Origin of the sequence: Acetitomaculum ruminis DSM 5522, assembly GCF_900112085.1 — a bacterium.
Lineage (GTDB): Bacteria > Bacillota > Clostridia > Lachnospirales > Lachnospiraceae > Acetitomaculum > Acetitomaculum ruminis.
Window position 1 is genome coordinate 57,672 of the sequence record NZ_FOJY01000007.1, and the last position, 41,386, is coordinate 99,057.

Annotated in this window: 41 protein-coding genes and 1 tRNA gene (1 of these 42 running past the window's edge); 34 read left to right on the forward strand and 8 right to left on the reverse strand. The window is 32.6% G+C overall.

The features are described 5' to 3' along the window. The 33 genes from guaB to srtB form a co-directional block, all read left to right on the forward strand. Nucleotides 1-807, forward strand: the 3' portion of a protein-coding gene (gene guaB / locus BM153_RS05905; protein WP_092871709.1) for an IMP dehydrogenase. It extends 648 nt beyond the left edge of the window; 807 of the gene's 1,455 nt are visible here — the last part of the coding sequence; its start codon lies off the left edge, out of view; the stop codon is at nt 805-807. 159 nt (nt 808-966) lie between these two features. Further along, nucleotides 967-1,671 (forward strand): peptidoglycan recognition protein family protein, encoded by a 705-nt coding sequence (locus BM153_RS05910; protein WP_092871711.1) that lies wholly within the window; start codon nt 967-969, stop codon nt 1,669-1,671. 19 nt (nt 1,672-1,690) lie between these two features. Continuing rightward, nucleotides 1,691-4,327 carry a bifunctional diguanylate cyclase/phosphodiesterase gene (locus BM153_RS05915; protein WP_092871713.1) on the forward strand — a complete coding sequence of 879 codons (2,637 nt, stop codon included), beginning with the start codon at nt 1,691-1,693 and terminating at the stop codon, nt 4,325-4,327. Nucleotides 4,328-4,363: 36 nt separating this feature from the next. Then, a complete protein-coding gene (gene purH, locus BM153_RS05920; protein ID WP_330392028.1) occupies nt 4,364-5,920 on the forward strand; it encodes a bifunctional phosphoribosylaminoimidazolecarboxamide formyltransferase/IMP cyclohydrolase in 1,557 nt (518 codons plus the stop codon). 240 nt (nt 5,921-6,160) lie between these two features. Further along, nucleotides 6,161-6,337, forward strand: coding sequence for a hypothetical protein (locus BM153_RS13680; protein WP_177205589.1), 177 nt, complete (start codon nt 6,161-6,163; stop codon nt 6,335-6,337). 17 nt (nt 6,338-6,354) lie between these two features. Beyond that, nucleotides 6,355-7,389 (forward strand): ATPase, T2SS/T4P/T4SS family, encoded by a 1,035-nt coding sequence (locus BM153_RS05925; RefSeq protein ID WP_092871717.1) that lies wholly within the window; start codon nt 6,355-6,357, stop codon nt 7,387-7,389. Between the two features lie 122 nt (nt 7,390-7,511). Beyond that, the gene (locus tag BM153_RS05930; protein ID WP_092871719.1) at nt 7,512-8,786 is read left to right on the forward strand and encodes a hypothetical protein; all 1,275 of its coding nucleotides are present in this window, start codon (nt 7,512-7,514) and stop codon (nt 8,784-8,786) included. After that, nucleotides 8,779-9,114 (forward strand): hypothetical protein, encoded by a 336-nt coding sequence (locus BM153_RS05935; protein ID WP_092871721.1) that lies wholly within the window; start codon nt 8,779-8,781, stop codon nt 9,112-9,114. The genes BM153_RS05930 and BM153_RS05935 overlap by 8 nt, the downstream gene beginning before the upstream one ends. 155 nt (nt 9,115-9,269) lie before the next feature. Further along, entirely contained in the window at nt 9,270-9,419 is a 150-nt protein-coding gene (locus tag BM153_RS13685; protein ID WP_177205590.1) for a hypothetical protein, read from the forward strand. A gap of 11 nt (nt 9,420-9,430) precedes the next feature. Further along, nucleotides 9,431-9,940, forward strand: a complete 510-nt coding sequence (locus BM153_RS05940; RefSeq protein ID WP_092871723.1) for a hypothetical protein — start codon at nt 9,431-9,433, stop codon at nt 9,938-9,940. A gap of 24 nt (nt 9,941-9,964) precedes the next feature. Next, complete coding sequence (locus tag BM153_RS05945) at nt 9,965-10,342, forward strand: hypothetical protein (RefSeq protein WP_092871725.1); 378 nt, start codon at nt 9,965-9,967, stop codon at nt 10,340-10,342. 51 nt (nt 10,343-10,393) lie between these two features. Continuing rightward, nucleotides 10,394-10,477 (forward strand) — tRNA-Leu (locus tag BM153_RS05950). 191 nt (nt 10,478-10,668) lie between these two features. Further along, nucleotides 10,669-14,091 (forward strand): hypothetical protein, encoded by a 3,423-nt coding sequence (locus BM153_RS05955; RefSeq protein ID WP_092871727.1) that lies wholly within the window; start codon nt 10,669-10,671, stop codon nt 14,089-14,091. A gap of 190 nt (nt 14,092-14,281) precedes the next feature. Further along, complete coding sequence (locus BM153_RS05960) at nt 14,282-14,977, forward strand: hypothetical protein (protein WP_092871729.1); 696 nt, start codon at nt 14,282-14,284, stop codon at nt 14,975-14,977. Nucleotides 14,978-15,040: 63 nt separating this feature from the next. Then, nucleotides 15,041-15,853, forward strand: coding sequence for a hypothetical protein (locus BM153_RS05965; protein WP_092871731.1), 813 nt, complete (start codon nt 15,041-15,043; stop codon nt 15,851-15,853). Continuing rightward, the gene (locus tag BM153_RS05970; protein ID WP_092871733.1) at nt 15,853-16,911 is read left to right on the forward strand and encodes a hypothetical protein; all 1,059 of its coding nucleotides are present in this window, start codon (nt 15,853-15,855) and stop codon (nt 16,909-16,911) included. Before BM153_RS05965 ends, BM153_RS05970 begins: the two co-directional genes overlap by 1 nt. Nucleotides 16,912-17,213: 302 nt before the next feature. Continuing rightward, on the forward strand, nt 17,214-18,434 hold the full coding sequence (locus BM153_RS05975; protein ID WP_177205591.1) for an AfsR/SARP family transcriptional regulator: 1,221 nt from the start codon (nt 17,214-17,216) through the stop codon (nt 18,432-18,434). 22 nt (nt 18,435-18,456) lie between these two features. Further along, nucleotides 18,457-18,873, forward strand: a complete 417-nt coding sequence (locus BM153_RS05980) for a hypothetical protein (RefSeq protein ID WP_143088275.1) — start codon at nt 18,457-18,459, stop codon at nt 18,871-18,873. 159 nt (nt 18,874-19,032) lie between these two features. Continuing rightward, nucleotides 19,033-20,022: a glycosyltransferase family 2 protein gene (locus BM153_RS05985; protein ID WP_092871739.1), complete on the forward strand. Its 990-nt coding sequence runs from the start codon at nt 19,033-19,035 to the stop codon at nt 20,020-20,022. A gap of 310 nt (nt 20,023-20,332) precedes the next feature. Next, nucleotides 20,333-23,671, forward strand: a complete 3,339-nt coding sequence (locus BM153_RS05990; RefSeq protein WP_092871741.1) for a SpaA isopeptide-forming pilin-related protein — start codon at nt 20,333-20,335, stop codon at nt 23,669-23,671. Nucleotides 23,672-23,688: 17 nt separating this feature from the next. Beyond that, a complete protein-coding gene (locus BM153_RS05995; protein ID WP_092871743.1) occupies nt 23,689-24,432 on the forward strand; it encodes a hypothetical protein in 744 nt (247 codons plus the stop codon). A gap of 365 nt (nt 24,433-24,797) precedes the next feature. Beyond that, the gene (locus tag BM153_RS06000; RefSeq protein ID WP_177205592.1) at nt 24,798-25,310 is read left to right on the forward strand and encodes a signal peptidase I; all 513 of its coding nucleotides are present in this window, start codon (nt 24,798-24,800) and stop codon (nt 25,308-25,310) included. A gap of 452 nt (nt 25,311-25,762) precedes the next feature. Further along, complete coding sequence (locus BM153_RS06005) at nt 25,763-26,482, forward strand: hypothetical protein (RefSeq protein ID WP_092871747.1); 720 nt, start codon at nt 25,763-25,765, stop codon at nt 26,480-26,482. Nucleotides 26,483-26,506: 24 nt separating this feature from the next. Then, nucleotides 26,507-27,262, forward strand: coding sequence for a SipW-dependent-type signal peptide-containing protein (locus BM153_RS06010; protein ID WP_092871749.1), 756 nt, complete (start codon nt 26,507-26,509; stop codon nt 27,260-27,262). Between the two features lie 17 nt (nt 27,263-27,279). Then, nucleotides 27,280-28,005, forward strand: coding sequence for a SipW-dependent-type signal peptide-containing protein (locus tag BM153_RS06015; RefSeq protein WP_092871751.1), 726 nt, complete (start codon nt 27,280-27,282; stop codon nt 28,003-28,005). Between the two features lie 24 nt (nt 28,006-28,029). Continuing rightward, nucleotides 28,030-28,779 (forward strand): SipW-dependent-type signal peptide-containing protein, encoded by a 750-nt coding sequence (locus BM153_RS06020; RefSeq protein WP_092871753.1) that lies wholly within the window; start codon nt 28,030-28,032, stop codon nt 28,777-28,779. A 332-nt stretch (nt 28,780-29,111) separates the two neighbouring features. Beyond that, complete coding sequence (locus BM153_RS06025; protein ID WP_092871755.1) at nt 29,112-29,840, forward strand: SipW-dependent-type signal peptide-containing protein; 729 nt, start codon at nt 29,112-29,114, stop codon at nt 29,838-29,840. A 26-nt stretch (nt 29,841-29,866) separates the two neighbouring features. Then, nucleotides 29,867-30,607 carry a SipW-dependent-type signal peptide-containing protein gene (locus tag BM153_RS06030; protein WP_092871757.1) on the forward strand — a complete coding sequence of 247 codons (741 nt, stop codon included), beginning with the start codon at nt 29,867-29,869 and terminating at the stop codon, nt 30,605-30,607. Between the two features lie 164 nt (nt 30,608-30,771). Then, nucleotides 30,772-30,912: a hypothetical protein gene (locus BM153_RS13690; protein ID WP_177205593.1), complete on the forward strand. Its 141-nt coding sequence runs from the start codon at nt 30,772-30,774 to the stop codon at nt 30,910-30,912. A 187-nt stretch (nt 30,913-31,099) separates the two neighbouring features. Next, nucleotides 31,100-31,768, forward strand: a complete 669-nt coding sequence (locus BM153_RS06035) for a TasA family protein (protein WP_177205594.1) — start codon at nt 31,100-31,102, stop codon at nt 31,766-31,768. A gap of 244 nt (nt 31,769-32,012) precedes the next feature. Then, the gene (locus tag BM153_RS06040) at nt 32,013-32,216 is read left to right on the forward strand and encodes a hypothetical protein (protein ID WP_092871761.1); all 204 of its coding nucleotides are present in this window, start codon (nt 32,013-32,015) and stop codon (nt 32,214-32,216) included. After that, nucleotides 32,209-32,715 carry a signal peptidase I gene (locus BM153_RS06045; RefSeq protein ID WP_092871763.1) on the forward strand — a complete coding sequence of 169 codons (507 nt, stop codon included), beginning with the start codon at nt 32,209-32,211 and terminating at the stop codon, nt 32,713-32,715. Before BM153_RS06040 ends, BM153_RS06045 begins: the two co-directional genes overlap by 8 nt. Continuing rightward, complete coding sequence (gene srtB / locus BM153_RS06050) at nt 32,690-33,457, forward strand: class B sortase (protein WP_092871765.1); 768 nt, start codon at nt 32,690-32,692, stop codon at nt 33,455-33,457. The genes BM153_RS06045 and srtB overlap by 26 nt, the downstream gene beginning before the upstream one ends. A 74-nt stretch (nt 33,458-33,531) precedes the next feature. On the opposite strand, the gene BM153_RS06055 is transcribed toward srtB, so the two are convergent. Genes BM153_RS06055 through BM153_RS06090 form a run of 8 tightly spaced genes read right to left on the reverse strand, consistent with a single transcriptional unit; the run spans nt 33,532 to nt 39,079 of the window. After that, complete coding sequence (locus BM153_RS06055) at nt 33,532-34,167, reverse strand: restriction endonuclease (protein ID WP_092871767.1); 636 nt, start codon at nt 34,165-34,167, stop codon at nt 33,532-33,534. 19 nt (nt 34,168-34,186) lie between these two features. Beyond that, nucleotides 34,187-35,248: a type IV pilus twitching motility protein PilT gene (locus BM153_RS06060; protein ID WP_092871769.1), complete on the reverse strand. Its 1,062-nt coding sequence runs from the start codon at nt 35,246-35,248 to the stop codon at nt 34,187-34,189. Nucleotides 35,249-35,281: 33 nt separating this feature from the next. Then, nucleotides 35,282-35,749, reverse strand: coding sequence for a hypothetical protein (locus BM153_RS06065; RefSeq protein WP_092871771.1), 468 nt, complete (start codon nt 35,747-35,749; stop codon nt 35,282-35,284). An 18-nt stretch (nt 35,750-35,767) separates the two neighbouring features. Beyond that, on the reverse strand, nt 35,768-36,220 hold the full coding sequence (locus tag BM153_RS06070) for a hypothetical protein (protein WP_092871773.1): 453 nt from the start codon (nt 36,218-36,220) through the stop codon (nt 35,768-35,770). 12 nt (nt 36,221-36,232) lie between these two features. Next, nucleotides 36,233-36,709: a DUF4860 domain-containing protein gene (locus tag BM153_RS06075; protein WP_092871775.1), complete on the reverse strand. Its 477-nt coding sequence runs from the start codon at nt 36,707-36,709 to the stop codon at nt 36,233-36,235. Continuing rightward, nucleotides 36,699-37,049, reverse strand: coding sequence for a hypothetical protein (locus BM153_RS06080; protein ID WP_092871777.1), 351 nt, complete (start codon nt 37,047-37,049; stop codon nt 36,699-36,701). The genes BM153_RS06075 and BM153_RS06080 overlap by 11 nt, the downstream gene beginning before the upstream one ends. 8 nt (nt 37,050-37,057) lie before the next feature. Then, the gene (locus BM153_RS06085) at nt 37,058-38,080 is read right to left on the reverse strand and encodes a type II secretion system F family protein (RefSeq protein WP_092871779.1); all 1,023 of its coding nucleotides are present in this window, start codon (nt 38,078-38,080) and stop codon (nt 37,058-37,060) included. 9 nt (nt 38,081-38,089) lie between these two features. Then, nucleotides 38,090-39,079 carry a transglutaminase-like domain-containing protein gene (locus tag BM153_RS06090; RefSeq protein ID WP_092871781.1) on the reverse strand — a complete coding sequence of 330 codons (990 nt, stop codon included), beginning with the start codon at nt 39,077-39,079 and terminating at the stop codon, nt 38,090-38,092. Between the two features lie 410 nt (nt 39,080-39,489). On the opposite strand from BM153_RS06090, the gene BM153_RS06095 reads away from it, so the two are divergent. Then, nucleotides 39,490-41,386: InlB B-repeat-containing protein (locus BM153_RS06095; protein WP_177205595.1), on the forward strand; the 1,897-nt coding region annotated here is incomplete at its 3' end.

The window sequence follows — 41,386 nt, forward strand, 5'->3', positions numbered from 1 at the left end:
TTATGTGGAGCAGGAGTAGGTATAACAGCCAATGTTCTTGACAGAATAGATGCACTTGTTAAGGCTCATGTTGATGTAGTTGTGCTTGATTCTGCCCATGGTCATTCGGCTAATGTAGTAAGAACCATCAAAATGATTAAGGAAAAATATCCTGATCTTCAGCTTATAGCAGGAAATGTAGCAACAGGAGAAGCTACAAAAGCCTTAATAGAGGCAGGTGCAGACTGTGTTAAAGTTGGTATCGGACCAGGTTCCATATGTACAACCAGAGTTGTGGCAGGTATTGGTGTTCCACAGGTTAGTGCTATTATGGATTGTTACAAAGTATCAAAGGAATATGGTATTCCGATTATTGCCGATGGTGGTATTAAATATTCAGGAGAAATTACAAAAGCCATTGCAGCAGGTGCCAATGTATGTATGATGGGTAGTATGTTTGCAGGTTGTGATGAAAGTCCTGGAGATTTTGAATTATATCAGGGACGTAAGTTTAAGGTATATAGAGGAATGGGTTCCATAGCTGCCATGGAAAATGGAAGCAAGGACAGATATTTCCAATCAAATGCAAAGAAACTTGTTCCTGAAGGTGTTGAAGGTCGTGTTGCTTACAAAGGCTCTGTAGAAGATAGCATATTCCAGTTAGTTGGTGGATTAAGAGCAGGTATGGGATATTGTGGTGCACCAGACATTGAGACTCTTAAAGAAACAGGAAGATTTATTAAAATTTCTGCTGCAGCATTAAGAGAAAGTCATCCACATGACATTCATATCACAAAAGAGGCTCCTAACTATACAGTAGACGAATAATTATAAAATTTACTGCCGCAAAAATGCGGCAGTTTTTTTATGTAAGTAAATAGTACTTTAGTACTTTGAAATCTTAATATTAACATAATAAAGTTTAAATAAGGTTTAATTTAGGATTTTATACTTGAAAAACTACTATTTCTATCATAGAATAAACAAATGGGAAGAGATTCAAAAAGGACTAGAAAAAAGAAAAAGTTAAAAAAGAAAAATAAGGGAATTAAATGGATAAAACTGGCTGCTTTGGTGGTGATAGCTGCGTTTGTAATTATTGTTGGAAAGAGGGTATATGATAGTTTAAAGACGGTAAATAATGCAGAAATATCAAAAGCAGTTACAAAAAATATCAGCTTATCAGAGTATCCGGAAATAGATGTGGAACTTCTTACAATAAATCCTTATTCAAGGCCGGGAACACCTTTAGAAAAAATCAATGGAATAGTTATTCATTGGACCGCTAATCCAGGTTCAAGTGCAATAGCAAATAGGGATTATTTTGAATCTTTAAAAGATAATCATATTACATCTGCCAGTAGCCATTTTATAATAGGACTAGACGGGGAGATAGTTCAATGCATACCAAGCAGTGAAATATCCTATGCTTCAAATGATAGAAATAATGATACATTATCCATTGAATGTTGCATTCCAGATGAGACAGGAAAATTTAATGATGCAACATATTCAAGTATGGTTTATTTTACAGCCTGGCTTTGCAAAAATTTTAATGTTGATGTTGATAATGTAATCAGACATTACGATGTCACAGGAAAAGATTGTCCAAAATATTTTGTGGAAAATGAAGATAAATGGTTATTATTTAAACAGGATATAAGAAACTATATAGCTAAGTACAGTGACTAGAAAGTAAAGGTACTTTTGAATGAATGAAAATTATTTTGGTGAGAATTTATTTGAGGCCGAAGAATTACAGGAGATTCAGGATAGATTTTGTGAAGCCGGAAGTGTATATATGGCTTGTTTTGGAAAAAGTAAAGGAGTTATTACCAGGTTTTCGGGCTCAAATGAAGAGAGAAATTTAATAAATGAAAAGGTAGGACAGGTATTTTATTTTGATATATTAAACAGGTTAAATAATTCTGGAAATGATATAGTATATCAGGATACAGACTACCCTTTTATTAAAGCTGCCGGGATAAATGTAAAGGTAAACAACGAAGTGGCAGCAACCTGGGTAGTTACTGGTGTTCTTTTTGACAAGTGCTATACCAAAGAAGACAGAAAATTTATCTCTAAAATGAAAAAAGTAACAACTGAAGATACTTTCTATAAATCTGTAACATTCTTAGGAATTATTTCTGATAAATTGTTTTCCGGAAAATATAATGAGCTTTCTGCTGAAGAAGCATCTAAAAGAAGCAGGATTTCCGAACATTTGATAAAGCAGGAGCTTAAGAAAAATGAAGTAATGGGTCAGATAATGAAATATCTGGATTCAGATGAAAAATTTGAAGAGATAATCAATAACATCTTGGCTATATGCGGAAGGTATCTTGATATTTCCAGCTTGAACTTTGTAAAAATAGTGGATGAGAACAGGTTTGATATGATTGCCGAGTGGACTAACAAGGATATTTGCTCTAGCATTCCCTTCATGCAAAATGTTGATATTGCTGACTATCCTTTTATGTCAAACAGAGGCTATATTATATCAAGTAATTCTGCTCTTTCAGATGATATTAGAAACTGCTTTGAAAAAAATAATTACAAAGCAGTTGTTTCTATGCCTTTAGAGTTAAATTCCAAGGTTATAATGTATATTAACTTCATAGAAAGCAGACATACAAAAAACTGGGATACTAAAGATATTTCTTTTATAAATGATGTAAAAAAAGTTGTTCAAAGTATTGTTTCAAAAAGGATAACCAAGAATTCTCTTGCAAGTTCATATCTTTCTTTAGAGGCAATTCTTGAAAATGTGGGTTGTGGTGTTTTTGTAAAGGATATTAGGGAACACACAACACTTTATGCTAATCAGAAAATTCGTCTTACTTTTAATGAATCCATTAAAAATAAAGAATTTGATAAAGTTTTTGATAGATTTTTTATTGAAAATTCAAACTCCGGATTTGGAGAGTTTTACCATAAGGATATAGGCAAATGGTTTGATGTTCATTTTACCAATATAAATTGGGTTGATGGGCGAAAAGTAATATTATGCACTGTTTTTGATGTTACAGACAGAAAAAACTATCAAAAAAAGATAGAAAGGCAGCTTAATAATGACTTTTTAACAGGTCTCTATAATAGAATGCGTTGTGAAAATGATGTAGGTAAGCTAATAAAAGAATGCCAGAAAACAAATTCTGTAGGGGCGTTGCTTTATATTGATCTGGATGATTTCAAAAATATAAATGATGGTCTGGGACATCAGTTTGGAGATGTGCTTTTAAAGGCTGTATCAAGAACCTTACGGTCGATTCCGGAACTGGAGGATGCCTGCTACAGGATGGGCGGAGATGAGTTTATCGTGGTTATAAGGCCTGAATGTTACAAGCATTTAGACCGTATAATTAAAGAAATAAGGGAGATGTTTTTAAAGCCCTGGTATTTAAAAGGAGAAGATTATTATTGTACAATAAGCATGGGAGTGGTTTTATTCCCACAGGAAGGTACAGTAGTAAGCGACTTGATAAAAAAAGCAGATATAGCCTTATATGAGGCAAAGAAAAAAGGTAAAAATACAATAGAATATTATAATGATATCGCTGCGTTTAATTCTTTTAAAAGGATGGACATGGAAAAAAATCTGCGTGCAGAGGCAGCCAATTCCTTTAACGGATTTGAAGTTTATTATCAGCCGGTAATGAATGTTCTTGGAGAGAGTCCGAAATGCTCCGGAGCCGAGGCTTTGGTAAGATGGAATGTACCAGATATGGGACTGGTTTCACCAGGAGAGTTTATACCGCTGGCAGAATATTTAGGGCTTATTAATCCAATGGGAAATTATATCCTAGAGGATGCCTGTAAAGCCTGCAAAAGCTGGAATGACAAGGGACATCCCGAATATAGTGTCAATGTAAATCTTTCAGTTGTACAGCTTTTACAAAAAAACATTGTAAAAATAATAGATAATACATTAAAAAAGACCGGATTGAAACCCGAAAATCTTGTTTTAGAGGTGACAGAAAGTCTTGCTATTAATGATATAAAGAAAATGAAACAGGTATTGGGGCAAATCAGAAATTTGGGGGTTGGAATTGCTCTTGACGATTTTGGAACAGGATATTCTTCGTTAAGTCATATAAAAGAGCTTCCTTTAAACGAGATAAAAGTTGATCAATGCTTTATCAGAGACATTGGTGAAGATGATTATTCCTGTGCATTTGTAAAGATGGTGGGTGAGCTTGCAGATGCCTTAAAGGTAGATGTATGTGTAGAAGGTGTTGAAGAAAAGGAACAATATGAAATCATAAAATTACTGAATCTCAAATATATTCAAGGCTACTATTTTGGTAAGCCAATGCGTCTTTATGAGTTTGAGAATCAGTTTTTATAAACATTTTTACATTATTTTTAAGGAGGAATTATTGTAATGCGTGCAATAATAAGTGTATCTGACAAAACCGGAATCGTAGAGTTTGCCAAGGAGCTTAAGAATCTTGGTGTAGATATTATCTCTACAGGCGGTACCTACAAAAAGCTTAAAGAGGAAGGCGTGGAAGCTGTTGAAATTTCTGATTTAACCGGATTTCCTGAATGTCTTGACGGAAGGGTTAAAACACTTCATCCTATAGTTCATGCCGGTATTCTTGCAATGCGTTCTAATGAGGAACACATGAAACAGCTTAAGGATTTAAAAATTGACACAATCGATATGGTAGTTGTAAATCTTTATCCTTTTAAAAAGACTATTTTAAAAGACAATGTTACAAGAAAAGAAGCAGTAGAAAATATTGATATCGGAGGTCCTACAATGCTTAGGGCTGCTGCAAAGAACTACCAGGATGTTGCCGTAGTTACCGATCCTGCTGATTATACAAAAGTATTAGAAGAATTAAAAGAAAACAAAGAAGTTTCTCTTGATACAAAATTCTACCTTATGCAAAAAGTATTTATGCATACTTCAAACTACGACACAATGATTGCAGATTATCTTAAAAAAGAGAGAAATGACAATGCATTCCCTGAAACACTTACATTGACTTTCGAAAAAGTTGAAGACATGCGTTACGGTGAGAATCCACATCAAAGAGCTGCTTTCTATCGTGAAATCGGTAAAAAGAAAGGCTCGCTGGTTGATGCTGAGCAGTTAAATGGAAAACAGCTTTCATTTAATAATATCAATGATACAAATGGAGCTTTAGAGCTTTTAAAAGAATTTGACGAGCCGACAGTTGTTGCCTGCAAACATGGAAATCCATGTGGAGTAGGAAGTGCTGATACTATAGAAGAAGCCTATGAAAAAGCATATAAAGCTGATAAAGTATCAATTTTTGGTGGAATTGTAGTAATAAATAGAGAAGTAACAAAGGCATTAGCTCAAAAATTAAAAGAAGTATTCTTAGAAATAATTGTTGCTCCTTCTTATGAAGCTGAGGCATTAGAAATCTTAAAGGAAAAGAAGAATTTAAGAGTACTTAAATTAGATGATATTTCCGTAAAACAGGATGAAAATGCATTTGATATAAAGAAGGTAAACGGTGGAATGATTGTTCAGACTATTGACTCCAAACTATTACCTGAAGATGAGGAAATAAAAGTTGTTACCAAAAAACAGCCTACAAAAGAAGAAATGGAAGATATGCTTTTTGCATTAAAGGTTGTTAAATTCGCAAAATCCAACGGAATTGCCCTTGCAAAAGATAAACAATCCATAGGAATCGGACCTGGACAGGTAAGTCGTATCTGGGCTGCAAAACAGTCAATGGATCATGCTCATGAATTAATAGGTGAAGATATTACAAAGGGTGCAGTAATGGCATCAGATGCTTTCTTCCCGTTTTCAGATGTTGTTGAAGCTGCTCATAAAGCAGGTATTACAGCAATTATCCAGCCAGGTGGATCAAACAGAGATCAGGATTCTATTGATAAATGTGATGAATACGGTATGTCAATGATCTTTACAGGAATGAGACATTTTAAACATTAATAATTAAATATTTTTATTATATGGCAAGCTGGCACCTTTTCAATTCGGGTGTTAGCTTGCTTTGCTTTAAAATAAAAAAGTTCTTGACAAACAATATTACGCACTGTATAATGCAATTTGTTCAGAAGAAGTGTTCACTTTTTCGTTTGTCCAAATCGGACGCATTTCACTGATATTAATAAATATATATATTTAAAGTTATGTTATTTTATTATTTTATTTGAAAAGGAGAAAAATTAAATGAAGGAAATTTTTGAACAGTATGGAAGCGCAGTAATAAGTGTAGTAATTATAGTTGCTTTAGTAGCAATCTTTGGAGTTTTATTAAATTCTGAATCAGGAGTTGTAACATCACAGTTTAAAACACTTATTACACAATTCTTTTCCCATGCAAACGCTTTAGCAGGAATTAAATAATAAACAGGAGTAATTATATGCAAGGAATATCACAGGAAAATTTCGGTGTTTTATATCCTTTCATTGAAGATGAATTGATAACGGACATTGATTTTAACGGTGAGTCTTTATGGGTTACTGATTTAGAAAAAGGTAGATATAAAGTTGAAAATATCTCTATAACAAAAGAATTTGTGGAAAGATTTACCCATATAGTCGCCAACATGGTAAACAAGGCATTTAACAAAGCAAACAATCTTTTAGAAGCTGAGGTTTCAAATCTTAGAATCAGCATCATTCACGAGTCAGTGGCAGTCAGTGGCAGAAGTATCTGCATCAGAAAATTATCCCCAAGAATCAGAAATAGTTACAAATCACTTTTAGAAAATGATTTTTGTCAAAAAGACACATTAAATTTGTTGATTAACTGTGTCAGGGCCAGAATGAATTTGATATTTACCGGAGAACCAGGGGCTGGAAAAACCGAATGTGCCAGATTTTTTTCCAGATATATAAGTGATAAGGAAAGGGTAATAACCATAGAAGACAGTCCAGAATTTCACTATAAACAGATAAATAAGGGAAAAGATTGTGTAGAACTAATGGTAGATGAAAAGGATTTTACCTATGAAAAGGCAATAAAAACAAGCCTTAGGCAAAATCCTTCCTGGATTATGCTTTCAGAGGCCAGGTCAACGGAAGTTAAATATCTTTTAGAAAGCTTTTCTACAGGAGTCTGTGGTTTTACAACAATTCATACTGATGATGTCAGAAAAATACCTGATAGGATTTCAAATATGATGCCTACTCAAACCGATAAAGACAGGCTTGAAAATGATATTTATGAATTTGTAAATGTTGGTGTTTTGATAAGAAGAAAAACCAATTATGATGGAAAAATCATAAGAAAGCTGGAGCAATTATGCTTTTTTACCAGAGAAAAGGGTAAAAACAAGGTAATAATGTTTGTAGAGGACGGTAAAATAGTAAATAGAATGATTCCACTGGAAATAATGAAAAAATTTACCAGAGCAGGTATTAAAGATCCCTTTGAACAGGGGGTGGCATTATAAAAAAGTTAGTTACGATAATACCTTTTATTGTATCTGCAATAGTCCTGTCTTATACTATGAAGCTATCCCTGTTCTTGACTTTGGGGGTAACAATAAGCTTTATAATTGCGTTTTTTATACATATGCGAAACGAGAAAAAGCTTGGTGAAATAAAAAAGGCATTTGAAAATGAAAACTTTTATATGGAACAGGTAATATGTTCTTTTAAAAAAAGTGGAAAAATAAGTTCAGCTTTACAGGATGTGTTAATGGTATGTGAAAACAGCGAGAGAGAATGTATATCAGAAGCCTTAAAGTTTATTGGAAATGGAAAGTATGAGAAAGAACTTTATAAAGAGGCTTTAGAGATTATTGAAAAAAAATACAATTCATGGCTGGTTAAGTCAATACATTCACTTATGATAAGTGTTGAATTAACCGGAGGGGATTTTAATTACAGTCTTGATATATTAGAAGAACAAAGAAAAATATGGATTAAATCCCAAAACACCTTAATGTACGAAAAAAAGCAAATCTTAAACAAAGTAATTATATCAGTGGGAATTTCTTATTTTCTTGGAGCTTTTAGCATTCATTTAATCCCAGATAATGAAAAAATATTAAAAATTGCTTTTGCCCAATGGGCAGGTTTTTTAATGGTAATTTCAAACATTATAATTTATCTTAGAGCAGATAAAAAAATGTGTCAAAAAAAGAAAATAAAGGCTAAGGACAGTCAAAAATTAATGCTTAAGTATTATGAAAAAATAAGGATGAAAGATAAAAAAGGACTGTTTGTAAGTCTTGCTATTTCACTTACAGTTTTAATATTTGCAGTAATCACAGCCATTTTAAATTATAAAAACCTGGCTCTTATTCTTTCTGTAATGAGCATTTTTATAGGTTTGTCGGATATTTTGGGAATGAAAATAGCAAAAAACAAGGTGAAAGAAGAAATTTCAAAAGAGTTTGAACTATGGTTGGTACAGTTGTCTTTATTATTACAAAGAAATAATGTTTCAATCTCAATCTTTGAATCCATAAATACAGCCGGTCCGATTTTAAAATGTGAATTGAAAAAGCTCTGGGAACAGATACAGGAAAATCCCGGAAAAATAGAGCCTTATAATGACTTTTGCAAAGACCTTTCAAACGGTCAGATTAACAATACAATGAAGCTTCTTTACTCATTAGAAGAAACCGGTGCAATTCAAAAAGACAAACAATTAAGCACAATTATGGACAGAATGGCCAATATGAGCAATATGAAAAACGCAACGAAAAATGAAAATTTGAAAGTAAAAATGTCTGTGTATTATCTATTACCAATGTTGAGTGCTGCGTTTAAATTAATGGCTGATATGTCATTGTTTCTAGGCTCTTACTTAAGCAATTTAGGAGGCTTTTTAAATGGATGAGATAGTAAAAGGATTTACCGGTTTATTTATAATAATGGTGGCAGTTTTTATGCTTTTATCCTTTATAGGAGTATCTTTTGATATAGAAACTGCAAGAGGCTTTTTTAATGAAGCAAGCGATGAGATTAGAGATGGAAACTACAGCCCAAAAGTAATAAATGAGTGTATTTCAAATGCCCAAAAAAAGGGATATGAATTAAGATTTACAGAAATGAAAAATGATGAAGACGGGATAGTTGAAGGGGGAAGATTAAATCTTTCCTATAATATAAAGATAGGTTTCTTTAAGCTGGAAAAAAAGAAAACTTTGGATGCTTACATTGGTTAATTAAAAAAGAAAGAGAAAGTATAAAAAATGGAAGAAATATTAAAACAGTTTTCAGGAATGTCTCTTTATATGCTAATGTCTATAGTTTTAATAAAGGCATTTTTAGAGGTGTGTGAAGTGATATGCCAAATGTAAAAAGAAAGGACAAAAATTAAATGAAAGAAATCAGCATACACAATTTTAAAATATTGTTTTCAATTCTTGGAATGTCCATGGCGTTAAATTTTTGTTTTGAATTTTTATTAAAAGAAAAAACCGGAATTATAGTTATGTTTACAAGTGCATTTATTGATACCGTAACCTAGAGGTAAAAGAATTGAAGATAATAATAAATAATTATGGAAAAGCAATTATATATGTTATGACATCATTATGTGTAATATCAGCTCTTGCCCTGTTTTTGCTAAATCCCCAGGAGATTTTTGCCAGATTCGGGGAAAAGTATATTACTGAAAAGTTTAATGAAAAAAAATCTCAATACGAAAAAATCAGAGAAAACATAAAAAATAAGGCAGCAGAAGTTGATATATCAGATGAACTAAGTATTTATCAAAATGAGGTAGTGAAAACAAGCATGCTGGTGAGGGCTGTAAAAAACTACGAGGATCAAAAAGTGAAGATTTTTATAAAAGGTGTTATGAAGGCTGACTTATATAATGAAAGCGAAGAAAACATTGAAAAACTTAAGGGTTACTATGATGAAGATGTAATTCTAGCTGGCGAAAATATTATGTTTAAAAAAGAGGGAATATATCAGTTTTTATTTAAAACTGTAGATGAAGAAAATAAAACAGGTTATATGACTGCTGCTATAGCAGTAAATTAAAATCTTATATAAAGGAGAAAATAAATGAATAAGGCTTTTTTCGGTATGGCTTTAGCAGTTGTTATGGTTATGTCTTTATATCTGACGGCATCTTATTACAACAAAACAATCAGAATGGATGAATTGGAAAAGTGTGTAAGCCAATCAGTGAAAGACAGTTTGTATCTTGACATGAAGTCAGATATGAAACATACAAATGAAACTTTAAAGACCAATTTTATTACCGGTTTAAAGGAAAGATTAAAATCTAAAGGAGATATAACTGTAAATATAATAAAAGCAGATGGGAAAAAAGGTCTTTTAAGTGTGGAGGTTATAGAAAAATACTCCAATTTAAACGGTAAAGAAATGGAGATTTCCACCGCTAAAACGGCAATAATTGAACAATATAAATCAAAATAAAAATTACTTGCATAAATAGTTTTTATGTGTTAAACTTGTGTACGTTGGTTAGCCGGCGTGTCGGAATTGGCAGACGAGGCAGACTCAAAATCTGTTGGCAGCAATGTCGTGTGGGTTCAAGTCCCACCGCCGGCACTAATCTTCATTACAACACGGGCGTACATTGTACGCCCCTTTTATTATGCAAAAATCATATAAAAACTGCTGAATTTACATTTAAAGAAGAAAGCCGGATGAATGTTGATATTAAGCAGTTCTCATTTCTTAAAAAAATCCCATAAATAAGACAATCAAAGAACCATAAAATAAATCTCAGGAGAAAGAATATGAAAAAATTAAACAAAGACATAAGAATGATAATTATAATAGCCATTTTAATGGCTTTACAGACTGTTTTTTCGGGTTTTATATATATAAATTTAACAAAAGCTGAAAAAACAAATAATAAAAACGGCTTGATAAATATAAGAGAAACTAAAAATAATAACAGGTATTTATTGAATAATAAAGCAATAAAAATGTCTGCTATTAGTTTAAATAACAGGGAAAATACTCTACAGGATAAAATAGAAAAAAATATTGATGAAAATATCGGAAAAACTATAAGTCCTGACGAGATTATAAGTCCTGATGAGGACTTAAGTCCGGATGAAATCCTTACTTTAGATGAATCTTTAAATATCAAAAAGAGTGATGAAATAAAAGAAACAAATAAAGATGAAAAATTTTCTTTAAAGTCAAAGTTTATTAAAGCTTTTAACAGATTAACAAATTCTTTATTTAAAGCTGCATCAGGTCAAAATATTATTGAAGTATCAAGCTGGAGCGATATACAAGAAGCAATAAAAAATAATGATAATGTCCATATAGTATTAAAAAATAATATTGAAATGGGTGAAAGAATTCAAATTAATTCCAAAAATGTAACAATAAGCAGCGATAATGGAGAAAGTTTATATATTAATAAAAATCGTACTAATGAGGTATTTTTAATTGAAGAAAATGCTACCTTAAATATTGAAGGAAATCTGGTGATGGACGGAAGAAGATGCCACTTGGATGTAGCGGCGATATTTGTACTTAACGGACAGCTAAATATCAGCGGAAAAACAGTTTTTAAAAACTTTGTAGTTGATAAAAAATACAATGAAACAAATAAGAATGAAGTGGAATATGGAAGTGTTGTTAAAGTATATTATGGTAAGGCCTCTATATGCGAAAAAGCCAGGTTTGAAAATAATTTAAATACTTTTATTGGTGGGGCAATTGCAGTTTATGATGCACCGGGAAGTCTTGATATATCCGGAAATGTAGTATTTATAGGAAATAAAAGTTATGATGATGCCGGAGCTATATTTATAAATGGAAAAGCAAATTTAAATATTACGGGAAATGTTCTTTTTAAAGGTAATTATATTGAAGGAAGTAAAGGAAATGCAAGTTATGGTAATAATGCCGGAGGAGCAATTAATTTTAGTACAGGAAAAATTAATGGTGCAAGATTTGAAAAAAACTACATAGAAAACAGAAACAATGTAAATGCTATGGGAGGCGCGGTGTATATAAAAGCAAAATTTCCAAATGCAACATTAGAAAATGTTGTTTTTGAAAAAAATGAAAGCGACAAAAATGGTGGAGCAGTTTATATAGCAGATAATGAAGATGATTCCCCAGTTGCAAAAAAAATTACCTTTACAGACTGTACATTTGAAAGTAATAAAAGCTCTAATAATGGCGGAGCAGTATATATTGCAGATTGTAAATTAAACAAAATAAATAATAAAAATTCCAAAGATTTTGTCATTAGAGGTGGTAGATTTGAAAAGAATAACAGCAATAATGGTGGAGCAGTTTACATTGCAGATAATACAAATTATTCAAAAAGTAAAAAAAACATTACCAATACAGGCGTCATATTTGAAAAGAATAACAGCAGTAATGGTGGAGCAGTATATTATGGTGGTCAGTTGGGTGACAATTTAATCAGTAATACCAGAATTGAAAATAACATTGCAAACCAAAATGGCGGCGGAATCTATTTAAAAAATGGTAATTTGAAACTGGGTGACGGGGTAAAAATTTATGAAAACAAAGCTCAATACGGTGGAGGAGTATTTCTTAATTGCTTTAAATTACACTCTAAAGATGAAAGTATTGTTTCAAATACCGGTAAACTTGGAGCGGGAATTTATGTTGGTGAAAATAGTGATTTTTATATAAGTGCTATGGGAAATGTGCCAGCTAATAAAAAAGATAATACCAATTGCATTTATCTTTCTTCGGGAAGTTATATAAAAATCGAAGGGGAATTAAAAACTACTTCAGATAATTTACCAATGAGGGTTCAATTAGCTGATAATGACAAAAAAATATATAGACAAATTGCAACCATAAACTATGAGAATTCAAAAGCTGCCTCCCATTACCTTTTTTACAAAAATAATGATAAAGTTTCTGAACCGGTTGCCAGATTTATTCCTGCTTTTTCAACCTTGAAAGAAAAATCAAAAGTTGCCGTATTTAGACCGGGAAATTATATTGGACAAAAATATAAAAAAAGCATAGTATTAAGCACCTATTACAATGTCAAATATCAATGCCTTCAAAAAGACAGGAAGGGTAAAAATTTAAAAACAAATATAAAAGAGATACATCCCAAAGAAATAAAAAAATACCAAGATGAGGATTTGAATTTGAACTTAAATAAAATAAGTGTGCTTGAAGAAGTGGAAAATAGCAAAAGTTATGTTTTTTCAGGATGGGAAATCAATAAAAATGTGATTACAGATAAAACTTATACCTATAAGGGAAATAAAGATTTAACTTTAAATGGAGTATTTGATATTAACTTTAAAGTAAAATACAGGGGAAACGGAAGTATTTCCGGTGAAGATTTTTCAAAAAATTACTTATTATCAAAAAGCATGGAATTGTTTGATAACAATAAAAATAAATATTTTAAAAAGACAGGTGAAGCCTGCAATACTTCTGATTTGTCTTATATAAATTACAGTTTACAATATTGGAGCTTTGCAAAGGAAAATGCTTCAACCTTCAAACAGGGAGAAAAAATACAGGCAAAAGATTTTTTAGATTATTATGATTTATTCATGAAAAACAAAAATAAAACTCCTGACTATCAAAATATCAATATGTATGCAATTTGGAACCAGTATCCTCAGATTTCGGCAAAGGAAAGATATGTTAATATAGGATTTTTAAAAAAAGGACTTTTAACATCCAAGGAATTATTAAAAGGGGTGGAAGTTTCTGATAAAGAAGACATTTCCGAGGATTTAATACAAAAGCTTAAAAACTCCTTGAAAGTAAAAATAAATTGTAAAGAAGAATTAGAGTCTGTTAAAAAAGATGATATAGTAAACAAAAAAATATATAAAAATGCCATCACCTATGAAGTAAGTGATTCCTGTGGAAATATTACAAAAAAGAGTGTTGATTTAGTGCTTATAAACAGTGAAGCTCTTAAATACTCCATAAAAAGATATGTAAGATTTATTAATGAAAAATATTGTGATTTGACGGTAGAAAACGGCGGACTAAGAGATAATTCAATCTGGAGATTAAACAATGATTACAATGTTTTGTTAAAAAATGCCTTGTCTTCTTATAGTGAAAAGAAAAAGATGAGGATCAGTATTTATGGTAAAAATTTTGAAAAAGTTGTGCGTAATGCAGGAAAATACAAACAAACTTTAGACGGCTGTGAAAAATTTTCAGTTGGGCAATAAATTTAAAAGGTAACACGGTTAAAAATAAAACAAAAAAATGTCAAAAATTTTTCAATTCATGTGACGCATTATCTGTATATGTGACTAGCATGTGACAATAGTTTCTTATACTGTATTCAGTATCTTGGAAATGTTGATGGCTGTATCAGATATATGGTTATCTTATATAATAAATTGGAGGAGATTGATATTGAAGAAGAAATTGACATTTTTAGGTGTTGCCGGTGTTTTATTAATAACTGCCTTCATAGGTGGTACTTTGGCAGCTTTTAACACAACTACACAGGGAAATGCCGGAGCAGGTATAGCGAAGATTACAACAAAAGACATAGGAGTTGCCTTTTCAGGAAAAATGTCAGAAGAGGAAAAAATCTCAACAGGCATACTTCCGGGTACTACACAGCAGTATGATTATACAGTTAGTAATAAGGTAACTGGAAGTCAGGCTTATGATATTTATGTAAAGGTTACCATTTATAAAGCATGGGCAAATGAAGAACTTGATTCTTCAAAGGTTGTTTTACAGGGAAGTGACCAGCATGAATATGCTAAAGAAGATGTTGTAACAGATGCGGCTGTAGGTACAATAATAGACGGCTGGCTGATAAGTTATGTTGATGATGAAGAAATTGTTCTTTATTATACGAAACCCCTTTCAAAAGGTGAAAGTACTACAAGTTTCATTGACGGTATTTATTTTAAAGAAGATATGGGAAATGAATATACTGATAGTACATTGGATTTGGAATATATCGTTAACGCCGTTCAGGCAAATCAGTCTGAAGCTGCTATGGCGGCAGAATGGGGAATGTATCCCCTTATAAATGGTTCAGGAAATATTACAAATGTTTTTGAAACAAAAAGCGTAAGAGATTCTTACAAATAGGGAATATATTCTAAGAGATTCGGATTTTTCTCATTTAAATCTGATTGTTAGGAGGACAATGAAATGAAAAAAAGATTACTGGTTGGTGTCATTACTGTGCTTGCCATGTCAATAGGTATGATTGCTGCTGCATCATCAGATAATGCGACTGTTACCTTTACTGAAGATGGCAGTATTGAATATACGGGTAATGCCGGACAAACTTCAAATGGAGTTTTTTTAGGAGATGAGTTTTTGGGGATTGCACCAGGTGAAACTGCCACTCAAACTATTGTTTTAAAGAATGAAAATTCTCATGATGCCAAATTCTTCCTTTCAGAAGAAACTATACAGGCATTGGAGGAAACCAATGCTGCATCAGGTGGAGCTTATAAATTAGCTCTTACTACAGGAGCATCCATTGAAAAATCAACTTCAGTCTTTGATGGTATAGAAGGAGGTTACAATTCCGGCGAAAATGCAAGTACTGATGGTCTTGCAGGTATTGACGGCCTTGAGGATTATGTTTTTGTTGCTGAGATTGAATCAGGAAAAAGCACAAATGTGTATTTTACACTTACATTAAACGGTGAGGGAATGGACTCTACAAATGTAACGGATTATACCAATTCTTTGGCAGAGCTTGCCTTTAACTTCAGAGTATATTATCCGGACAGACTTTCTCCAAGAAGAGAAGAAGTGATTACACCGGTTGAAGGTGAGAAAAAACATGTAACCAAGATAAAAGATGTGGAAGTTCCTTTAGGGGGACGTACAGCATCGGCTATTACCGGTGACCCTGTAAAAACAGTTACAATTGTTGCACTATTTACAATACTTATTGTTTCTACAGCAGTAGTTTTGGTGGCCATGAAAAAAAGAAAGAGGGAACAGTGATGAGAAAATATCTAAAAAGAATCTTTAATATAGTCCTGGCATTGTTATTAGTGCTTATGTATGTACCAGTACTTAATGTAGCGGCATCTTCTGCCACTAAAACGGTTACATATCGTTCAGGAAATGTTGGTACTTTTAACACCTCTGCATGGAAATCAATTCTTGGTGCGGCAGGTTATACAGATACAGATGTTACTGCAAATGCCATAAAAATTACAGTTGAAAAAGGTGCTAAGGTTCCCGTATTTTCAATTTCAGATTTCAGAGCCAATACAAGTGTTGAAGAGGGATACTTTGTTTTAAACGCTTCTAGTTGGGGCCCTGATTCCCAGACTACAGTTGACAGAAATCTTGATTATGTATTGGATTACGGAGTTTTAGTTGACCCGGTGGAATATACAGTATATTTTGTTGATTCAGAGTCAGATGAACAAATTTGTTCACCCCTTATCAGCTATGGTAACGAGGGAGATGTAATTACCTGCTCACCTGCAACAGTGGCAGAATATGCTACCTCAGACAGTCCTGTTAAAATGACTCTTTCTAAGGATAACAAAAATGAAGTTACATTCAGTTACAAAAGCACTTATGACCCGGGAAAGATAATTGTTCCGATTTATGAAGAAGAACCCGGTGAAACAATAGTTGATTATCAGGAAAATACAATTTATACCAATACCAATACTAATACAAACACAAATGCCAATAATAACGCAAATAATAATGCCAATAATACAAATAATAATGCCAATAATACAAATAATAATGCAAACAATGCTAATAACGAAAACAATGGCAATGAAGAGGCAGAAAATCCGCAGGAAAATGAAGAAAACACTACAACTATTGTAGATGATGATACACCTTTAACAGATGGTAATGATAAAGAAGATGGTGAAAATACAACTACTATCGAAGATGAGGAAACACCTAAAACCTCAGGAGAAGAAACAAAGCCTAATACAATTGCAATAGTAATGTCAATTCTTTGTGGTTTATTGTTACTTGGCGGAATCATAATGTTCATTTATAAAGGTCGTTTAAAAAAAGATGAATAAGAAGTTGTCTTAAAAAAGTTTAGGGACATATTTAAGTGACTTTGAATATGTCCCTTTAGTATGTGGAAAAATAAGAAAAATATTAACCCGAAATAATAACATTATAATTTTTTAATTCAAAATTCCAAAAAAATGTTATTTCTATTACTTAGGTACGCTTGAATATATTTTTTTGTTCTGATATACTTAAATGTATATACGTAAAAATATTTATTATTTAAGGTAAACGTATGTATAGATAGTTTATTAGGGGTATATTTTCGGAATAGAAAAGTTTTGGGGATTTGAAAGGAAAGATAATCTTGGAAAGATTAACTGTGAATTTATTAGGAAAATTTTGTGTTACATCATCAGATGGTATTTTAAATGATGACACAATAAGGTCGGATAAGCTGACAAAACTCTTTGTTTACATTATTTTACACAGGGATCACACCCTTAGTGTGCACGAATTAGCACAGGCTTTATGGCATGAAGAGGAAACAGAAAATCCCGCAGGAGCCTTAAAAAACTTAATGTACAGATTAAGAAATGCATTAAAGGGTGCTTTTGGTGAAAATAAATATATTCTTACAAGTAGGGGATTTTATCGCTGGAATACAGATATTGATGTTCTGGTGGATTCTGAGCTGTTTGAAAAGTATTGTAAAGATGCTCAGGATGAGAAAAATCTTGAAAAGAAGATTAATTTCTATGAAAATGGTCTTGGTATATACAAGGGTGTTTTTATGCCTAAGATTCAGGATCTTTTTTGGGCGGTAAACCTGTCTACCTACTATCATTCACTATATGTAAGTAGCGTAAAAGATATTGCAAACCTTTATATAGAAAGTGGAAGATATGCTGATTTGGAGCGTATTGCAATTGAGGCATTGTCCCATGACAATGTGGATGAGGAATTGCATTGTTACTACATTGAATCTCTTATAAATCAAAATAAATTAAAACTTGCGCTGGATTCTTATGAGGAAGCTAAGCAGACTTTATATAAAGAGTTGGGAGTGCGTGACAGCCAAAAATTAGGTGAAGTTTACGCAAAAATTATGAGCATGAACAAAACCACCAGGGCAGAAGGAATAGATGATTTACATGATGATATTCTTGAAGAAGAAACTTCCGGGGTTTTTGAATGCGGTTATCAGGTATTTAAGCAGATTTACCGTTTGGAAGCCAGAAAAATTAAAAGACTTGGAATTGCAGAATTCTTGCTTTTATTTACCGTAAATTTAATTGGTTTTGAAGATGAAGATGTCAGCACAAACCAGCTTGCAAGATATAAAATGAATCAGTCCATGCAAAGACTGGAAGAAGTTTTAAATTCCTCATTGAGAATGGGGGATGTAATTGCCAGATACAGCGATTCACAATTTGTTGTTATGCTTTCCATGTGTCCTTTTGAGTGCTGTGCGATAGTAGAAAACAGAATCAGAGACAAGTTTTTTGAAAAGCAGTCAGAGGCAAAAAAAGTAAAATTAAAGACTGAGGTTGAGGAGATTTCTCCTGCAAGTTCAATTGTTAAATAAAAATAGTAATGAGGTTTTAGAAATGAAAATTAAAAATAGCTACCCTTTAAACGGAATAAGACTTTGTATAGATTTAGAGGACAATGTGAATTGTAAAGGAAGAGCTTATTCACCTTTAAGGGCGGAGCCATTGATTTTTAATGACATGAATGGCTTTTTTGTTGAAATGGATAAGGTCTTTGATAAGGCCGGTTATCCTCAGGCGTTTCAGGAAAAGAGAACTTTTGACGGAAAAACCATTCCTCAGGGAAGCTTCAAAAATGAAAAAGAGGCTAAAATAGATGATGAATTTATTGAAATACAGTATGGAGAACAAAAAACTTTTGATGTAATAGTAGATACAAGATACAATACCAGTTGGCAGGGGAAAGTTCTTGATACGGAGGGAAAAATGGTAGGCAGCTTTGATGGTGAGTTAGAGCTGTACAAATTAATATAGATTTCACAGCAGGATAAATTATGAAAAAACAATAAAAAAAAGCCCCAAAAGGCTTTATAAATTGACATGATTATCTGTAAATGATATGATTTAAAGGACAGTAGCATTTAGGACATTTTTGCCCTTTGATTATTAGAAAAAGTGAGGTTAGTATAATACATGGATGAACACCCCAAGGTTTCTGTAATAATTCCTGTGTACAATAACAGGGATTATATTAGGAAGTGCGTAAATAGTGTCTTATCTTCTGATTATGCCAATATGGAAATAATATTGGTAGATGATGGCTCAGGAGATGACAGTGGAGATATTTGTGACGAGTATGCCGGGCGTGAAGAGTCGGTGACTGTTTATCATATAGCTCATTCAGGAGCTTCAAATGCCCGTAATTTTGGATTGACTAATTCTACAGGCAGTTATGTTATGTTTGTGGATAGTGATGACTATATTGAAAGTGACTGGATTGGAAAGATGGTTGAAAAGCTACTTTCAGATGACAGCGATATGGTTATCAGCGGTTTTATTAACGAAGAAAAAAACGAGTCGATTTTAGAAGTACCAGGTATCGACAAGGGAATTTACAAAAAGGATGATTTTGTATTAAAAATATTGGAAAATCCCTATGCAGACATATTTAAAGTTATTTGGAACAAGATTTATAAGGCCGACTTCATTAAGGATATTATCCGATTCAAAGATGAGTTGGAATTTGGAGAAGATTTTGTTTTTAATATTGAATATGTTGAGAAGATTAACAAAATCAGTATAGTGGATTTTTCTGGTTACCATTACATTAAATATAATTATGACGCGGTATCTAACAGGCATAAAGAAAGTTTTCTTACAAAAGAGAATTTTATTAATTATGTCAAGCAAAAGATATTGATTTTTCATTATTACAAAGAGTTGTTTGAGCACTTAGATATTTATGTAGAGAATAAAAATAAAATAAATGATTATCTTATTAAGGTTTGTGTGGAAGAAATAAAAAGAATAAAGTCGTCTGCTTTATCTAATAAAGATAAAAGTGAATGTATTTTATATCTTAAATCTGATAGTTTAGTCAGATCTATGAAATTAGATGTAGATGATTTTTATTATTTTTGGAGAAAACTTTATTATAATATAATGCATTTAAAAACTGCCTGAATATCTGGAGTGGTTGAAAATAAAGAATATAGACATGTTTTTAAATGAACTTACAAAGAAGATTTAAAAACATGTCTTTTTTGATGAAAAAAATGATTATGAAAAACGGTAACAGGGAAAATGAAAAAAAATAAATTCGGGCGATTGTATGACAATAATGTGACCACCATGTGACTTGATGTTGTTATTATTTCCATAAGGTTACGAATAAGGATTTTATGTATAAATCTCATATATATTTTTTCGATATGGCTAAAGAATATGTGATGGTCTTTAGTAAGAATAAAATCCAGTTAGGAGGATGAATATTATGAAAGTAGGAGATTTTGTGAGGAAGTTCCTCGCTTTGCTGATTTGTTTAACAATGGTTCTTGGAACTCTTGTGACAACTACTGCTGCTACAAATATTGTGGAAGGAACAGGGACACAGGTTTTAACACCAGATGATACTCAAAGCGAAAACGAAGATGGTGATATAAGCATTGAGAACGATGCAAACAGTAATGAAGAGGTAGAAGTTTTACAGGCTACCAATAGTAATTATACAGAATTTACTTATGGTGAAGTGGATCATGGACATGCCGGGCCAATAGGTAGAGGAACAAAGTATACAGGTACTGTAAAATATGTTTCAGGCGTAAATCTCTTTGACTACAATACATTACCAGAAGTATATAAGAAAGATGAAGATGGAAATATTGTTGACAAAGCAAACAATGTAAGCAACATAAATAGAACTATACTTGAAAATTTATACAAATATAATAAGGCTAACGGAACTAACAAAAGCACTTTCGTTTTTGGAACAGGAAGTAATGGAGTTAGTAATTATACCAAATATTGTGCTAATTTCGGACTATTTCAAAATGGTTATGAGCCGTTAATGTCTGAAGAAGAACTTTTAGCTTATAAAACGAGTATATTCACGGACAAAGCGAATCTTTTTACAAATGGTCTTACGAAAAAAAGTTTATTTCAGGGATTGGTTGAAAAAGAGCTTTCTACTAATGCAAATGGTGAATTAGTGCCTAAGTTTACGGAAAACTATATTGTTCCTGATATTTTTGGCTCAACTCCAATAGATGGAAAGACCAGTTACATGAACTTAAAGATGGCCTTTCTTTATGATGAAAATACAGGCTACTATGAATATAACAGTGATAATTATGATATGTTCTATGAGAACACTTCTAATTCTTTAGAGATTTATAACAAAAATTTAACAGAACAAAAGACTTCCGGTTTTTATCCTTTTGGTGTGCCAAAAAAGAAGTATGCTACCGCATATGACAGCAATAAGGAAAAAGATCTTTATCATTTTGGTATTTCAGTACCAGTAAATTTTGAATTTTCGAAGTTAGATGGAAATGTAGGAGCTGGTAAGACAGTTGTTACCGGGGATGGAAAAACATCATATTTAATAGATGGCGTTTCAACAGTACTTGCTGAACATGAAACAGCAGCCGTTGATACAGTTTTTGAATTCAGCGGTGATGATGATGTTTGGGTATACATAGATGGTAAACTGGCTCTTGATCTTGGTGGTATACATGATTCTATTGCTGGAAATATTAACTTTGCAACAGGTGCTATTTATATAGGTGGTGCATCAAATAGTGATGATATATATAGCAATATGACTCTTGTTGGAAATATCTACGATTTGTTGGGGGTAAATCAGGAAGGTTTTTGCAGCACCAATAACATTCATACATTAAATGTATATTATCTTGAAAGGGGAGCTTCAGAGTCTAATTTACGTTTGAAATTTAATTTATCAACAGTTCATTCTTCAGATACAGATGTGGAATTTACAAAAAAAGCTGAGGATGGTTCTCCACTTTCCGGAGCTGAATTTAAACTTACAGATGATAATAAAAACGATAGTCTTGTAGCAACAGCTGTTTCAGGAGATGACGGACTTGTTAAATTTGAACATATAACAACTGGTGTTTATACTTTAACAGAAACAAAACCACCAAAAGGCTGTTCCCTTCCAAACGAAAAGTGGAAAGTTGTAGTTAAACAGGTGGGTACTACTATAGAAAATGGTAACGAGATTCAGGTGCTTGACTACGAAATCAGTATTATCGGAGATGGTTTATTACTAACCTCTGAAAAAGACCAGAATGGTAATGTTAAGTATTATATTGAAAACAAAAAGAAAATAGTTATTCAAAATATTGATAAGACAGTAGCTTTAGCTGATTATAATAACAGAACATATGATATTACCTTAACTGTAGAAAATAACAATGATAATGAAGCTTATACAGAAATTTTTGATACCTTAGATGCAAGATTTACATATCTAGGAATAGTTGAAAATGGAGTAGTTAATAATAATTCAACCATGAATCCTGAAGAGAAAAAACTGGTAAGTTCCTTCGATTTAGGAGTGCAAAATCGTGACAACATTGATAAAAATTCACCTTCCTATATAAATACTGTAACTTTGAAGTGGACAAACATCTTTAATCCAGAAGTTACGGGTGGGGATACATGGACAGTTACTTTCAGGGTACAGGCAAAGGCTGACTTCTTAGGTGGAAATTATGTTACTACAAATATCAAAAACGGATCTTATGTAACATTTGCAAAAGATAAAAATTCGGAGAGTAAAAAGGACTTATTCCCTGTCCCAAGGGTAAATGTAAAACTACTTCCACTTGTGTATGAAAAATATTCAGATACTTATTATCTTGGTGAAACTATTTCTTCAGATAGAATGACTGAATGTTTTAAACAAGTAAAGGATAATAATGCGTATATTATAAAAGATTTTACAGATAGTGAATTAAAGCAATTAATCAGAAATAACTCTTTCGAGGAAGGTTATTGTTATCCGGGAACAGATGTAGAAGATGGATATATACATTATGCCCTTAAGGCTACTTATAGAGATAGAGATAATAAGATTCAAAATGTGGATTTTACAAAAGATTTTGTAACTGAGCGTATAGGAAGTAATGTAATTACATATAGTATTGATGTAACCTATTATGCTCATCATTCAGGTAATACAAATGTAGGTGATAAAGTTTATAACACCACGGGAACAAAGGATTATTTATTTAAAGTAGTTGCAGGAAATCTTTATATTACTAAAAATGTAAGTGCAGATACCTACAATAGCACTCATGGTGATGCTGTATTTACCTTCAAAATTAAGAACCTTGATACTAATGAAGTATATTATAAAACTTTGAGATTTGAAAATGGTCAGACTTCATCTCTTACTACAAAGCTTTCAAATCTTAAAAAAGGTATATATGAGGTTACAGAATTAAGCACCTTGACATATAAAACAAGTGAGATTTCAGTTTCTACTAAAGCTAACAAAACAAGATGTATGTATCTTGCAAATGGTCTTACAAGTGCTAAGGTTGCTTTAGGATATAATAGTTCAGACGCAGTTTCAAAAGGTGTGACATCTGGAGATGTTTTAAATGATGATTATATTAATGCAATAGAAATGAAGGTAAGTTTTTCTAATAACAAGTCCAGAAATGCAGGAAAACTTACTGATACAGATGTTAGAAAGAATACATTTTCACCTTCAAAAGCAGTAACTACTACAGGTTCAGCTGATAATCACACAGATACTAATGTTTACGAGTACTATAAAACATCAGCTTACAATAACTAAAGGAGGGGAGATTGAAAATGAAATTATTTTTAAACGCTCATAAAAAATTGGTTATTACTCTGGCTCTTTTAGTTGTAATAATTGGAACAGGTTCGACATATGCTTTCCTTAAATCAGCTACGTCCCTGCTTGATAACAATTTTGAGCCGGGTAGTGTTAATACACATATAGTTGAAGTATTGGATAATAGCAGTACATATACTAAAGATTCAGAAACCACTATAATCAAGTCACCTAGAGTTTATAATGATGGAACCAATGATGCTTTTATTAGAGCAAGAATAGTTGTTACACCTGAAAAGCTTTGGGATAAGGACAATGTGACTTTGACAGATACCAGTGAGATAGTACAGTTGTATTGTGCAAAGTTTACAGCCGGAAGTATAAGCTACGATCAGGATTTGTTTTCAGTGGATGCTGGAAATTCTGCTGATTTAAATATCAGCGGTGGACAGGTTAGCGATACTACAAAGCTGGCATTAAGTTCATCAGCGGTTAATGACAAAGATGGAGATAATGCTTATTGGATTTACAATAGTGAAGATGGATTTTTCTACTACAACCAATCTGTTAAAGTAGGATATTCAACAGACAGTTTATTTGACGCTGTTAAAACAACGAAAGTATCTTCAGCTTTTGAAATTACAATATATCAGGAGGCTGTTGCATCAGATCATTACATGGACAGATTTAATGCTGCCGGTGATAATACACAAAAGGTAAGTCTTATGAAATCTGCATTTTCAGCTGTTGAAAAGTAGTAATGTAAGAGCAGAGTACTGATTATTAATAAATAGTATAAATTAGCGAGGCAGCTTGTCTGTCTCGCTTTTAAATGTATAAAAAGCTATGAAAACATACGCTTTACTGTAAATTTTTCTTATGATATCATTTATTTATACAATAAAGTGGTTTATATATGTAAAGCGGACATTCTTAAATCCGCTTCGCTACTTCCTCATGAACGCAGTGGCACTTTGTGCCACCTGTCAGAAGGGGCTTTAACCCCTTCTGACACTAGTAAGCTTTATACCCCCGCTTAAAGCTTACGCTTTTGAAGCGGGGGATTGCTTACACTGCGTTCAAATTAAATGGTTAAGTATAACAATAAGAAAGAGAGATGCTTATGGAAAAGGTATGTAAAATTTTATCTGATGTAATAATGTTGATTTTAATAATAATAGCAGCACTTATGCTGGTTCCAAGATTAATGGGCTATGGTACATATGCTGTTATAAGCAGTTCAATGGAACCTAATATACCCGTTGGCTCAATAGTTTATGATAAAGATGTTAAAGACGTATCAAAGGAAGTATCAGTAGGAGATGTTGTTACCTATGCCATTTCGGGCGATACAATGGTAACTCACAGAGTAACTAAAATTGATACAGAAAATAAGACAGTAACTACGAAAGGCGATGCCAACGATACAGAAGATGTAAATCCTATATCCTATGACAAGGTAATTGGAAAAGTAGCATTTACAATTCCAATTTTAGGATATATAGCTATTTATGGAAGAACAAAGTTAGGTATTGCAGCTGTATGTGCAGTAGTATTTGTATTAGTATTGTTGAATTTTCTTCCTGAGCTTTTTAAAAAAGAGGAAGAAAATAAAAAAGAGGAAACAAATAAATAAGCATTTTAATACCCACAAATATTTTGTTTGTGGGTTTTTTTATCAGAAATAAGCGAGTCCTAAGTTGGATTCGTTTTTTTATTTAAAAGGATAAGAAACAGGCTTTATAAAAATAAAAAAGAACGGGATTCCCATTTTTTCCGGTGAAATTTGCCCCATAAAAAGTCACGTAATTTAAATAAAAAAACATTGAAAATGATGCTTAAAACAGCATTTATGTGACATTTTACAGTACTATCGTATTAAAATCAATAAAAATATTAATTTAAAACAACATTTTTGCAAATATGTGACTTTTCTGTGACATTGTAACAATATAATTTACAACAAAAAGAGTACTCAAAAAAATTTAAGCGCAGTGCTACAGCGTTCGTTAGAGTGTAGCAAAGCGGATTCCGGAAGTCCGCTTTACAAAGTAAAAAAGTTAATTGTTAATGACAAGGAGGAATGGCATGAAAAAAAGAAAACTGATTAAACTTTTGGGAGCAATGGTGATAATAGCAACCATTGGAGTAGGAGTTACACTGGCTTATCTTTCGGATAAAACAGGTACACTTAATAACACCTTTGCCATGGGAGATACACAAATTAAGCTAAAAGAGTCTGCAGTTGAATATTACGAATGGGGATTTAGAGATGCCGATGGTGATGAAAACTGGACAGTAGATTTTTCAAGAGGTTCAGATGGATTTATAAAAAACGGAGTAAAATATGAGGGATTAGTAGCAGGAGATCACATTTATAAGGATCCTACAGTTATTTTTGAGAGTGAAGTATTTTCAGCAAATTATGTATATCTTGGAAATTGTCGCGTAGCAAATGAAGAAAATAAAACAATAGAAACAGTGCAAAAAGAATCTACAGATAAATCATTAGTATTTACTTTGGAAGATAATTGGGAAATATATGAAGCAAATGCAAATGGTGGAATAATAATAAGGGATACAGAGTTTTATAATAAATATTCTCAAGGCGTGTGGTCTACTTTGAATATATTTAAAGTATTTACAGAGGGAGACATCAAATATACAACAAAAATTCCAAATGATTTTAAAAGGGGTTCTACTTTTCAAGATTTGAAGGTTCAGGCTTTAATAATGCAAACCGATTTTGTAACTCAGGCTGATGAAATAAATATTATTAAAGCAAATACTGACTGGTTAAATAATTAATAAATATATAGAAGGAGGAATGGCATGAAAAAAAGAAATTTTATTAAGTTATTTGTAGCTTTGATGGTAATTGCTGCGATAGGAGTAGGAAGTACCCTGGCTTATCTTTCAGATAGAACAGAAAAATTAACTAACGTATTTACCGTTGGAAATATAGATTTAAAACTTAAAGAATCATGGACATATCAATCTCCAGACCACGAAGGATATACAGCTTATTACGGTGCTCATAGTTTTGAAGCAAATTTTGAACCGTTACCATGGAATATACTTCCAGGATACAGGAATGATGGAGTTGATTATAATTATCTTGCACCAGGGCATTATATCTTAAAGGATCCTACTGTTTTTGCAAAGGCATCAGCAAAATCCTTGATATATGTTTATTTGGGAAACGCAGAGGTGGCAGATTTAAATGCAGGTACAATAAAACTAAAAACCAAAAAGTCTACAGACAAGACATTAATATTTACCTTGGAGGATATGTGGGAAGTATACGAAGCTAATGCAAAAGATGGGATTATTCTAAAATATAAAACCCAGGATGGTGATGAATTTGACTGGGATGATGCTAACAATCCTGGAAGCTATATGCCTATATTTAAGTATTTTAAATATAATAACAACATGTATACTACAAGAGTTCCATTGGATTATGAAAATGGTGTTACATATCAGAATCTTTCAATACAGGCATTAGGAGTACAGGCAAAATTTGTTTCAGGTAATTCATCAGTTGAAAGAAAGATTATAAAAGAAAAAACCGGATGGTTGAAATAAGTGCAAGGAGGAATGGTATGAAAAAAAGAAATCTGATTAAAGTTTTGGGAGCAATGGTAGTTTTGGCGGCCATTGGAGTGGGAAGTACTCTGGCTTATCTTTCAGATAGAACCGGTACACTTCACAACACCTTTTCAATAGGAGATGTAAGTATAGCACTCAAAGAATCAGCTGTGGAATCCTGTGAATGGGGATTTAAAGATAAAGATGGAGCAAATACCTGGACAGTAGATTTTTCCCAGGGAGAAAACGGTATCATAAAAGATGGAGTAAAATATGAGGGCATTGTAGCAGGGGAATATATATATAAAGACCCGACAGTTTTCCCTGTGGCATCCGTACATGCTTGTATTTATGTGCACCTTGGAAATTGCGAAGTAGTAGATGAGCAAAACGGAATCATTAGAACAAAAGTTATAGATGCTACTGATAAATCATTAGAATTTAAACTATGTGATAATTGGTACATCATTAATAAAAATGCAAATGGTGGCATAATTATTGAAGACTTTGGTGGTGGATGGGGTGAATACTATGATCAAGGAACCTCCATGGCTATATTTAAAGAATTAAAAGATGATGCAACTGGTGCAGTTTATACAACAAAATTACCTGATAATTTTGAAGAAGATTCTACATTCCAGGACTTAACAGTTCAGGCTATGATAATTCAAGGTGAGCATATTTATAATAATGAAGATATCGCTTTGATAAAAGCAAATACTGACTGGTTAAATGATTAATAAATATATAGAAGGAGGAATGGCATGAAAAAAAGAAAATTGATTAAATTGTTTGGAGCAATGGTAGTTTTGGCAGTCGTTGGAGTAGGAAGTACTTTGGCTTACCTTTCAGATAGAACAGATACACTTACCAATGTATTTACAGTTGGAGATGTAGAATTACAGCTTAGGGAATCAAATGTTTATCATGTGGAGGAATCAGGATATATAGATGCGGATTTTGAGTATACTTGGGACGTAGATTCTTCTACACAAAATCCAAATGTAAATAATGGAGTAGATTATTCTGATTGTGCGCCTGGTGATATTATTTTAAAGGATCCAACCGTTTTTGCAAATGCAACAGTTAAATCACTGATATATGTGTATTTAAAAAATATAGAGGTAGTGGATGCAGATACTGGAAAAGTACAAACAAAAGCAATTAAATCTACAGATAAGTCGTTACAATTTACTTTACACAGAGATTGGGAAATATATGAGGCAAATGCAAAAGACGGTATTATTATAAAATATAAAACCCAGGATGGTGATAAATTTAACTGGTATGATTCGTCTGAAGATACCGGGGATTATATGCCGGTATTTGAAGAATATCGTTGGTTTCTAGGTAGTTATGAATATTATACAACAGAAATCCCAAGTGATTCTGAAAGAGGTGCCACATATCAGGATCTTGATGTTCAAGCACTCGGGGTGCAGGCTAAATATGTATCCGGTGATGCTACAGTAGAAAGACAAATAATTAAAGAAAATACAGACTGGTTAAACTAATTATTAAAAATATATACGATGAATTTAATCCCTTGTTTTAAAGTAATGCATAAACTTTAAAACAAGGGGTTATTTTTGTCATATAAAAGTCACACGGATTTATATAAATTGCAGATATAACTAATTATTATGATACTAAAAAAAGAAAATTCGATTTAGAATCTTACACTTGGGTTTAATGATGATTTTTGAGATATTTAAAATATCATTTTTCGGTAATATGTGACTTGCCTGTGACATTGTAACAATATACTTAACACATAAAAAAGAGAGTTCGTGAGGTACCATAGACGAATATAAACAGTAATTAATTGTTTACAAGGAGGAATGGCATGAAAAAGAGAAATCAGATTAAAGTTTTAGGAACAATGGTAGTAATAGCAGCCATTGGAATAGGAAGTACTCTGGCTTATCTTACAGATAAAACAGATACTCTTCATAACACCTTTTCAATAGGAGATGTGAGTATAGCACTTAAAGAGTCTGCAGTAGAATCTTGTGATTGGGGATTTAAAGATAGTGATGGTGATAATACCTGGACAGTAGATTTTTCACAAGACGCAAATGGAAATATTAAAAATAGCGTAACATACGACGGTCTTGTAGCAGGTGATTTTATATATAAAGATCCTACAGTTTTTCCTGTGGCATCAGTAAGTTCTACTGTATATGCTTATCTTGGAAATTGCGAAGTAGTAAATGAGGATCAAGGAATTATCCAAACAAAAGCGATAGCTTCTACAGATAAATCCTTGGAGTTTACTTTGGATGATTATTGGGAAATATATGAAAAAGATGCAAATAAGGGCATAGTTTTAATGTATACCGGAGGAGGCTGGTGGGCAGATCACTTTACTCAGGGAACTTCCATATCAATATTTAAAAAATTCAAAGATGAGACAACTGGTGCAGTTTATACAGCCAAATTACCAAATGACTTTGAAGAAGATTCAACATTCCAGAACTTAACAGTTCAAGCTATGATAATTCAGCATAATTTTATTGAGAATGATGATGTAAATAATCTGATTAAGACAAATACGAACTGGTTAGATGACTAATGTATGGATTTAGAAGGAGGAATGGCATGAAAAAGAGAGATTTGATTAAAGTTTTAGGAACAATGGCAGTTATTGCAGCTGTAGGAGTAGGAAGTACCATGGCATATCTTACAGATAAAACAGATACCCTTACTAACGTATTTACAGTTGGAAATATAGAATTACAGCTAAAGGAATCTAATGTAGTTCATGATAGCGAAGATGGATATTTAGATAATGATGGAGAGGTTTTTTGGACTGTAGATTTTACCACAGATTATCAATATGGCAGAAAAAATGGGGTAGACTATTCAGAGTGTGCACCAAATGAGATTATTTTAAAGGATCCCACAGTTTTTGCAAATACATCAGTTAAATCACTGATATATGTGTATTTAAAAAATGCAGAGGTTGTGAATGCAAGTGCAGGAACAATAAGAACAAAGGTAGTAGAAACTACAGATAAGTCTCTACAATTTACCTTAGAAGATTGTTGGGAAATATATGAAGATAATGCAAAAGACGGTATTATTTTAAAATATAAAACCCAGGATGGTAATACCTTTACTTGGTATGATCCTTCTGATGGTTCAGGGAATTGTATGCCAATTTTTAAGGAATGTGTAGCTAACGGAAACGGTACAACAGAAATCCCAAAAGATGCTGAAAGAGGTGCCACATTCCAGGATCTTGATATTCAGGCATTAGGTGTACAGGCAAAATATGTATCCGGTGATGCAACAGTAGAAAAACAGATTATTAAAGATAATACAGATTGGTTAAACTAATTATTTATCACAATATATAATGTAATCAATTCCCTCGCCTTAAAAATATTTAATAAGGCGGGGGTTTGTATATAAGGTGAAAAATATTTATTGTCAGCTACTTAAAGAGTTGACAGGAAGGAAAAGCAGGTACTTCTTCAAAGTTATTTGTAGATAAGCTTGTTATGCCGGCAGAACTTGGAAATAAATGGGCAAATTGTAAAGTTGATGTAAGCTATGAAGCTGAGGCAGTTCAATATGACCACTTTACAAGTTGGGATGATGTTGATAACAATAAAATAACCGTGGAATCATACGAGTATTAATAACCCTATTCTACAATCCTTAAAAGGTTTTTAGTTACATTTGTCCACAGTAGAAAAGATAGATTCTGATAAAAGAATTTATTTTAGCTTGAAATATGTGACTTGTATGTGACGCTGAATATATATAATGGTCACAGAAGTTGAGAGTAATACTATATTAAATAACATATGCAAGGAGGAACAATGCATGAAAAAAAGTAAAGTCTTATCAGTAATTGCAGCTTTATCAGTTGTTGCAGTTCTTGGAATAGGAACAACAATGGCTTACTTCACAGACACAGAAGATGCTGCAAATTCTGCTTCAACCAGTAGAGTAGATATCTCCCTTACAGATGAGGGAACAAATACGGCTAAAATAGTACCTGGTGATACAATCAAATTCAATCCTGTAGTAGCAGTTGCTCAAGAATCGGCAGATGCAGCTGTAAGAGTTAAAGTAGAACTTAAGGTCACAAAAGAAGTAGCTACATCACAAACTAATATTGCACAGTGTGTAGCAGATCTTGAGAAGATGGTTAAAGGAGAATTTGGTAATAACAACGCATACGCAGCATGGCTTACAACAGATTGGACAATTGCTGATGTTACTACAGATACCAGTGCAGGTACAGTAAAATTTGTAGCATATTACGGAACCAAAGCTACACCAGCACAATTTAAAGCAAATACTTCTTCAAAGGTATTTACAGATACACAGACTATACCTACAGAACTTGGAAATATTTGGGCAGATTGTAAAGTGGCTGCAGCTTACACCGCTGAAGCAATTCAATACGAGCATATGCCTGCAGATGTTTGGGATGCAGTTGATGCTGGAACAATCGCTATAGAATCATACGAATATGTAGCACCGTAAGTAGAAAATAGAATATGCCAACGGCAAGGCACATTATTCTATAAATAAGGTTATTTTTGGCAATTAAGACAGGGTTTGATAATTAAGCTAAAGGTACACGGGTTAGAAATTGGTAGAGCGTGAAAACCTGGTGTATCTTTAGCTATATCAATAAAGGATTTTGAGATTTGTGAGACGGAGGATATTGAGATAAGTGAAAAAAACACTTAAAAAAATATATAATTGTATGTTGAGGTAAGTAGTTATGCAAAGGATAGAGAAGAAAAAAGGCAATCAAAGCTTTGTTATAAATGTGCGAAGTCAGGAGAATCATACCTGGCAGGGTACAATCTCCTGGGTAGAGGGGAAAAAGCAGGTTAATTTTAGAAGTGCTTTGGAATTAATGAGGCTTATGGATTCTGTTTTATCAGATGATACAGAAAAAGGTGAGAGTCTGGTAAATGAATAAGAAAATTTTAAAAATATTTAGCAACGTAGCCACTATTTGTTTAGTGGTTATTGTTTTATTAACCATACCGGTTGCAATGCCTAAAATACTTGGATGGGAAGCATATTGTGTTTTATCAGGAAGTATGGAGCCGGATTTTGGCATAGGCAGTCTGATTTATGTAAAACACGATAATTATAATGAGGTTCAGGTAGGAGATGTAATTACTTACAGATTAGGTACTGATACTGATGCCGTAATGACCCATAGAGTGATAGAGATAGACGATGAAAATGATGCTTTTATAACAAAAGGTGATGCCAATGATGATAAGGATTTGGAGCCTGTTAAATTTAAAAGGCTGATAGGAAAACCATTCCTGGTGATTCCTTTTTTGGGGTATCTTTATAATATTTATGGAAATTTTTATGGAAGAGCCATTATGTTTGTTGTTTTTATAATTGCAGCTTTGGTATATCTGGGAGAAAGTTTAGTTGGAAGAAAAGAAAAAGAAAAATAGCAAAGCTGGGTACAGTGTAATAATTGTAATTGGGCTTTGCTTGATTTTGTTTTCGGCAGTAGCTTTATTTTATATAGGATATGGCTATTACACTGCTCAAAAAGAATATAAGGACATTACGCAAGAATATTTAAAAGAGGATAAATTAAAAGACTCAGATGACTGGTGGTATAAAGGTGTTCATATAAACTTTGATGATCTGGAAAAAATAAATCCCGATGTAATCGGCTGGATTCGTTTCGATAATTTAGGGATAAGTTATCCTATAATGCAGACAGATAATGATAAAAGCTATCTTAAAAAGACATTTTTTGGTAATAAAAACAGTGCAGGTTCGATATTTTTATCTTATATGAATTCTTATGATTTTAGCGATTATCATAGTATTATTTTCGGGCATAATATGATAGACGGTTCAATGTTTGCAAAATTAAAAAAATATGCCGACATTGATTTTTATAAAGAAAATAAATATTACACCATCTATACAAAAAACAAGGTTATAAGAGTAGAGATATTTTCCGCTTCGTCCATAAGCCCTAAGAGTGATATTTATACAATTTATAACAGCTATGATGATACTTATCCGGATTTTGTTAAAAATCTGAAAGAAAAGTCTACCTATGATACGGGAGTTGAGGTGAATGATAAAGATAGAGTAATTACCTTATCAACCTGCTATGGAGACTATAAAAGATTCGTAGTACATGGAAAAATAATAAAAGAGAAAGAAAATAAATAAAGTTATTTAAAGGCATTACCGTATGAAAAAGTAATGCCTTTTTGTCAGTAAAACATTGATAGATTAAGGCTTTTTTACAGTAAGTAGGCATCCTCCCGAAAAAAAGGAGTAAGAATAATATAAAAAAGCATAAGTCCAAACCAGGCTAAAAACATATAGGGAATAAAACTTATATAGATATTTTTATAAAGCATATAAACCCCACCTAATATAACTCCTAAAAGGCTTCCCCAAAAAATAAAAGGACTTCTTTTTCTTTTTACTTTAACAGGGCAGTGGTCTAAGAGAATAATGCCGGTACTTTCGGCAAGTTCTATGGCACTTTTTGAAAAATAGGAATTTGTCATAACTACACCCACATCACAACCATAGTATTCCATTCCGGCATAAACTTCCTGAACAGCCTTGTTTCCCACATATCCACTGTAGTATTTACATTGAATGGCATATTTAAGCCCCTTTTTAGTAGCCAATACATCGACTCCCTGGTCTCCGATAGCTACAGTGACATCAACATTTTTAAAGCCGTTTCGCCTTAAAAGTTCTGCGCATACATATTCATAGGCATAGCCATCCTTTGCCTTTGGAACTCTGAAACCAAATATTTGTCCGTATAGCCATTTTAAAGGAATAGAGAGCAGGTCAAGTAATTTAAAGGTTATTTTTAACAAGGTAAATATAATTTGAAAAGGTAACAATAGTAAACCCATTTTTTCTCCAGTCTAATATTTATAATTTGATTTTTTTCTCCATCATTTCAGGATTTGAGGCATTTCTAAGGGCAGTTGCTCCGGTGATTTTTCCCTCTTTATAAAGGGTAAGAATACTGTTATCCATAGTAATCATCTGCTTATCCTGGGATGTTTGAATAGCGGAATCAATCTGATGAATCTTATTTTCTCTTATCATATTCCTGATGGCAGGAGTAAGAGTCATAATTTCAAATGCCGGCAGTATTTTTCCATCTACAGTTGGAAGAAGCTGTTGGGAAACAACTGCTCTTAGTACCATAGAAAGCTGAATGGCAATCTGGTGCTGTTGGCTTGGAGGAAATGAGTCCAAAATCCTGTCAATGGTATTGGCTGCGCCAATGGTATGAAGGGTGGAAATAATAAGATGTCCGGTTTCGGCGGCAGTCATAGCCACGCTCATGGTCTCATAATCCCTCATTTCGCCCAACAAAATTACATCCGGACTCTGTCTTAAAGCAGCTCTTAAAGCTGTTAAATAGCTTTCTGTATCAGATGAAATCTCACGCTGACTTACTATGGATTTTTTATGTCTGTGAAGATACTCTAAGGGATCTTCCAAAGTAATAATATGTTTTTGACATTCACGATTGATTTTATCAATAAGGCAGGCCTGGGTAGTGGATTTTCCGCTTCCGGCAGGACCTGTTACCAAAATAAGACCTTTCGTCATTTTGGTAAGGTCAATAACACTTTCAGGAATACCAAGCTCCTTATGATCCGGCAGGGAAAAAGTAATTACTCTTATAACCGCAGAATCAGAACCACGCTGCTTATAGGCGCTGACTCTGAAACGGGAGCAGTTAACTATGGAAAAAGAAAAGTCATCATCCCCTTTTTTGTCATAGAGTTGTCTTTTTCTATTTCCGGCCAGTTCATATATTTCATTTAAATAATTAAATGTATCCTCAGGTTTAAGCTTATCCTCACTATAGTGATACATCGTTCCCTTTAATTTGTATGTTAATGGAATACCGGCTACTAAAAAGATGTCAGAAGCCCCTAAATCCACTATTTTTTCCAAAATTTCTTTAATCAAGATTTTATTTCCTTTCCATAATACTATTAAAAATCATTAACTTCCCAACACATTTAAGGAATTGTCTTGTTTATATTCATTTGTGGAATTCGTTTGCCACTTGTATATGGTAAATAATTCTTTTTCACTGTCTTTTTTGGGATAATTTACTTTTAGGGAAACCAATAAGGAATCATTCTCGCCAAAATCAACTGTAAAAGAAATATCTTCTCCTTCAAGCTTTACTTTATCAGAAAGTGATTTTTCAAGTTTTTCATAATAATCAGAAATATTTTCGCTATCATTATAAGCTTTAAACAAGCTTTCATCAACGGATTTTAAAATATCCTGGGCTTTGGAGCATGCTTCATAATAGTTATTGTAATTTATGGCGGTTTTTTTTGAAAGTTTGTAGTTGGAATTGGAGGTAATTATAGAAAGAGTCGCAAAAGTAACCATTCCAAGCAATGTAAGACTTATTAAAATAATACTGGCACCAAAGCCGTTAAATTTAAAGTTTGACATGTTTTTTCCTTTCAAAAATTAATTAATGGTTTCCGGGATATATTTTTGTACAGATAGAGAATAAACTTCAGAATCTTCAAATATATTTTTTATGGTAATAGAAGCCTTGGCCATTTTTCCAATATCATATTCATCCTGACTTTTTTCAAGATAAAGTACATAGGAGGCTTCTTTCTTTTTAATTATATTAAAATTTTTATCAAAATATATTTCATAGCAATTTTTATCAGCTTCCTTCATATCTGCTAATATGTCCACCCTTGACATATCACCTTTGGCATTTAAAAAGCATTCTGCATAGTTGGAAGCAATATTTGTTGCAAAGGTTAGTTCATCAGTGCTTTTACTAAGGGTATGAGCCTTTACAAAAAGCTCTATACATACTACTGCACAAAGAGAAAAAAACAATATTGAAATTGTAATCTCCATGAGAAAAATCCCGGAGGAGGAATGTTTATTTAATTTTTTCATAGGAATCTCCTCTTAATTAATGGTATTAATATATATTTTCTGACAAATATCCCCGAAAATACAATCTGCTTCAATAAGTCCCGATTCTTTCAATGAAAAATCCACAGACTGTCCTGTAAGTATTTTTTCCCCATCATTAGGGCTAAAATCAAGGCCTTTTTCCACAACAATTTCTCTGACACAGTTGCTGTAGGAATATATATATGTTGAATAGATACTTTTTCCCTTTTCTTCATCTAAAACCAGCATGGAAATACCGTTTTTCTCCTTAAGATATATTCCATCCTTGACATTTAAACGCCGTACTTTCTGGGATATATAGGAAGAAAGGGTTCTTACATTATAGTCCTTATCCATTGTATTTACCGTATTTTTATAAACATTTGCACCTAAAATAACCAGTAAAAAGGTTAAAGAGGCAAATAAGCCAAAAAGGACAAATACAAAAAGATGTTCAATTATATGTTTATGATTTCTTTCACTCATCATTAGTATTCCTCCAGTTTTTGGCAATTACGCTGTAAGAGGGCATTATATTTTTTCCAATGGGCTGATAATCAATAAAATACTTATCAGTGTCATATACCAGTCCATAATTTTTTTCAATATATAAAAGACTGTCAGGATAAGATCCTTCCAAGGCATAGCACTCAACAATACTTCTTTTAAGAGCCTTTTCCAAAAGCTCCTTTTCATTGTCAGAGCTTATATTGCTAAAATATGAAGCTGAAAAAATAAATATTGTTACTAAAATTATGAAAGTAACAGCAGGCAATGATATGAAAGATTTTATCAGTTTAAAATGATAATGTTTTTTAAATCTGTTCATTTTACCTCCTAACCGATATTAGCCATTATTGCAACTAAAGGAAGCAGTACGGAAAGTAATATAAAACCTACAATTACAGATAAAATAATTACCAGTGTCGGCTCTAAAACAGAAATCATTTTATCAATGGAATTATTGGTTTCATCTTCATAGGATTTTGCAATTCTTTCCATAACTGTATCAATACTTCCTGAGGCAAAACCTATATCTATAAGCCTTATCTGGGTATTGGAAAAAATCTTAGAGGTTTTAAGGGCATCTTTAAAGGATTCCCCTTCTTTTGTAAGGGAAAGACACTTATTTGCTTTTTGAAAAACCTTTGTATCCTTAACAAGTTCCAAAGCCATTTCCATACTTCTTTCAGTATCAAGACCACTGTTTAAAGAAAGGGACATGGCATTGGCAAAACGACCGGTAGCCATTTTTTCCTTGAAATTTTTAGTCAGAAAGAAATTTATAAAGGAGGTATTATTTCTTATATTTACTAAAAAGAAGAGCAGTAATAAAATAGCCGCCACTACGATAAAAAACACAAGGGATGTACCGTTTAAAAAGTTTCCTATACTTAAAAGTGTACTGTTTATGCCCTTCATTTCTGAACCTAATTGATTATATACTTTTTCAAAAACCGGAAGAACCTTGGTTACTAGAACAAATATAACAATAATCATCATGCCAATCATAATAAAAGGGTAGGTTATGGCATTTTTAATATTTAAAAAAATGTTTTCTTCTCTTTGATAATAATTTGAAAGAGAGTTTAAAACTTCTTCAAGACTGCCTGTTTCTTCACCTATGTGAATCATATTTAACATATAATCCGGAAAGGAATCGGTATTTTTTAAAGCTTCGTAAAAGCTTTCTCCTTCATCCAGTTTTTTATAAATTTCCGTAAAAAATTCTTTTAATGTATCAGTTTCAGCATCTTCCATCAAAAGGGAAATCCCTTCATAAATTGTTATTCCCGAATGTAATAAAAGGGCACACTGGGAAGAAAAATCTGATAATTCAACATTATTTAGCTGTTTCATAAAGACCTCCTAATAAACATATTTTGTCTGGTAATCGCTTTTGTCTGCGGTGAAATCTTCAGGTTTTGTGGAAGTGGAACTGGAGGCCATAGTCGGATCCATAAGCTCCCAGCTTGTTCCATTAAATTTGATAATACCGTTTATCCAGCCGCTTTTTTGTGTATAAATACTTATCCAGGCGTGATAAATATCCCTTACATAGCCAATTTCAAGTCTGGTAGGAATGCCCTGGACTCTTAAAACACAGGCAGTTAATGAAGCATAGTCAAAGCAGATTCCTTTTTTTAATGAAAAAATTTCATCAAGATTTGGTATATAACCGCTTTGAACATTTTTTGCCTTGTCATAGTCGTATTCAAAATTGTTAATAATGTAATTATAGGCATTGGTTACAACGTCTATCTCATCTTTGGCATTCTTGGTAAAATCCTTTGAAAGTTCAACACATTTAGTATTAGAGTTGAAGTTTACATATTTTGAAGGATATAAATAAGGACCGAATTCATTTGTAATATTAACATCTATACTTGTGGCAAAAACCGTGGAATATTCGTCTTTCTGGATATTTTCAAATACTTTTATACCATAGCTTCCTGATTGGGAAGTAAGAGGGAAAACTTCATATCCGTCATTTTCCATGTTATAGGTATAAGTAATATTATTATTACCTGTAATCTGAAGCTTTACCTTTTCATTTGAGCCCTTGTAACTAATCATTATGTAACCTTCTGATGCGTTGGAATAATCGAGACTTACTGTTTCGTTTTCTTCTTTAAGCACATCACTGGCAGTAGGCACAAGGACAGTTACCTGACCATTATTATAGGAAACAGATTCATCCCCGTTTTCTTCTCCAGAAGAATTGCCTGGGCTAGAAGAGTTATTATTTTTATGCCATTTAGAATCATTGCCAGGGGTTTTATTATTCTCAGTTTTCGTACAACTGCATAAAGCAATGGTTGCTATAATTATTGTAAGTATGATTTTTAATCTCTTCATTTCTTACCTTTCCGGGAAAATTACTTTACTATACCTATAAGTATTTCGGCATGATTTCATTGCTTTTAACTTAAGCTCAAGAAATTACTCCCCCTAAGTGAAAAAGGTGGTGAGGACAACAAACTTGACTAAAAAACAGATATAGCTTAAATTTTAAATATGAATAAAAATTTGGACAAATTTAAAACTTTATTAATATATATAAGTTAAAATATATCAAGGAAATTGTGCCCTGTGAAAATAGTGACCTTTGTCCTATTTATAATATATCAGATTTATATTAATTCACCAACTATTTTTATAAAAAGACATTAAGTTTGTGAATTAGTTAATTATACTTAATGATTTTTCTGATTATTTTCCCTGATTAAAGGAAAATTAAAATTACTAAAATTTGGAAAGGAGATATTATGAAAAAGAGAATTATTAGTGTTGTACTTGCATTTTCGTTGGCAGTTGCCAATATTTTACCCGTGAACGCCCAATCTGATTTAACACCGGATTCATTAGAAGAAACTGATACATTAAATGATGATAATAAAGTAGATACAAAACAAGAGGTAAATGAAGAAGATAATAATCAGATTAGTGATAAAGAAAAAGAACTTAACGCCCTTCTTACCAGTGCAAAAGAAGCTTTGAAAGAACTGGCTTCTCAAAAAGATATCATGGCATTGGTATATCTTACAGATTCCTATGATTTAAAAGAAAAACCGGATAGTTCATCAAATAGCCTTGAAAAGCTTACTTCAGGTGATACGGTTTTTATTAAAGATATTGAAATAAATGATGGCAAAATATGGTATTTTGTGTCTCATAACGATAAAAAAGGATACATAGAAAAAGCTTATCTTGCCTATTCTGATGAGGATTTTATAGCATTTGAAGATAAATATGTAACAGAAATCAAAAATCTACTTGATACTTTATATGCTTTGGATGACGGGGTTTTATGTGCCAAGTCTTCAAATTACGCGGATATTGCCCAGTTTCCTTCAAGCTATCATTCATATCTTAATGCCTTAAAAAAAGCTCATCCAAACTGGACTTTTGTTAAGCAAAATACCAATCTTAACTGGAGCAGTGTTATTGCAAATGAAAAAGGAGCAAAGAGTCTGGTACCAGGTTCGTATGTGGCAGCCTACAAAGATGGAGCTTACGGAAGCGGAGGCTGGTATTATGCATCTGAAGCAGCTATTAAATATGTAATGGATCCTAGAAATTATTTAAATGAAGACAGTATTTTTGCTTTTGAACTTCTTACTTATAACAGCTCCTATCAAACAAAAACAGCTGTTTCAAAGGTACTTGCCAATTCCTTTATGAGTGGGGCTCTAAGAGATAATAAATCCATGACCTATGCAACAGCTTTTTATGAAATAGGAAAATCCCTTGGGGTAAGTCCTTTGTTTTTAGCCTGCAGGGTTTACCAGGAACAGGGGGCAGCCGGAACTTCACCACTTATTTCCGGAACTTATTCAGGATATACAGGTTATTACAATTATTTTAATATAGGAGCAAGCGGTTCAACAAATGCCCAGGTAATAGCCTCAGGACTTAGCTATGCAAAAAGACAAGGGTGGAACAGTGTTTATAAAGCCCTTAAAGGTGGCTCACAGATTGTAGCATCAAGTTACATTCTTGCAGGACAGGATACTCTTTATCTTCAAAAGTATAATGTAACCTCAAAGAATACTTATAATCATCAATATATGCAAAATATTTTTGCACCAATGAGTGAGGGAGCTTCAGAAAAAAAGGCATATATGAATACCGGTTCCATAAATAATACCTTTGTATTTAAAATACCGGTTTATAACAACATGCCTTCAAGTGCTTCACCTAAGCCTACTGAAAACACCTACAATTTAAAGTTTGACAGAAACGGAGGAGACCCTGATACAAGTAAATATTATATGTACTGGGTTTATGGTCTCAAATATGGTACAACTTATAAAGTTGCAAAATGCAATTATGTAAAATCAGGATATGACTTTGCAGGTTGGAATACAAAAGCAGACGGTAGCGGAACAGCAGTTGCCGATCAGGGAAGTTTTAAAAACCTTACCAAAACCAATGGGGCTACGGTTACCTTGTATGCCCAATGGGTAAAGAAAGGATCTGGCAACACCTATACGGTTAAATATAAAATAAATGGTACTGGCACAGGCTCCATGTCAAATCAGAAGATAACCTATGGAAAAACAGCTAATTTAAAGGCAATAACTTTTTGCAGAACAGGTTATATATTTACCGGCTGGAACACAAAAGCTAATGGTTCCGGGAAAAAATATGGAGATAAGGCAT

Coding starts and splice junctions, on each gene's coding strand:
- BM153_RS05965 (WP_092871731.1), top strand. CDS start 15,041: ATGAAAAAAAGATTACTGGTTGGTGTCATTACTGTGCTTGCCATGTCA.
- BM153_RS06055 (WP_092871767.1), bottom strand. CDS start 34,167: ATGGGTTTACTATTGTTACCTTTTCAAATTATATTTACCTTGTTAAAA.
- BM153_RS06015 (WP_092871751.1), top strand. CDS start 27,280: ATGAAAAAAAGAAATCTGATTAAAGTTTTGGGAGCAATGGTAGTTTTG.
- BM153_RS06025 (WP_092871755.1), top strand. CDS start 29,112: ATGAAAAAGAGAAATCAGATTAAAGTTTTAGGAACAATGGTAGTAATA.
- BM153_RS05945 (WP_092871725.1), top strand. CDS start 9,965: ATGAATAAGGCTTTTTTCGGTATGGCTTTAGCAGTTGTTATGGTTATG.
- BM153_RS06010 (WP_092871749.1), top strand. CDS start 26,507: ATGAAAAAAAGAAATTTTATTAAGTTATTTGTAGCTTTGATGGTAATT.
- BM153_RS06070 (WP_092871773.1), bottom strand. CDS start 36,220: ATGAAAAAATTAAATAAACATTCCTCCTCCGGGATTTTTCTCATGGAG.
- BM153_RS06005 (WP_092871747.1), top strand. CDS start 25,763: ATGAAAAAAAGAAAACTGATTAAACTTTTGGGAGCAATGGTGATAATA.
- BM153_RS05935 (WP_092871721.1), top strand. CDS start 8,779: ATGGATGAGATAGTAAAAGGATTTACCGGTTTATTTATAATAATGGTG.
- BM153_RS05970 (WP_092871733.1), top strand. CDS start 15,853: ATGAGAAAATATCTAAAAAGAATCTTTAATATAGTCCTGGCATTGTTA.
- BM153_RS05995 (WP_092871743.1), top strand. CDS start 23,689: ATGAAATTATTTTTAAACGCTCATAAAAAATTGGTTATTACTCTGGCT.
- BM153_RS06075 (WP_092871775.1), bottom strand. CDS start 36,709: ATGATGAGTGAAAGAAATCATAAACATATAATTGAACATCTTTTTGTA.
- BM153_RS06040 (WP_092871761.1), top strand. CDS start 32,013: ATGCAAAGGATAGAGAAGAAAAAAGGCAATCAAAGCTTTGTTATAAAT.
- BM153_RS06000 (WP_177205592.1), top strand. CDS start 24,798: ATGGAAAAGGTATGTAAAATTTTATCTGATGTAATAATGTTGATTTTA.
- BM153_RS13680 (WP_177205589.1), top strand. CDS start 6,161: ATGAAGGAAATTTTTGAACAGTATGGAAGCGCAGTAATAAGTGTAGTA.
- BM153_RS13690 (WP_177205593.1), top strand. CDS start 30,772: ATGCCGGCAGAACTTGGAAATAAATGGGCAAATTGTAAAGTTGATGTA.
- BM153_RS06080 (WP_092871777.1), bottom strand. CDS start 37,049: ATGAACAGATTTAAAAAACATTATCATTTTAAACTGATAAAATCTTTC.
- BM153_RS06090 (WP_092871781.1), bottom strand. CDS start 39,079: ATGAAGAGATTAAAAATCATACTTACAATAATTATAGCAACCATTGCT.
- BM153_RS05980 (WP_143088275.1), top strand. CDS start 18,457: ATGAAAATTAAAAATAGCTACCCTTTAAACGGAATAAGACTTTGTATA.
- BM153_RS06030 (WP_092871757.1), top strand. CDS start 29,867: ATGAAAAAGAGAGATTTGATTAAAGTTTTAGGAACAATGGCAGTTATT.
- BM153_RS06065 (WP_092871771.1), bottom strand. CDS start 35,749: ATGTCAAACTTTAAATTTAACGGCTTTGGTGCCAGTATTATTTTAATA.
- BM153_RS05990 (WP_092871741.1), top strand. CDS start 20,333: ATGAAAGTAGGAGATTTTGTGAGGAAGTTCCTCGCTTTGCTGATTTGT.
- BM153_RS06035 (WP_177205594.1), top strand. CDS start 31,100: ATGAAAAAAAGTAAAGTCTTATCAGTAATTGCAGCTTTATCAGTTGTT.
- BM153_RS06020 (WP_092871753.1), top strand. CDS start 28,030: ATGAAAAAAAGAAAATTGATTAAATTGTTTGGAGCAATGGTAGTTTTG.
- BM153_RS06085 (WP_092871779.1), bottom strand. CDS start 38,080: ATGAAACAGCTAAATAATGTTGAATTATCAGATTTTTCTTCCCAGTGT.
- BM153_RS05915 (WP_092871713.1), top strand. CDS start 1,691: ATGAATGAAAATTATTTTGGTGAGAATTTATTTGAGGCCGAAGAATTA.
- BM153_RS05985 (WP_092871739.1), top strand. CDS start 19,033: ATGGATGAACACCCCAAGGTTTCTGTAATAATTCCTGTGTACAATAAC.
- BM153_RS06045 (WP_092871763.1), top strand. CDS start 32,209: ATGAATAAGAAAATTTTAAAAATATTTAGCAACGTAGCCACTATTTGT.
- purH (WP_330392028.1), top strand. CDS start 4,364: ATGCGTGCAATAATAAGTGTATCTGACAAAACCGGAATCGTAGAGTTT.
- BM153_RS05955 (WP_092871727.1), top strand. CDS start 10,669: ATGAAAAAATTAAACAAAGACATAAGAATGATAATTATAATAGCCATT.
- BM153_RS05930 (WP_092871719.1), top strand. CDS start 7,512: ATGCGAAACGAGAAAAAGCTTGGTGAAATAAAAAAGGCATTTGAAAAT.
- BM153_RS13685 (WP_177205590.1), top strand. CDS start 9,270: ATGAAAGAAATCAGCATACACAATTTTAAAATATTGTTTTCAATTCTT.
- BM153_RS05925 (WP_092871717.1), top strand. CDS start 6,355: ATGCAAGGAATATCACAGGAAAATTTCGGTGTTTTATATCCTTTCATT.
- BM153_RS05910 (WP_092871711.1), top strand. CDS start 967: ATGGGAAGAGATTCAAAAAGGACTAGAAAAAAGAAAAAGTTAAAAAAG.